At 66.7% G+C, this 57215-nt stretch carries 50 protein-coding genes and 4 pseudogenes (1 of these 54 running past the window's edge); 24 read left to right on the top strand and 30 right to left on the bottom strand.

Going from position 1 to position 57215, the window contains the following annotated elements; genetic code table 11:
* From ACRDU5_RS17995 to ACRDU5_RS17955, 9 genes are all read left to right on the top strand, one after another.
* Window positions 1–131: the 3' end of a DoxX family protein gene (locus ACRDU5_RS17995; RefSeq protein ID WP_526616049.1), read on the top strand. It extends 220 nt beyond the left edge of the window; only the last 131 of its 351 coding nucleotides appear in the window; the start codon falls outside the window, past its left edge; the stop codon is at window positions 129–131.
* A 100-nt stretch (window positions 132–231) separates the two neighbouring features.
* Window positions 232–1929 carry an acyclic terpene utilization AtuA family protein gene (locus tag ACRDU5_RS17990; protein WP_526616048.1) on the top strand — a complete coding sequence of 566 codons (1698 nt, stop codon included), beginning with the start codon at window positions 232–234 and terminating at the stop codon, window positions 1927–1929.
* Window positions 1926–3077 (top strand): acyl-CoA dehydrogenase family protein, encoded by a 1152-nt coding sequence (locus ACRDU5_RS17985; protein WP_526616047.1) that lies wholly within the window; start codon window positions 1926–1928, stop codon window positions 3075–3077. The genes ACRDU5_RS17990 and ACRDU5_RS17985 overlap by 4 nt, the downstream gene beginning before the upstream one ends.
* Window positions 3074–4669, top strand: coding sequence for an acyl-CoA carboxylase subunit beta (locus tag ACRDU5_RS17980; protein WP_526616046.1), 1596 nt, complete (start codon window positions 3074–3076; stop codon window positions 4667–4669). Before ACRDU5_RS17985 ends, ACRDU5_RS17980 begins: the two co-directional genes overlap by 4 nt.
* Window positions 4670–4676: 7 nt before the next feature.
* A complete protein-coding gene (locus ACRDU5_RS17975) occupies window positions 4677–6611 on the top strand; it encodes an acetyl/propionyl/methylcrotonyl-CoA carboxylase subunit alpha (RefSeq protein ID WP_526616044.1) in 1935 nt (644 codons plus the stop codon).
* Window positions 6608–7774 carry an acyl-CoA dehydrogenase family protein gene (locus ACRDU5_RS17970; protein WP_526616042.1) on the top strand — a complete coding sequence of 389 codons (1167 nt, stop codon included), beginning with the start codon at window positions 6608–6610 and terminating at the stop codon, window positions 7772–7774. The genes ACRDU5_RS17975 and ACRDU5_RS17970 overlap by 4 nt, the downstream gene beginning before the upstream one ends.
* Entirely contained in the window at window positions 7774–8541 is a 768-nt protein-coding gene (locus ACRDU5_RS17965) for an enoyl-CoA hydratase family protein (protein ID WP_526616041.1), read from the top strand. Before ACRDU5_RS17970 ends, ACRDU5_RS17965 begins: the two co-directional genes overlap by 1 nt.
* A 50-nt stretch (window positions 8542–8591) precedes the next feature.
* Window positions 8592–9353: an SDR family oxidoreductase gene (locus tag ACRDU5_RS17960; protein WP_526616040.1), complete on the top strand. Its 762-nt coding sequence runs from the start codon at window positions 8592–8594 to the stop codon at window positions 9351–9353.
* A 43-nt stretch (window positions 9354–9396) separates the two neighbouring features.
* The gene (locus tag ACRDU5_RS17955) at window positions 9397–9978 is read left to right on the top strand and encodes a DUF1707 domain-containing protein (RefSeq protein ID WP_526616039.1); all 582 of its coding nucleotides are present in this window, start codon (window positions 9397–9399) and stop codon (window positions 9976–9978) included.
* Here the strand turns inward: ACRDU5_RS17955 and ACRDU5_RS17950 are convergent.
* From ACRDU5_RS17950 to ACRDU5_RS17920, 7 genes are all read right to left on the bottom strand, one after another.
* Window positions 9975–11996 (bottom strand): vWA domain-containing protein, encoded by a 2022-nt coding sequence (locus tag ACRDU5_RS17950; protein WP_526616038.1) that lies wholly within the window; start codon window positions 11994–11996, stop codon window positions 9975–9977. The genes ACRDU5_RS17955 and ACRDU5_RS17950 overlap by 4 nt on opposite strands.
* Window positions 11989–13368: a sigma 54-interacting transcriptional regulator gene (locus ACRDU5_RS17945; RefSeq protein WP_526616037.1), complete on the bottom strand. Its 1380-nt coding sequence runs from the start codon at window positions 13366–13368 to the stop codon at window positions 11989–11991. The genes ACRDU5_RS17950 and ACRDU5_RS17945 overlap by 8 nt, the downstream gene beginning before the upstream one ends.
* Before the next feature lie 143 nt (window positions 13369–13511).
* The gene (purH, locus tag ACRDU5_RS17940) at window positions 13512–15086 is read right to left on the bottom strand and encodes a bifunctional phosphoribosylaminoimidazolecarboxamide formyltransferase/IMP cyclohydrolase (protein WP_526616035.1); all 1575 of its coding nucleotides are present in this window, start codon (window positions 15084–15086) and stop codon (window positions 13512–13514) included.
* Window positions 15083–15712, bottom strand: coding sequence for a phosphoribosylglycinamide formyltransferase (gene purN, locus ACRDU5_RS17935; protein WP_526616034.1), 630 nt, complete (start codon window positions 15710–15712; stop codon window positions 15083–15085). Before purN ends, purH begins: the two co-directional genes overlap by 4 nt.
* 9 nt (window positions 15713–15721) lie before the next feature.
* Window positions 15722–17092 (bottom strand): cell division protein PerM, encoded by a 1371-nt coding sequence (locus ACRDU5_RS17930; protein ID WP_526616033.1) that lies wholly within the window; start codon window positions 17090–17092, stop codon window positions 15722–15724.
* A 54-nt stretch (window positions 17093–17146) separates the two neighbouring features.
* The gene (locus tag ACRDU5_RS17925; RefSeq protein WP_526616032.1) at window positions 17147–17977 is read right to left on the bottom strand and encodes a DUF5336 domain-containing protein; all 831 of its coding nucleotides are present in this window, start codon (window positions 17975–17977) and stop codon (window positions 17147–17149) included.
* A 337-nt stretch (window positions 17978–18314) separates the two neighbouring features.
* Window positions 18315–19946: a potassium channel family protein gene (locus ACRDU5_RS17920; RefSeq protein WP_526616031.1), complete on the bottom strand. Its 1632-nt coding sequence runs from the start codon at window positions 19944–19946 to the stop codon at window positions 18315–18317.
* 116 nt (window positions 19947–20062) lie between these two features.
* On the opposite strand from ACRDU5_RS17920, the gene ACRDU5_RS17915 reads away from it, so the two are divergent.
* The gene (locus tag ACRDU5_RS17915) at window positions 20063–20911 is read left to right on the top strand and encodes an LLM class F420-dependent oxidoreductase (protein ID WP_526616030.1); all 849 of its coding nucleotides are present in this window, start codon (window positions 20063–20065) and stop codon (window positions 20909–20911) included.
* On the opposite strand, the gene ACRDU5_RS17910 is transcribed toward ACRDU5_RS17915, so the two are convergent.
* The 5 genes from ACRDU5_RS17910 to sucC form a co-directional block, all read right to left on the bottom strand.
* Window positions 20908–21453, bottom strand: a complete 546-nt coding sequence (locus ACRDU5_RS17910) for a TetR family transcriptional regulator (RefSeq protein ID WP_526616029.1) — start codon at window positions 21451–21453, stop codon at window positions 20908–20910. The genes ACRDU5_RS17915 and ACRDU5_RS17910 overlap by 4 nt on opposite strands.
* Window positions 21437–21883 (bottom strand): SRPBCC family protein, encoded by a 447-nt coding sequence (locus ACRDU5_RS17905; protein WP_526616028.1) that lies wholly within the window; start codon window positions 21881–21883, stop codon window positions 21437–21439. The genes ACRDU5_RS17910 and ACRDU5_RS17905 overlap by 17 nt, the downstream gene beginning before the upstream one ends.
* Before the next feature lie 21 nt (window positions 21884–21904).
* Window positions 21905–23434, bottom strand: coding sequence for an acetyl-CoA acetyltransferase (locus ACRDU5_RS17900; RefSeq protein WP_526616027.1), 1530 nt, complete (start codon window positions 23432–23434; stop codon window positions 21905–21907).
* A gap of 196 nt (window positions 23435–23630) precedes the next feature.
* A complete protein-coding gene (sucD, locus tag ACRDU5_RS17895) occupies window positions 23631–24530 on the bottom strand; it encodes a succinate--CoA ligase subunit alpha (protein WP_526616026.1) in 900 nt (299 codons plus the stop codon).
* A gap of 20 nt (window positions 24531–24550) precedes the next feature.
* Entirely contained in the window at window positions 24551–25717 is a 1167-nt protein-coding gene (sucC, locus tag ACRDU5_RS17890) for an ADP-forming succinate--CoA ligase subunit beta (RefSeq protein WP_526616025.1), read from the bottom strand.
* A 239-nt stretch (window positions 25718–25956) separates the two neighbouring features.
* Here sucC and ACRDU5_RS17885 point away from each other — a divergent pair.
* Together ACRDU5_RS17885 and ACRDU5_RS17880 are read left to right on the top strand one after the other, a co-directional pair.
* A pseudogene (locus ACRDU5_RS17885) lies at window positions 25957–27025 on the top strand (M23 family metallopeptidase); the annotation flags it as partial.
* 3 nt (window positions 27026–27028) lie between these two features.
* The gene (locus ACRDU5_RS17880; protein ID WP_526616064.1) at window positions 27029–27655 is read left to right on the top strand and encodes a hypothetical protein; all 627 of its coding nucleotides are present in this window, start codon (window positions 27029–27031) and stop codon (window positions 27653–27655) included.
* On the opposite strand, the gene pcrA is transcribed toward ACRDU5_RS17880, so the two are convergent.
* Window positions 27652–29991: a DNA helicase PcrA gene (gene pcrA / locus ACRDU5_RS17875; protein ID WP_526616024.1), complete on the bottom strand. Its 2340-nt coding sequence runs from the start codon at window positions 29989–29991 to the stop codon at window positions 27652–27654. The two genes, ACRDU5_RS17880 and pcrA, sit on opposite strands and share 4 nt — an antisense overlap.
* Window positions 29992–30215: 224 nt before the next feature.
* On the opposite strand from pcrA, the gene ACRDU5_RS17870 reads away from it, so the two are divergent.
* A complete protein-coding gene (locus ACRDU5_RS17870; RefSeq protein WP_526616023.1) occupies window positions 30216–30527 on the top strand; it encodes a chorismate mutase in 312 nt (103 codons plus the stop codon).
* 79 nt (window positions 30528–30606) lie between these two features.
* On the opposite strand, the gene ACRDU5_RS17865 is transcribed toward ACRDU5_RS17870, so the two are convergent.
* Together ACRDU5_RS17865 and ACRDU5_RS17860 are read right to left on the bottom strand one after the other, a co-directional pair.
* Entirely contained in the window at window positions 30607–32598 is a 1992-nt protein-coding gene (locus ACRDU5_RS17865) for an SGNH/GDSL hydrolase family protein (RefSeq protein ID WP_526616022.1), read from the bottom strand.
* Window positions 32599–32678: 80 nt separating this feature from the next.
* The gene (locus tag ACRDU5_RS17860) at window positions 32679–34127 is read right to left on the bottom strand and encodes an NAD-dependent succinate-semialdehyde dehydrogenase (RefSeq protein ID WP_526616021.1); all 1449 of its coding nucleotides are present in this window, start codon (window positions 34125–34127) and stop codon (window positions 32679–32681) included.
* Window positions 34128–34174: 47 nt separating this feature from the next.
* Here ACRDU5_RS17860 and pgi point away from each other — a divergent pair, with 47 nt between their 5' ends.
* Entirely contained in the window at window positions 34175–35851 is a 1677-nt protein-coding gene (gene pgi, locus ACRDU5_RS17855; RefSeq protein ID WP_526616020.1) for a glucose-6-phosphate isomerase, read from the top strand.
* A gap of 33 nt (window positions 35852–35884) precedes the next feature.
* Here pgi and ACRDU5_RS17850 read toward each other — a convergent pair whose 3' ends face one another.
* The 5 genes and pseudogenes from ACRDU5_RS17850 to ACRDU5_RS17830 form a co-directional block, all read right to left on the bottom strand.
* On the bottom strand, window positions 35885–36202 hold the full coding sequence (locus ACRDU5_RS17850) for a hypothetical protein (protein ID WP_526616019.1): 318 nt from the start codon (window positions 36200–36202) through the stop codon (window positions 35885–35887).
* Between the two features lie 46 nt (window positions 36203–36248).
* Window positions 36249–36998, bottom strand: a complete 750-nt coding sequence (locus ACRDU5_RS17845; protein WP_526616018.1) for an SDR family oxidoreductase — start codon at window positions 36996–36998, stop codon at window positions 36249–36251.
* Window positions 36999–37011: 13 nt separating this feature from the next.
* Window positions 37012–37470, bottom strand: a complete 459-nt coding sequence (locus ACRDU5_RS17840) for a zinc finger domain-containing protein (protein ID WP_526616063.1) — start codon at window positions 37468–37470, stop codon at window positions 37012–37014.
* A gap of 162 nt (window positions 37471–37632) precedes the next feature.
* A pseudogene (locus ACRDU5_RS17835) lies at window positions 37633–37875 on the bottom strand (DNA-formamidopyrimidine glycosylase family protein); the annotation flags it as partial.
* 16 nt (window positions 37876–37891) lie between these two features.
* A complete protein-coding gene (locus ACRDU5_RS17830) occupies window positions 37892–38293 on the bottom strand; it encodes a phage holin family protein (RefSeq protein ID WP_526616016.1) in 402 nt (133 codons plus the stop codon).
* Window positions 38294–38326: 33 nt separating this feature from the next.
* On the opposite strand from ACRDU5_RS17830, the pseudogene ACRDU5_RS17825 reads away from it, so the two are divergent.
* Window positions 38327–38840: pseudogene (locus ACRDU5_RS17825) on the top strand (nucleoside deaminase).
* On the opposite strand, the pseudogene cobF reads toward ACRDU5_RS17825, so the two are convergent.
* Window positions 38812–39546: pseudogene (cobF, locus tag ACRDU5_RS17820) on the bottom strand (precorrin-6A synthase (deacetylating)); the annotation flags it as partial. The pseudogenes ACRDU5_RS17825 and cobF sit on opposite strands and share 29 nt — an antisense overlap.
* A gap of 136 nt (window positions 39547–39682) precedes the next feature.
* On the opposite strand from cobF, the gene ACRDU5_RS17815 reads away from it, so the two are divergent.
* From ACRDU5_RS17815 to ACRDU5_RS17795, 5 genes are all read left to right on the top strand, one after another.
* A complete protein-coding gene (locus ACRDU5_RS17815; RefSeq protein ID WP_526616014.1) occupies window positions 39683–40591 on the top strand; it encodes a diiron oxygenase in 909 nt (302 codons plus the stop codon).
* 26 nt (window positions 40592–40617) lie between these two features.
* A complete protein-coding gene (locus ACRDU5_RS17810; protein ID WP_526616012.1) occupies window positions 40618–41385 on the top strand; it encodes a DUF4873 domain-containing protein in 768 nt (255 codons plus the stop codon).
* A gap of 78 nt (window positions 41386–41463) precedes the next feature.
* Window positions 41464–42246, top strand: a complete 783-nt coding sequence (locus ACRDU5_RS17805; RefSeq protein ID WP_526616062.1) for an STAS domain-containing protein — start codon at window positions 41464–41466, stop codon at window positions 42244–42246.
* A gap of 45 nt (window positions 42247–42291) precedes the next feature.
* Window positions 42292–43671: a cytochrome ubiquinol oxidase subunit I gene (locus ACRDU5_RS17800; protein WP_526616011.1), complete on the top strand. Its 1380-nt coding sequence runs from the start codon at window positions 42292–42294 to the stop codon at window positions 43669–43671.
* Window positions 43668–44672, top strand: a complete 1005-nt coding sequence (locus ACRDU5_RS17795) for a cytochrome d ubiquinol oxidase subunit II (protein WP_526616009.1) — start codon at window positions 43668–43670, stop codon at window positions 44670–44672. The genes ACRDU5_RS17800 and ACRDU5_RS17795 overlap by 4 nt, the downstream gene beginning before the upstream one ends.
* Here ACRDU5_RS17795 and ACRDU5_RS17790 read toward each other — a convergent pair.
* Window positions 44664–45581 carry a cation diffusion facilitator family transporter gene (locus ACRDU5_RS17790; protein ID WP_526616007.1) on the bottom strand — a complete coding sequence of 306 codons (918 nt, stop codon included), beginning with the start codon at window positions 45579–45581 and terminating at the stop codon, window positions 44664–44666. The two genes, ACRDU5_RS17795 and ACRDU5_RS17790, sit on opposite strands and share 9 nt — an antisense overlap.
* A complete protein-coding gene (locus ACRDU5_RS17785; RefSeq protein WP_526616006.1) occupies window positions 45578–45961 on the bottom strand; it encodes an ArsR/SmtB family transcription factor in 384 nt (127 codons plus the stop codon). Before ACRDU5_RS17785 ends, ACRDU5_RS17790 begins: the two co-directional genes overlap by 4 nt.
* A gap of 62 nt (window positions 45962–46023) precedes the next feature.
* On the opposite strand from ACRDU5_RS17785, the gene ACRDU5_RS17780 reads away from it, so the two are divergent.
* Window positions 46024–46446: a DUF2834 domain-containing protein gene (locus tag ACRDU5_RS17780; RefSeq protein WP_526616005.1), complete on the top strand. Its 423-nt coding sequence runs from the start codon at window positions 46024–46026 to the stop codon at window positions 46444–46446.
* A 4-nt stretch (window positions 46447–46450) separates the two neighbouring features.
* On the opposite strand, the gene ACRDU5_RS17775 is transcribed toward ACRDU5_RS17780, so the two are convergent.
* Together ACRDU5_RS17775 and ACRDU5_RS17770 are read right to left on the bottom strand one after the other, a co-directional pair.
* On the bottom strand, window positions 46451–47293 hold the full coding sequence (locus ACRDU5_RS17775; protein WP_526616061.1) for an SDR family NAD(P)-dependent oxidoreductase: 843 nt from the start codon (window positions 47291–47293) through the stop codon (window positions 46451–46453).
* 45 nt (window positions 47294–47338) lie between these two features.
* Window positions 47339–49612, bottom strand: a complete 2274-nt coding sequence (locus ACRDU5_RS17770; protein WP_526616004.1) for an ATP-dependent DNA ligase — start codon at window positions 49610–49612, stop codon at window positions 47339–47341.
* Between the two features lie 32 nt (window positions 49613–49644).
* On the opposite strand from ACRDU5_RS17770, the gene ACRDU5_RS17765 reads away from it, so the two are divergent.
* Both ACRDU5_RS17765 and ACRDU5_RS17760 read left to right on the top strand, forming a co-directional pair.
* Window positions 49645–49881 (top strand): hypothetical protein, encoded by a 237-nt coding sequence (locus ACRDU5_RS17765; protein WP_526616003.1) that lies wholly within the window; start codon window positions 49645–49647, stop codon window positions 49879–49881.
* 121 nt (window positions 49882–50002) lie between these two features.
* Window positions 50003–50866, top strand: coding sequence for a type IV toxin-antitoxin system AbiEi family antitoxin (locus tag ACRDU5_RS17760; RefSeq protein ID WP_526616002.1), 864 nt, complete (start codon window positions 50003–50005; stop codon window positions 50864–50866).
* A gap of 52 nt (window positions 50867–50918) precedes the next feature.
* Here the strand turns inward: ACRDU5_RS17760 and ACRDU5_RS17755 are convergent, their stop codons facing one another.
* The 5 genes from ACRDU5_RS17755 to ACRDU5_RS17735 are packed head-to-tail and all read right to left on the bottom strand — an operon-like array spanning window position 50919 to window position 56213.
* Window positions 50919–52001 carry an ABC transporter ATP-binding protein gene (locus ACRDU5_RS17755; RefSeq protein WP_526616001.1) on the bottom strand — a complete coding sequence of 361 codons (1083 nt, stop codon included), beginning with the start codon at window positions 51999–52001 and terminating at the stop codon, window positions 50919–50921.
* Between the two features lie 15 nt (window positions 52002–52016).
* Window positions 52017–52898 carry a carbohydrate ABC transporter permease gene (locus ACRDU5_RS17750; RefSeq protein WP_526616000.1) on the bottom strand — a complete coding sequence of 294 codons (882 nt, stop codon included), beginning with the start codon at window positions 52896–52898 and terminating at the stop codon, window positions 52017–52019.
* Window positions 52898–53848 carry a carbohydrate ABC transporter permease gene (locus ACRDU5_RS17745; RefSeq protein WP_526615999.1) on the bottom strand — a complete coding sequence of 317 codons (951 nt, stop codon included), beginning with the start codon at window positions 53846–53848 and terminating at the stop codon, window positions 52898–52900. Before ACRDU5_RS17745 ends, ACRDU5_RS17750 begins: the two co-directional genes overlap by 1 nt.
* Window positions 53845–55194 carry an ABC transporter substrate-binding protein gene (locus ACRDU5_RS17740; protein WP_526615997.1) on the bottom strand — a complete coding sequence of 450 codons (1350 nt, stop codon included), beginning with the start codon at window positions 55192–55194 and terminating at the stop codon, window positions 53845–53847. The genes ACRDU5_RS17745 and ACRDU5_RS17740 overlap by 4 nt, the downstream gene beginning before the upstream one ends.
* An 11-nt stretch (window positions 55195–55205) precedes the next feature.
* Window positions 55206–56213 (bottom strand): sugar-binding transcriptional regulator, encoded by a 1008-nt coding sequence (locus ACRDU5_RS17735; RefSeq protein WP_526615996.1) that lies wholly within the window; start codon window positions 56211–56213, stop codon window positions 55206–55208.
* A gap of 62 nt (window positions 56214–56275) precedes the next feature.
* Between ACRDU5_RS17735 and ACRDU5_RS17730 the strand changes: the two genes are divergently transcribed.
* Window positions 56276–57215, top strand: a 940-nt coding sequence (locus ACRDU5_RS17730; protein ID WP_526615995.1) for a mannitol dehydrogenase family protein, incomplete at its 3' end; no start/stop codon positions are given.

The raw sequence follows: 57215 nt of genomic DNA, 5'->3' as shown, positions 1-57215 counted from the left end.
GATTGATCCTCTATTTCGCGCTTGCGGTCGGGTTCCATCTCCGTGCGAAAGACACCGCCAACCTTGCAACGCCTGTCGTGCTCATGCTCCTATCTGTCGCAGCACTGGCACTACGCGTGGCGTCGCTGTAGATGGCAGGCTCGAAGGCTAAGCCGATGGCTCCATGGCGCGAGACCGGAGGTACCGGTTAACCTACCGGTTGGTTGGCACATCGAGGCGATGGGAGGACGCGTGACGTCTGCGGTCCGCATCGGCAACTGCTCGGGCTTCTACGGCGACCGGCTGTCGGCGATGCGGGAAATGCTGACCGGCGGCGACCTGGACTATCTCACCGGCGACTATCTCGCCGAGCTGACCATGCTGATCCTGGCCCGCGACCGCGCCAAGTCGCCCGACCGCGGCTACGCGAAGACCTTTCTGACCCAGCTCGAGGAGTGCCTGGGCACCGCGCTCGACCAGGGTGTGCGGATCGTGGCCAACGCCGGCGGGCTGAATCCGGCGGGATTGGCCGGCGCGGTGCGGGCCCTGGCCGATCGGCTCGGTCTGTCCGTCAACGTCGCCCACGTCGAGGGCGATGACCTGGTGGATCGCGCCGAGGAATTCGGGTTCGGCAACCCGCTTGCGGCCAACGCCTACCTCGGCGCGTGGGGCATCGTCGACTGCCTCAACAACGGCGCCGACGTCGTGGTCACCGGTCGCGTCACCGACGCCTCCGTGATTGTCGGACCCGCAGCCGCCCATTTCGGTTGGGGCCGAACCGATTACGACCAGCTGGCGGGCGCGGTGGCCGCCGGCCACGTCATCGAGTGCGGTGCGCAGGCCACCGGCGGCAACTATTCGTTTTTCACCGAGATCGCCGACCTGACGCATCCCGGATTCCCGCTGGCCGAGATCAACGCGGACGGATCGTCGGTGATCACCAAGCACGCCGGAACCGGCGGGCTGGTCAGCGTCGACACCGTCACCGCCCAGCTGCTCTACGAGATCGGCGGTGCGCGTTATGCGAATCCTGATGTCACGCTGCGGGTCGACACCATCGAGCTGTCCGACGACGGGCCGGACCGGGTGCGGATCGGCGGCGCCAAGGGCGAGCCGCGACCGCCGACGCTGAAGGTGTCGCTGAACACGATCGGCGGGTTCCGCAACCAGATGACGTTTGTGCTGACCGGTCTGGACATCGACGCCAAGGCCGATCTGGTGCGGCGCCAGCTGGAAACTGGCCTGACCGTCAAGCCCGCCGAACTGGAATGGACGCTGGCGCGTACCGACCACTCTGACGCCGACACCGAGGAGGCCGCCAGCGCGCTGCTGCACTGCGTGGTCCGCGATCCCGACCCCGCCAATGTCGGCCGGCAATTCTCTTCGGCCGCTGTGGAACTGGCGCTGGCCAGCTATCCGGGCTTCACCAGCACCGCACCGCCGGGTGACGGTCAGGTGTACGGCGTGTTCACCGCGGGCTTCGTACCCGCCGACCAGGTGCCCCATGTGGCGGTGCACGCGGACGGCAGCCGGACCGAGATAGCACCGGCCGCCCAGACCCTCGAGCTGGCGGCGGTTCCGCCATTCGCGTTGCCGGAGCCGCTGCCGTTCGGCGAGACGCGGCGCGCGCCACTGGGTGTGATCGCGGGTGCACGCAGCGGCGACAAAGGCGGTAGCGCCAACGTCGGTCTGTGGGTGCGCACCGCCGAGCACTGGCGCTGGCTGGCACACGCGATGACGGTCGAGAAGCTGCGCGAATTGCTGCCCGAGACAGCCGATCTGCCGGTCACCCGCCATGTGCTGCCGAACCTGTGGGCGGTGAATTTCGTCATCGACGACATCCTCGGCCAGGGCGTGGCCTATCAGGCCCGGTTCGACCCGCAGGCCAAGGGCCTGGGCGAGTGGCTGCGCAGCCGGCACGTCGACATACCTGAAAGCTTCCTGACATGAGCATCTGGCACACACCCGAACGCGAAGAGCTGCGAAAGACGGTGCGCGCGTTCGCCGAACGCGAAGTGCTGCCGCACGTCGGCGAATGGGAGCACACCGGCTTGCTGCCGCGCGAGCTGCACCGCAAGGCCGGTGACGCCGGACTGCTGGGCGCCGGGCTGCCCGAGGCGGTGGGTGGTGGCGGCGGCGACGGCGCCGATTCGGTGATCATCTGCGAGGAGATGCATTACGCCGGGTCGCCCGGCGGGGTGTTTGCGTCGTTGTTCACCAGCGGTATCGCGGTGCCACACATGATCGCCTCCGGCGATGAGCGGCTCATCGACAAGTATGTGCGGCCCACGCTGCGCGGCGAGAAGATCGGATCGCTGGCGATCACCGAGCCGGGTGGCGGCTCCGACGTCGGGCACCTCACCACGCGCGCCACCCGCGACGGCGACGACTACATCGTCAACGGCGCCAAGACCTACATCACCTCCGGCGTACGCGCCGACTACGTCGTGACCGCCGCCCGCACCGGCGGCCCTGGCGCGGCCGGGGTTTCACTGGTCGTCGTCGAGAAGGACACACCGGGCTTCGAGGTCACCCGCAAGCTGGACAAGATGGGCTGGCGGTCGTCTGACACCGCCGAGCTGTCGTACACCGACGTCCGCGTTCCGGCGGCCAACCTCATCGGCGGCGAGAACAGCGGCTTCGCCCAGATCGCCGCGGCCTTTGTCTCCGAACGCGTCGGCCTTGCCACCCAGGCGTATTCCAGCGCACAACGCTGTCTGGACCTGACGGTGCAGTGGTGCCGCGACCGGGAAACCTTTGGCCGACCGTTGATCTCGCGGCAGTCGGTGCAGAGCACGCTCGCCGAAATGGCCCGCCGCGTCGACGTGGCCCGGGTGTACACCCGTCACATCGTGGAGCGTCAGCTCGCCGGGGACACGACGAACCTGATCCCGCACGTGTGCTTTGCCAAGAACACCGCCGTCGAGGCCGGCGAGTGGGTCGCCAACCAGGCGGTGCAGCTGTTCGGCGGCCTGGGATACATGGCCGAGTCCGAGATCGAACGCCAGTACCGGGACATGCGCATCCTCGGCATCGGTGGCGGAACGACCGAAATCCTCACCGCGCTGGCGGCGAAAACGCTGGGATACCAGTCATGACGGCGCTGCGATCCACTCTCGACCCGGCTTCGGCGGCCTACGCCGAGGCGGCCTCGGTGATGACCGAGAAGCTCGCCCAACTCGACGCCGAGCACGCCAAGGCGCTCGCGGGCGGTGGTGCCAAGTACGTCGAGCGTCACCACGCTCGCGGCAAGATGACGCCGCGGGAACGCATTGAGGCGCTGCTCGATCCGGACTCGCCCTTCCTGGAGCTGAGCCCGTTGGCGGCGTGGGGCACCGACTTCACCGTGGGTGCCAGCGTGGTGACGGGCATCGGCGCGGTCGAGGGCGTCGAGTGCCTGATCGTCGCCAACGACCCGACCGTCAAGGGCGGCACCAGTAACCCGTGGACGTTGAAGAAGACCTTGCGCGCCAACCAGATCGCGCTGGAGAACCGGCTGCCCGTGCTCACACTGGTGGAATCCGGCGGAGCGGACCTCCCCACCCAGAAGGAGATCTTCATCCCCGGCGGGCAGATGTTTCGCGACCTGACCCGGCTGTCCGCGGCGGGCATTCCCACCATCGCGCTGGTATTCGGCAACTCCACCGCGGGCGGGGCATACATCCCCGGCATGTCCGATCACGTGGTGATGATCAAGGAGCGCTCCAAGGTGTTCCTGGCAGGTCCGCCGCTAGTCAAGATGGCCACCGGCGAGGAGTCCGACGACGAGTCGCTCGGCGGTGCCGAAATGCATGCCCGCACTTCGGGTCTGGCGGATTACTTCGCGATCGACGAGCTTGACGCGATCCGGATCGGGCGCCGCATCGTGGCGCGGCTGAACTGGCACAAGCAGGGGCCCGGGCCCGGCCCGGTGACCGAGCCGCTGTTCGATGCCGAGGAACTCGTCGGCATCGTGCCCGCCGATCTCCGCATCCCGTTCGACCCGCACGACATCATCGCCCGCATCGTCGACGGCTCGGAGTTCGACGAGTTCAAGCCGCTCTACGGCGGCTCGCTGGTGACCGGCTGGGCGACGCTGTACGGCTTCCCAATCGGCATCCTCGCCAACGCCCGCGGCGTGCTGTTCAGCGAGGAGTCGCAGAAGGCGACCCAGTTCATCCAGCTCGCGAACCGCGCGGACACGCCATTGCTGTTCCTGCACAACACCACCGGGTACATGGTCGGCAAGCAGTACGAGGAAGGCGGGATGATCAAGCACGGCTCGATGATGATCAACGCCGTGTCCAATTCCACCGTGCCGCACATCTCGCTGTTGATCGGTGCGTCCTACGGCGCGGGCCACTACGGCATGTGCGGACGGGCATACGACCCCCGGTTCCTGTTCGCCTGGCCCAGCACCAAGTCCGCCGTGATGGGCGGCGCGCAGTTGGCCGGCGTGCTATCCATCGTCAGCCGCGCGGCCGCCGAGGCGCGCGGCCAGCAGTTCGACGAGGAGGCCGACGCCGCCCTGCGCAGTGCGGTCGAGGCGCAGATCGAGGCGGAGTCGCTGCCGATGTTCCTGTCCGGCCGGCTCTACGACGACGGGGTGATCGACCCGCGTGACACCCGCACCGTGCTGGGAATGTGCTTGTCCGCCATCACGAATGCGCCAGTGCGAGGCACGTCCAACTTCGGCGTCTTCCGGATGTGAGTTGAAGATGATCAGTCGAGTTCTGGTGGCCAACCGCGGTGAGATCGCGCGGCGGGTGTTCGCCACCTGCCGTCGACTCGGGATCGGCACGGTCGCGGTATACACCGACCCGGATGCCGGCTCGCCACACGTCGCCGAGGCCGACGCCCGCGTCCGGCTCGAGGGGCGAGACGGCTATCTGGACGCCGAACAGCTGATCGCGGCGGCGCGCGCAGCCGGTGCCGACGCCATCCACCCGGGTTACGGATTCCTCTCGGAGAACCCGGAATTCGCGTCGGCCGTGCAGGATGCCGGGTTGACGTGGATCGGGCCGCCGGTGGAAGCGGTCGCCGCAATGGGCTCCAAGATCGAAGCCAAGAAGATGATGGCCGCAGCGGGCGTGCCGGTGCTCGACGAGCTCGATCCCGATTCCATCACCGCCGAGGCGCTGCCGGTGCTGATCAAGGCGTCCGCGGGTGGCGGCGGCCGCGGCATGCGGGTGGTGCGCGAATTGGCCGCGCTGCCGGGCGAAGTGGCGGCGGCCCGCCGCGAGGCGCAGTCGGCGTTCGGCGATCCCACGGTGTTCTGCGAGTGCTACCTGGCGACCGGCCACCACGTTGAGGTCCAGGTGCTCGCCGACCAGCACGGCACGGTGTGGGCCGTCGGCGAACGCGAATGCTCCATCCAGCGCCGCCACCAGAAGATCATCGAAGAAGCCCCGTCCCCGCTCGTCGAGCGCACACCGGGCATGCGCGCCAAGCTGTTCGACGCGGCCCGGCTGGCCGCGGGCGCGATCGGCTACACCGGCGCCGGCACCGTCGAGTTCATGGCCGACCATAATGGCGACTTCTTCTTCCTGGAGATGAACACCCGGCTGCAGGTCGAGCATCCCGTCACCGAGGCGACCACCGGTCTCGACCTGGTGGAGCTGCAACTGCAGGTGGCCGCGGGTGGTGAACTCGACGCCGAACCGCCGCCGTCGCGGGGCCATTCGATCGAGGCACGGCTCTACGCCGAGGACCCGGCCAAGGGCTGGCAGCCGCAAGCGGGCACCGTGCACCGTTTCGACGTGCCCGGTGATATCCGCGTCGACTCCGGAATCGTCAACGGCTCATCGGTATCGGTGTTCTACGACCCGATGCTGGCCAAGGTGATCTCGTACGCTCCTACGCGCCGTCAGGCCGCCGGCGTACTGGCCGATGCGCTGGCCCGCGCCCGCATACACGGGATGCGCACCAACCGCGACCTGCTCGTCAACGTGCTGCGCCATCCGGCCTTCCTCGACGGCGCCACCGACACCGCATTCTTCGACACCCACGGCCTGACCGAACTCGCCGCTCCGCTGAGCGATCCGGCCGCGGTCCGGCTGTCGGCGCTGGCCGCCGCGCTCGCCGACGCCGCGCAGAATCGCCGCGCCGCAACGGTGTTTGCCGCCGCTCCGAGCGGATGGCGCAATCTTGCATCGGTCTTCCAGGCGAAGCGGTACGGCGACGGTGCCGGCGAGCACCACGACATCCGGTACCGGTTCGGCCGCAACGGAATAGAGCTGCCCGACCACGACGGTGTGACGCTGGTCTCCGCAACGCCCGAGGATGTCGTGCTGGCCGTCGACGGGGTGGACCGCCCGTTCGAGGTGGCCCGCTACGGCGATGAGGTCTTCGTCGATTCTCCGCTGGGTCCGGTGGCGCTCACGGCGCTGCCGCGGTTCCCCGATCCCGACGCGACCGTCGCGCTGGGTTCGCTGCTGGCGCCGATGCCCGGATCCGTTGTGCGGGTTGGCGCCGCGGTCGGCGACGCGGTGTCCGCTGGGCAGCCGCTGATCTGGCTGGAGGCCATGAAGATGGAACACACCCTGACCGCGCCCAGCGACGGCGTGCTTGCCGAACTCAATGTCGAGCCCGGCCAGCAGGTCGACGTCGGTGCCGTGCTTGCCCGTGTGGACGACCCCGGAGGAGAACAATGAGCTATATCGAGACCGAAGAACAGCAGGCGCTGCGCAAGGCGGTCGCCGCGATGGCCGCCAACTACGGCCAGGACTACTACCTGGAGAAGGCCCGCGCCGGCGAGCACACCGACGAATTGTGGGAAGAGGCAGGCAAACTCGGCTTCGTCGGGGTCAACCTGCCCGAGGAGTACGGCGGCGGCGGAGCCGGCATGTATGAGCTGTCGCTGGTGATGGAGGAGATGGCGGCTAGCGGGTGCGCGCTACTACTGATGGTGGTCTCTCCCGCCATCAACGGAACCATCATCGCCAAGTTCGGCACCGAGGATCAGAAGAAGCGCTGGCTGCCCGGCATTGCCGACGGCTCCATCACCATGGCGTTCGCCATCACCGAACCCGACGCCGGGTCGAACTCTCACCGCATCACCACCACCGCCCGCCGAGAGGGCGGCGACTGGATCCTCAATGGCCAGAAGGTGTTCATCTCGGGCATCGACCAGGCCCAGGCGGTGCTCATCGTCGGCCGCACCCAATCCGGCACAGGGGCGAAGTCCGAATCCCTTCGGCCCGCGCTATTTGTGGTGCCGACCGATACGCCGGGCTTGAGCTGGACCAAGATCGAGATGGAACTGGTCAGCCCGGAAAGCCAGTTCCAGGTGTTCATCGACGACGTGCGCTTGCCCTACGACGCCTTGGTGGGCTCGGAGGACGCCGCCATCGCCCAGCTGTTCGCCGGGCTGAACCCGGAGCGCATCATGGGCGCGGCCAGCGCGGTGGGGATGGGCCGCTTCGCGATCGGCAAGGCGGTCGACTACGTCAAGACCCGCAAGGTGTGGAAGACGCCGATCGGCGCACACCAGGGTTTGTCACATCCGTTGGCGCAGAACCACATCGAGATCGAACTCGCCAAGCTGATGATGCAGAAGGCGGCGACGCTCTACGACGGCGGCGACGACGTGGGTGCGGCCGAAGCGGCGAACATGGCCAAGTACGCCGCGGCCGAGGCTTCGGTGCGGGCGGTCGACCAGGCCGTGCAGTCGCTGGGCGGCAACGGGCTGACCAAGGAGTACGGCATCGCCGCGGCGGTGACCGCGTCGAAGTTGGCCCGAATCGCGCCGGTCAGCCGCGAGATGGTGCTCAACTTCGTCGCGCAGACCTCACTGGGTCTGCCACGCTCGTACTGATGAGCACTCTCGTCCACTACACCGTCGAGGGCAGCGTCGCCCGGCTGACACTTGATTCGCCGGAAAACCGCAACGCGCTGTCCAGCAAGCTGGTCGACCAGCTGCATCAGGGCCTCACCGACGCCACCGAAGAGTCCGGGGTACGAACCGTTGTCCTCACTCACACCGGCGGAACGTTCTGCGCGGGAGCAGATCTCGCGGAGGCCGCCGGACGCGATCTGGGTGACGTGGCCGTCGACCGCGCAGGCGAACTGACCCGCCTGCTGCGCCGCATCCTTGAGTTGCCGATGCCGGTCGTCGGCGCAATCGACGGCCATGTCCGCGCCGGGGGCCTCGGCCTGGTCGGCGCGTGCGACATCGTCGTCGCCGGGCGCAGCAGCACGTTCGCGCTGACCGAGGCGCGGATCGGGGTGGCGCCGTCGATCATCTCCCTGACGCTGCTGCCGAAGATGTCGGCGCGCGCCGCCGGCCGCTATTTCGTGACCGGGGAGAAGTTCGGCGCAGACGAGGCGGCGGCAATCGGTCTGGTGACGTTCGCGACCGACGACGTCGCCGCGTCGGTCGCCGAGATCACCGCGGAGCTGAGCAAGGGCTCGCCGCAGGGGCTCGCGGCATCGAAGGCCGCGACCACGGCGGCCATCCTGGAGGGATTCGACCGTCGCGCGGAGGAACTGACCGAAGAGTCGGCCCGGTTGTTCCTCTCCGAGGAAGCCCGCGAAGGGATGCTGGCCTTTCTGCAGAAGCGTCCGCCGAACTGGGTGAACTGAGCGGCAGGTACCCGTTTTTCTTTGCGCCCGTCGAAACCTAGTGTGGGCTCATGGCAACGAGCGTGCTGATCACCGGGGCGACTGGCACACTCGGGCACCGGGTGGTGCCCGAGGCCACCGAAGCCGGCCATCGGGTGCGGGCGCTGAGCAGGCGGCATCACGTCGGCTACACCGGCATCCATTGGCAGCAGGGTGACCTGCTCACCGGCGACGGCATCGACGCGGCCGTCGACGGTGTGGACGTGATCGTGCACTGCGCGACGCAGGGCACCCGCGGCAAGGACGTGGTGTCCGCCCACAACCTCATCGACGCGGCGCGCCGCGCGGGTGTCGCGAACATCATCTACGTGTCGATCGTCGGCATCGATCGCATCCCGCTGCCCTACTACAAGGCCAAGTTGCGCGTCGAGCAAGCGTTGGCCGCGTCCGGCCTCGGCCACACGGTGGTGCGGGTTGCGCAGTTCCACGATCTGGTCGAGACCATGTTCTCCATCCAGCGATTCTTTCCGCTGTTGATGGCGATTCGCGGCGTGCGCTTCCAGCCGATCGACACCCGGGATGTGGCGACCCACCTGGTTTCTCTTGTCGACGCCGGCCCGGCGGGTCGGGTGGCCGACATCGGCGGTCCCGTTGAACACGAGCACACCGAGCTCGGGCGAATGTATCTGGCCGCACGCGACAGCCGCCGCAGAGTGGTCTCCCTTCCGGTTCCCGGCGGCATCGTCGCAGGCCTGAGGTCGGGAGCCAACCTGGTCCCAGAGAACCCGGTCGGAACGACCACCTTCGAGCAGTACCTCGCGCAAACTCGGTGACTCGCCTGTGCTTCTTCGCAGCTTCGTCGTAGGCTCGATGGTGATGAGCACTCCGGCGTCGCGGAACAGGTCAGAGCCGGCTGCGGACACCGATCGCATGCAGATCGCGCAGCTGCTGTCCGACGCTGCCGCCCAGGGTCGCCTCCAGATGGGCGAGTATGAGGACCGCCTGACCAGGGCATACGCGGCCAAGACCTATAACGAACTGGCACGTCTGAGTGCCGATCTGCCCGGTGCGCTGACCACCGAGCGAAGAAGTGGCCCGTGCCGCCCGGCGCCGTCGACGCTGCTCTTGGCGATTTTGAGCGGATTCGAGCGTCGCGGCCGGTGGAACGTGCCGAAGCGGCTGACCACCTTCGCCCTGTGGGGCGGCGGCGTGGTGGACCTGCGCTACGCCGACTTCACCACGCCGCAGGTGGAGATCCACACCTACTCGATCATGGGCGGGCAGACGATCCTGGTGCCACCCGAGGTGAACGTGGATCTTCGTGGTCACGGAGTGATGGGCACGTTCGACCAGAGCGTGACCGGCGAGGGTTCGCCGGGTGCTCCGTACGTCAAGATTTGCGGCTTCTCGCTGTGGGGCAAAGTCGCCGTCAAGCGCAAGAAGCGCAAATCCGCCTAACGGCGTCGCCGCGAGCGCAGATAGTCGCCGACCACCGCGGCACCGAGTCCGTCCAGATCGGGCACCACGACCCGGCCCTCGACCCGCCGCGCGACCTGGTCGATGAACCGGGCGAGGCCGGGGTCGCTGCCGAGCCGGAAGATGGTGACCTGCGCACCCAATCGGGCGACATCGTCGAAGCCGCGCACGGTGTGGGCGATCGTCCGCGGGTGTGGCGGGTAGTCGAAGAACACACCCGGCGGCCGAGCCGCCGAATCGGGCCCAGCGCCGTCTCCATATCCCTCCAGGTGCGCGGTGGGTTCGCCGTCGGTGACGACGAGCACGACGGGCTGCGCATCGGGATGGCGGCTCAGATGCCGCCCGGCCAGGGCGAGCGCATGGTGCAGGTTGGTGCCCTGCTCGTAGACGCCCTCAAGTCCGGTCAGCTCGGCGGCGGTCACCGTCCGGGCGTAGCGGCCAAATGCGATGATCTGCAACGCATCCGAACGGAAGCGCGTGCTGACAAGATGGTTGAGTGCCAGCGCGGTGCGTTTCATCGGCAGCCAGCGGTTCTCCATCACCATCGAGAACGAGGTGTCCACCAGCAGTGCCACCGCGGCCTGCGAGCGGGTCTCGGTCTCGGAAACCTCGACGTCGTCGACGGTGATCGCGATGCGCGCGCCGGCGCCGTCGGCCACGCCGGCCCCGGAGCCGGCTTGCCGCAGCACGGCGTTGGTCAACGTACGGGTGACGTTCCAGGGCTCGGTGTCGCCGAACTGCCACGGCCGTGTCGCGCCGGTCAGTTCACCGGCGGCCCCGGCCCGCCGGGTGTCGCGTTCACCGTGCCGGCTCGACAGCTGCTCCGCCACATCGCGCAACGCGGCCTGCCCGAGCTGGCGCATGGCCTTCGGCGACAGCCGCCACCGCCCGTCGGAGCCGCGGTCCATAAAGCCCTGGTTGACCAGCGCCCGCTCCAGCTCGGCCAGCGTGCGCGCATCGACCGCCGCCTCCTCTCCGAGCTGGCGAGCCAACGCATCGAGGTCGACGTCGTCCATCGTCGCGCCCGCGTAGCTCTGCGACAACGCCTCGGCAAGCTGTTCGAGTTCGGCGATGTCGGAAAGCGCCTGGGTGCCTTGGCCCATGCCCATCGGGTTGTCGCCGGAGAACTGTGACGAGCCGGTCCAGTCCTCGCCCGGCCGGGCCGACTGCAGGTGCGCATCGAGCCGGTTGAGCGCGTTCATCAACGTCGGCGAGCCGAATGCCTGCTGCGCCAACGCATCCAGCTCGGCGCGTTGGTCGGGCGACAGGCTGTTGCGGAATCGCTGCGCGGCGGCCGCGCGCTGCGCCAGCGAGTCCAGCAGTTCCTCCACGTTGCGCGGGTTCTCCGGAAAGAACTCGCCGTGCTTTTGCATGAACTCATCAAAGTCCTGCTGCGTGTCCTCGCCGCGAGAATGCTTGTCCAGCAAGTCATTCAGGTCGTCCAGCATTTCGTTGACCCGCTGGCGGTCCTCGTCGGTGGCGTTCTCCAATGCCTGCTTCATCCCGGCGAACCGTTGATCGAGCATCTCTCGGCCGAGCAGATCCTTGATCTGCTCGTACTTTTCGCGCGCCTCGGCGCTGCGCCACTCGTAGTCGGACAGTTCCTGCACGGCCTTCGCCGGCGACGGCGGCAGCGACTCGATCCGCATCTCCTGGAACCGGGCGTCGTCGTCGAGCGCGCGGGCCAGTTCCTTGCGTTCGGCCAGCACCGCCTCGTCGAGCAGCCTCTTGACCTCCTGCAGGGTGCCGTCGAGGTTGTTGCGCTGCAACAATTCCCGGCGACGCCGGTTCGCCTCGGCGGCCAGCTTGTCGGCACCGCGCATGTTCTGGGTGCCGCGCCGCAGCAGCTCGGACAGAGCGCGGCGCGGTGAGCTGCCCTCCATCACGTCCTGCCCGATCGCCTCCAGCGCCTCGCGCAGATCAACCGGCGGCGCCAGCGGATCGGGCCCGCCGGTGTAGGCGGAGTACCGCGACGCCCGCGCATGCCGGTGTTTAGCCATAAACCGTCTCGCCTTCGCCGGACACCTTGTCGATCCGCTTGGCCAGATAAAGCGCCTCGAGCGCCAGTTCGACTGCGGCGGCGCGCTGGCCGTCGGACGCAGCGTCGAGACGCTCTTGGACCTTGGCGATCGCGGGCACTTCGGGTACCGCCGCCAGCACGTCCCTCGCCGACACCCGATCACCGGTGGTGACGGCCGAACCGCCCTCGATCGCGATCACCAGCGGTCCGACGTCGATGCCCCCGAGCAACCGCTGCGCGGTGTCGGCGGTTGCCCGCCGCAGCAGGTGCTCGAGCACCGCCTGCTCGCGGCCCTCCTCGCCGGACTCGAATTCCAGCTTGCCGCGCAAGACGTCGATCACCGTGCCGAGGTCGACCACCCGGGCCACCGGATCCTGTTCGCCGAGCACGGCGGAGCGGTGCCGCGCGGCGGCGGCCACCGTCTCGGCCCCCGCGATCGCAAACCGTGCCGACACCCCCGATCGCTGGTCGACGGAATTCGACTCGCGCAGATTCCGGGCGAACCGGGCGAGGATCTGCAACAGGTACTCGGGCATTTCCGCAGCCAGGTGCGCCTCCTGGTGGATGACGCCGACCTCGGCGTCGAGTTCCAGCGGGTAGTGCGTGCGGATCTCGGCCCCGAACCGGTCCTTGAGCGGGGTGATGATGCGGCCGCGATTGGTGTAGTCCTCGGGGTTGGCGCTGGCGACAACGACCACGTCCAGCGGCAGCCGCAGCGTGTAGCCGCGCACCTGGATGTCGCGCTCCTCCATCACGTTGAGCATCGACACCTGGATGCGTTCGGCAAGGTCGGGCAGCTCGTTGACCGCGACGATGCCGCGATGGGCCCGTGGGATCAGGCCGTAGGCAATGGTTTCCGGGTCGCCGAGGCTGCGCCCCTCGGCCACCTTGATCGGGTCGATGTCGCCGACCAGGTCGGCCACGCTGGTGTCCGGGGTGGCCAGCTTCTCGGTGTACCGCTCGCTGCGGTGCCGCCACGCCACCGGCAGGGCGTCACCCATCTCGGCGGCGCGCCGGATCGAGCCCGGCGTGATCGGGGTGTACGGGTGCTCGCCCAGCTCAGAACCCGCGATCACCGGTGTCCAGCGGTCGAGCAAGCCGGACAGTGCGCGCAGCAGCCGGGTCTTGCCCTGACCGCGTTCACCGAGCAGAACCACATCGTGGCCCGCGATCAGCGCCCGCTCGAGCCGGGGCAACACGGTGTCCTCGAAGCCCAGGATGCCCGGCCACATGTCGCGGCCCTCGGCCAGCGCGGCCAGCAAGTTCTCCCGTATTTCCTGCTTGACTCCCCGCTCGCGATGGCCGGAGGCTCGTAGCTCGCCGACGGTCCGGGGCAGATCCTTAGATGGCATCACTACTCCACGCTACGACGGCTGTCCAAACGTGCCACTCGGCCCCTCCCGCGAGCTCGGCCCCACGCGCAGGCTGGGGAACGCAAAGTCGGATGAATTGCGGCGTGTCGCGTGCGTGTCCACGTCTTCTCGCGGGAGGAAAGTCAGTGCGCGAAATGGCGGGCCCCGGTGACGTAGAGCGTGACGCCCGCCTCGGCTGCGGCTTCGGTGACGACGTCGTCGCGCATCGACCCGCCGGGATGCACGATCGCCTTCACCCCCGCGTTGGTCAGCGTCTCCAACCCGTCCGGGAACGGGAAGAACGCGTCGGACGCGGCCACCGCGCCGCGCACCCGCTCCCCGGCGCGTTCCACCGCCAGCCGCGCCGCGTCGACGCGGTTCACCTGGCCCATCCCGACACCGACGGTGGCGCCGTCCGCGGCGATGACGATCGCGTTCGACTTCACCGCGCGGCAGGCCCGCCACGCAAAGGTGAGATCGGCCAGAGTTGCGGGGTCGGCGGGCGAGCCGGTGGCCGGCGTCCAGTTGACCGGATCGTCACCGGGTGTGTCGAGGGCGTCGCGCTGTTGCAACAGTAGGCCGCCGCTGATCTGGCGGGCCTCAATCCCACCCGACATGGGTTCTGACGCCAGCAACACGCGGATATTCTTTTTGCGCGCAAGAACTTCCACCGCGCCGTTCTCGTAGGCCGGCGCGATGATGACCTCGGTGAAGATGTCGGCGACGGTCTCGGCCATCTCGACGCTCACCTCGATGTTGGCTGCGATGACGCCGCCGAACGCGCTCAGCGGGTCACACTCATGCGCCTTGCGGTGCGCATCGGCGACCGACACCGACGAGATCGCGATGCCACACGGATTGGCGTGCTTGATGATGGCCACGCAGGTCTGCTCGTGGTCGAAGGCGGCCCGCCACGCGGTGTCGGCGTCGGTGAAGTTGTTGTAGGACATCTCTTTTCCGTGCAGCTGCTCGGCCTGCGCCAGGCCGGGCCACGCCGAGTCGCCGCTGTAGAGGGCCGCCTGCTGATGCGGGTTCTCGCCGTAACGCAGCACACCGGTACGCCGCCACGTCCCGCCGAGCCAGGGAGGTAAGGACGCCGCCGCAGAGTCTTCTCCGGGAGCCAGCGTCTCCCCCATCCAGCTCGCCACCGCCACGTCGTATTCAGCGGTATGACGAAAAGCCAACGACGCCAGGATCTTCCGCTCCGCAAGCGTGAACCCGCCGGTTCGAACCGCCGCCAGCACGCCGTCGTAGCCGAGCGGATCGACCACCACCGCCACGCTGGGGTGGTTCTTGGCCGCGGCGCGAACCATCGACGGGCCGCCGATATCGATCTGTTCCACGCACTCGTCGACATCGGCGCCGGAGTCGACCGTCTCGGTGAAGGGATAGAGGTTCACCACCACGAGATCGAATGCCGCGATGCCGAGTTTCTCCAGTGCCGCCGCGTGCTCGGGCTTGCGCAGATCGGCCAGCAGCCCGGCGTGCACATGCGGGTGCAGGGTCTTGACCCGGCCGTCGAGAACCTCGGGGAACCCAGTGACGTCCTCCACCGGCGTAACCGGAACATCCGCGCCCGCAATGGTTTTGGCCGTAGAGCCGGTTGAGACGATGTCCACCCCGGCCTCATGCAGGCCCCGGGCCAGCTCGGGCAGACCCGTCTTGTCGTACACGCTGATCAATGCGCGCCGGATCGGCCGCCGCCCGTCGCCAGTCATCCTATGGTCGCCTTTCGTCCGATCCAGGTCACCCCGCCGGTCGCCAGCGCGGAAAGGACATCCACCAGCAGGCGCCGTTCGACGACTTTGATTCGCTCGTGCAGGGTGGCTTCGTCATCGCCGTCGAGCACCGGGACGGGCTGCTGGGCCAGAATCGGACCGGTGTCGGTCCCGGAGTCCACCAGGTGCACGGTGCATCCGGTGACCTTCACACCGTGCTCCAGCGTCTCGGCCACCGCGTGCGCACCGGGGAAGGATGGCAGCAGTGCCGGATGAGTGTTCACCACGCGTCCGGGAAACCGTGAAAGAAACTGCGGGCCGAGAATTTTCATAAAGCCCGCGGATACCACCAGGTCGGGTTCGTGTGCCGCAGTGGCGTCGGTCATGGCGGCATCCCAGGCGTCACGGTCGGGATAGTCCGCCAGCCGCACCTGGTAGCACGGCACCGATGCGGCGGCCGCGATGCCGACCGCCGCGCAGTCGCGGTCCACGCCGACCGCCACCACCCGCGCGGGGTAGTCGCCGACCGCCGACTCGAGCAGGGACTGCAACAGTGAACCCGTGCCGGACGCCAGCACCACCACCCGCGCCGGTGCGCTCGGGGGCACAGGGAGCGGTTGCTGCACGCGCTGAGCCTAATCGTCGGTTCGGCGTGTCTCGTCGCCGGTCGGGCCCGGCGTGCCGTCGTGGTCGTCGAGGTCGATCAGGTCTTCCGGGTCGGGCAGGTCGTCCGTGCCGGGCGGGATGTCCTGGTCGGGCGGCGCCTCGACATCGACCGCCGGCGCGGGTTCGGGTTCCGGTTCGGTATCGAGCGCGGGTTCGGGCTCCAGGACCGGTTTGGGCGCCCTGGGCGGCCGGGCGATGCCGCCCGCCATAGCGACGGTAAGCCCGCCGATCCCGACGAACCAGAGGAAGACCGCGGGTCCGAAGGTGGCCTGGTCCACGCCGACGTGGCCGAAGTTGCCCAGCTGGCCACCGCCGGCGTAGCCGAGCAGCGCCATGGTCACGGCGGCGAGCGCCGATGCGATGACCAGCTTGCCCAGCGCGGGCCACAGCGCCAGCGCCCGGCGGGCGCACTGTTGGCCGACCGCCACAGCCGAGGCCGCCGCGACGATCAGCAGCGCCACCCACACCGGGCCAAGTGGTGGCGTCGGCACGGCCGCCAGCACCGGCAATGCAGGGATATCACCGCCGAACACGGTGAACGAACTGAATGTCGCCAGCCCGACGTGCGCGCTGGACCCGACCGCAACCGCCGACGTCCCGACGACGACGTTGGGCAGATAGAGCACCGACAACACCGTCAGGCTGAACTGGCCGAACACCGAGTCGGTGATCGTGTACAGCTCGTGCATGGTCGACCAGTGCACCACCAGCGACAGGGCCGTCAGCACGCCGGACAACCCCACCAGCGCCAGCACCCCGACCACCGCGGCCCGTCCGGCATCGGCGGTCCACTCGGGCAGCCCGGTTGCGGCCAACGCGCGCCTGCCCACCCGCGACCCGACCCCGATCGCGGCCCCGATGGCGTGCACGCCCAGCACGCCGGCGAACGCGCGCAGCGCATTGGGCGTCTGCAATTCGGTGAGCACCGAGGCGGCGTCGTGGACGACGGCCAGCGAGATGGCGGCGATCAGCAGGGGGCCGCCCAGCGCCGAGGCGACGATCCAGCGGATGACGAACCAGGACGCCCCCGGCGACGTGGCGGCGGCCGTCGTCCGCGCCGTCCCCCACACCATCGCCAGCACCGGCAGCAGCGGCATCACGCCGAGCTCGCGGCCGCCGATCGACACCGGCACCTGGTGCACACCCAGCCACATGCTGGCGATCGCGCCGAGCGCGCCCGTCATGTCGCTGTTGGCGATGAGCAGCTGCAGCAGCGTCACCGCGGCAATGATGACCAGCGCCACCAGGGACGGCCCGAATGCAACCCGCAGCAGCTCACGAGCCTGGTGACTGCCGGCCGGCCTGGGGGCACCACCCGTGTGCGGGGGCTTCTCCACCACTAGCGGTATCGCTCGTCACTCACGCGCGCGGCCTTCACGCACGCGAGGCCCTGATTACGACGGCGCGGGGCCGGACTGAGGCGACGAAGAAGACGCATTCGGTTGCGCCGGAACCTGGCTGGTGGGGGCCGACGAGCTGGACGGCTGCGGCTGACCGTAGGTCGGGAATCCGGTGGGCGGCGTCGGCGGGCCACCCTGGGGTCCGGCCGCGGTGAACCCGCCGGAGGCCGGTCCGCCCGGATAACCGCCGTACTGCGACGGGTACCCCGGGCGCTGTTGCGGAGCGCCGCCCTGAGGCAGCCCGTGCTGCTGGCCGTAGTACCCGCCGTACTGGCCGTACTGCTGCTGCTCGTACTTCGGCCGCGGCGCGGGCGGCGTGATGATCCCGGCGTCGAGGAGCAGCGCACCGACCGCGGTCAGCGCCTGCAGCAGGGTGAACACGATGACGAGGTAGAGCGCCCAGTCGATGGTGACACCCTCCGGCTTGTTGATCACCTCCGCGACCACCAGCAGAAAGGCGAGGACGGAGACCGCCGCGACAACCCCGGTGAAGGACGGCTGCTTGGGGAGCAGGCTGGCCCCGGCGAGCAGCGCGGCCAGCAGCGACGCCACCACGGCGAGACCCAGACCCAGCGACGTGCCGCTGGCGCTGCCCAGCTGCGGGAAGTCGGTGCTGCTGATGGTGAACATCGGCCCGAAGCTGGACAGGTAGACGGCCAGCCCGAGCGCCGCGACGGCGGCGAGCAGGTACACCGGCAGCTTGCTTGGACCCGCAGCGGCCTGGGGCGATTGTTCGACCTTGCCGAACTGCTGGGTGGGCTGGCTGAACTGGGTGGTCGGCTGCTGGCCGGGCGGGTATCCGGAGCTACCAGGCGGGTAGGTCATGACCTCTCCTGCATTTGTTGGGGCGCCGCTCCCCGCGACGCTGCGTCGGATCGCCGTTCACCGATTCGTGAAGTCGGACCGCGTGAGCGATTCGACCACCACGCTAGCGCACCCCGAGTCAGGCCGAAGCAGCACGGGAGCGTCGATCCCGCTCTCGCGACGAGGATGATGTCGACGTCCCGTTTGCCCTACACCGCAACGCGTTGCCAGCCCGATGCACGGCGTCACGGAAAGTCAGGTCGGCCGGATGCGATTCACCTGCAGCCCCACCGACGCGAGGATCGCCGGGATGGCCCTGACCGCATCGCGGTCGAGCTCTTTGTTCTCCTCGGTCAGTTCACTGAACAACTCGGCATAGCGCGCCGAGTTCTCCTCGGGAGATGCGTCTCTGCGCTCCTCCATGAAGCGCGCGTGCTCGTGCGCCGCGAGCTTGTCGATCTCCCCATCTCTGAACGCGAAAGCGGGTGGGTCCGGGCTCCAACTGCGCAACGGCCCGATCTCGCATCCGATCATGGCGAGCTTTACCGGGATATCGCGCCGCCAGGCGGTTCGACTCCTTCTTGGTCTCGGACAACTCGTCCCAGGACTTCGCTTGGTTACCCTTGCGCCGTTGTAGCTCGCAGTAGTGGCGATGGAAGGCCTGCGCCATCGTCTCGAATGATCCGCCGCGAACCAGTTCAACCGTGCAGCCGCGCTCAAGGGTCTGGAACACCGTCAGTCTCGACATCAACGCCGCGTTCTTGATGTCGTTCACCAACCGCGCCACCCCGTGCGCACGGGATAGTGCCACCACGATGCGCACATCGTCCGGTAGTTCATGCCGAAGCTTCAGCGCGGTTTCGAGCGCCTGCTCGTCGCGGTAAGCCGTGACATAAGCACAGGTCAACGGCGGCTTGTCGGCCAGACAGCCGGTCAGACCGTGGATGCCACCGGTCGAGGACACGCAGGTGAATTCGCAGACCCGCTCGAGATCCGGACACCGCGCTTTGAGATCTTCCAGGCGCGTGTCGCCGTCGTCGACCACGGTGACCTGCAGCCGAGCGGTCACCCCTGCCGGCCGCTTGTCGTGCCAATCGCGGGCCGCGTGCCAAACGAGCGCGAGTCCCAGCGGATCGAGATGAGCGATGAGGATGTGTGGGCGCCCGCAGTCGATGTCGAGGGGAGCGTTGTCCAGTATCAACCGTGCGCTGACATCGTCGATGTTGAAGAAATCGATCTTTACCGACCCCTGGGTGGATCTGGACTCCGCGATGCGGATCACTTGGCACAGTTCGGGATCGGAGATCAGGGCCAGGCAGTGCAAGGGCTTCATTATTTTGCGGTGCTGCGCAATCAACCGCGCGTTCGTGACGATCTCGGTGTTCACCGCGTCGTGCGGCGTCACTGCGAGGAGGCGAGCAGCCCGGCGCACCCCCGCGGCTTCCAGCGTCCGCTGCAGCTGCGCATCGCCGGTTATGACGGGGACTCGGAGTTCCCGACACAGCTGGATGTTCGGGTGCGCCGGGTCTGCCTCAACGACGACCACCCGCTCCGCCGCATCACGGAGGTTGCGCAGAAAAACGCTGCCCACGTAACCGAGACCGCAGATCACCACATGCCCACGCATGGCCGGAATACGCATCTGCTGCAACCGATCGCGAAACACCATTCCCAGCGCGCTGATGCCGGCCCAGCCGAATACGGCGGGGGCGAGGAATCGGGCGATGTCGAGCGTGATTGGCATGTCCGTGTCGTCCGGGGAGTTCAGCAGGAAGAGTTTCAGGCTTTGGTAGGCCAGATCCGACGGCCCGGGAGACTCCCGGTTCTCGGCATAGTGATTCCAGTAGTCATGCAGGCCGATCCAGCCGAGGACGAACGCGGCGAGTCCGGCCGCGCCGAGGATATGCCAGCGATAGCCGGACAGGACCCGGAGCAGCGCACGCCAGAGACGGCGCCTGTCGGCGCGCTTCGAAATCGGTCCATTTGTCAACGCCGATCGATCGTAATTTCATCGCGTCATCCGCGAGGGCCAAATAACCAACCCCAGCAGCCCCCAGCCGGCGGCCCGCTTGCGGTGGCGGACTGAAACACGTTCTAATTCTGGGCATGGACTACGGGCTCGTGCTTTTCACCAGTGACCGCGGCATCACCCCGGCGGCCGCTGCCAAGCTCGCCGACGAGCACGGTTTCCACACGTTCTACGTGCCCGAGCACACGCACATCCCGGTCAAGCGGGAGGCCGCGCACCCGACCACCGGCGACGAGTCGCTGCCCGACGACCGCTACATGCGCACGCTGGATCCGTGGGTCAGCCTCGGCACCGCCGCGGCGGTGACGTCGCGGGTGCGGCTGTCGACGGCGGTGGCGCTGCCGGTCGAGCACGACCCGATCACGCTGGCGAAGTCGATCGCCACGCTGGATCATCTGTCCGGCGGCCGGGTCAGCCTGGGCGTCGGATTCGGTTGGAACACTGACGAACTCGCCGATCACAACGTGCCGCCCGGGCGGCGGCGCACCATGCTGCGGGAGTACCTGGAGGCCATGCGGGCGTTGTGGACCGAGGAGGAAGCGTCCTTTGAGGGCGAGTTCGTCAACTTCGGGCCCAGCTGGGCGTGGCCCAAGCCGGTGCAGGCCCACATCCCGGTGCTGGTCGGGGCGGCGGGCACCGAGAAGAACTTCAAGTGGATCGCCCGGTCGGCCGACGGCTGGATCACCACCCCGCGCGACTTCGACATCGACGAACCGGTGAAGCTGCTGCAGGACACCTGGGCGGCCGCGGGCCGCGACGGCGCACCGCAGATCGTGGCGCTGGACTTCAAGCCCGACCCCGAGAAATTGGCCCGCTGGGCCGAACTCGGTGTCACCGAGGTGCTGTTCGGGTTGCCCGATCGCGACGAAGACCAGATCGCCGGCTACGTGGAACGGCTCGCGGGCAAGCTGACCGCCCTGGTCTAGGCGGCCCGTCGGAGCAGATCGACGAACGTCTGAGCGGCCGCATCGACGCCTGCTTCGTCGTCGGTGGCCACCAGATCGAGCAACAGACCGCGGGCTACCGCCAGCCCGAGGCGCACCAGCGCCGGTTCGCTCGAACCGTCGGTGACTGCGTCCACTTCGGTAAGCCAGGAATCGACGGCACCCGGCACCATGCGGTTGAACGGCTGCTCGCCCTGCGCCCCGCGGGCATAGCACTCGAAGAAGAGCCGCTCGAACGGGCGCAATTCGGGCCGACGAAGGTCCGCCCACATGGCAGCCATCCCGTCCGCCGGCTCGGTGAAACCGTCTGGAAGTAAGGCCATTTGGCGGTGCTCCACCTCCTCGACGATCGCCAGCAGCATTTCGTTGCGGGACCCGAAGTGGTGCAGCAGCATGCGGTGGCTGGTGCCGACCGCATCGGCGACTTCGCGCAGCGAGCGGTCACCGATGCCGCCGTCGGCGAATTCCTTGATGAGGGCGTCGAGCAGCTGCTGGCGCCGCTCGACGTCAGGTGGCCGAGCCATCAATGCGTCGCGACTGCTCGCTGCGCGCCTTCAGCCCCTGCGCCTCGAGCTCAAGATAGCGCTTGGTCATCCCGCGCATGAGCAGGCCGACCAGCCCACCGACCGGACCCTGCTGGTCGATCTGCTGGCGGACGAGCGTGCGGTCACCTGACTCGGGGACGATCTCGTGACGCGCGAAGGTCCGGCCACCGATGGAGCGCTGCTCCCATGTCCAGGAGGCGCCCGGAACGACGTCGGTGACCTCCCACACCAGCCGGGGCATGCGGGGCTGTTTGATCTCGAACCGCTTTCCGACGGCGATGCCGGGCCCGTCCAGGCCGCAGAGGCGGGTAACCGATGCAGTCCACTCCGGCCACCGCTCGACGTCGCTGAAGACATCCCACACCAGGGACGCCGGTGCATCGATCTCGATGGAGCTGTCAGTAATCATGTACCAAATGGTACACGAACTCTAGGCCAGCGCGGCGCGGTTTCCGTTCTCCGTTGACCGGACCACGATCGGTGCGCCGAGCGGATCGCCGTCGGACATCAGCCCGACGAGGCCCTCGTCCTCGGTGGTGGCCAGGAACCGGGAGCCGTCCGCGTCGAGCCGGCCGGCGATGACACCGGTACGCACCGGCCAGTCGTAGTGCACGGAGTAGGTTTCGACGGTCGCGGGACCGTCGGCCTTCTTCGTCACGGCCGCCTTCGGCAGATTGGCGATTTCGGCGTTGAGTTCAACGCTGCGATCGGTCCGCCAGTCCGCGGGCAGGGTGGAGTAAACGCCCGCCGAGTACTTGCTCATGATGCCGCCGTTGGCGCCGACGAAACCGAATCGCCCTGGCTTGTCGCGCATCTCGTTGACGGTCTCGGCGATGCCGTGCAGCGAGTAGCTGTTGCCCGGTCCGCCGAAATAGGGCAGCCCGCCGGTGAGGGTCAAGCCGCGGGGGTCGTCGCCGTCGATGCCGAGCGCCTCGCAGATGACGAAGACCGGGAACGGGAAGCAGCTGTACAGATCGAAGGTGGCGATGTCGTCGACACCAATTCCGGCCACCCGCAACGCTTCCTGAGCGGCCAGCACCGAGGCGGGACTGGCACCGAGGTCTTCGCGTTCCAGCAGCGGCTGTTCGACCATGTCGGCGTGGCCGTGCACATAAACCCACTTGTCCTCGGGCACACCGAGACGGCGAGCGGCGTCGACGGACATCAGCACGGCGGCCGCGCCCTGGTTCACCTGGTCGCGGGCCACCAACAGCCGTGGATAGGGGTCGCAGATCATCCGGTTGTCGTCGGTGACGGTCAAGATCTCCGACACCGAACGCTCAACGGGGGACGACGAAAGCGGGTTCTTGGCAGCGACTTTCGAGAGCGGGGCGAACAGCTCGGCCATCTTCTGGCGGTAGTCGGCCACGCTGCGGCCGAGCCGGGCGCGACGGGCGTTCTCCAGCAACCCGTACTGAACCGGCGCATTGGTCAGGCCGTGCGCGATGGTGTACTCGTCGATGTAGGTGAAAAGCTGATGACCGCGATCCTCGAGCTGCCCGTCGACCTGCTCGGTGAAGTCCGGCTTGTCGTCCCGGTCGGCGAAATGCCGGGCCGTCGACCCGGGCTCGGATCCGATGATCATCGCGACATCGACCTCGCCCGCCGCGATCGCACCGCCGAACTCCGTGACGAGCTTCTGCGGCCCCTGCCCGCCGACGGGTTCGACTACTGCGCGGGACGGGTCCGCGCCCAGCCTTCGCAGCACCGACCGGGGATAGTTGTTCGACCTGCCCAACTTCGCCGGTATCGGCCCGGAGATCTCGAACTGCCGCAGGCCGACGACCACATCGACGGCGTTGGCGACGGCATCGGTGTCGGAACCGGTGTCGGTCAATGCGGCCCCGGCCGCCGCGGTGGCCAGCTCCACCGCCGACATGCCCCGGTAGCCGGGGTCGTCGATGTTTTCGGTGAACTGGCCCACGCCGACGATCACGGGAATGCGCGGATCAACCGCCATCTCTGTCCTTCCGCGAGCGTGCGTAGTCTGCAGGCCGACACGCCGCAATTCGTGTGCAAACTCGCACGCTCGTGGGCGGCGACCGTGCGCCATTTACTTCGCCAGGCTAATCGATCGCCATTTGGGGCATGCCGCCGGGGTATTCGCAACGCGAACACGGCAGAACCGCACGCTCGCGGGGAGAGGTGACCCAGAGCTACTGGTTCTGCAGGATCTCCCGGGCCAGCGCGGCGGTCTCCGACGGTGTCTTGCCGACCTTGACGCCGGCGGCCTCGAGGGCGTCCTTCTTGGCGGCCGCGGTGCCCGACGAACCCGACACGATGGCGCCGGCGTGGCCCATCGTCTTTCCCTCCGGCGCAGTGAAACCGGCGACGTAGCCGACGACCGGTTTGGACACGTTGGCCTTGATGTAGTCGGCCGCGCGCTCCTCGGCGTCGCCGCCGATCTCGCCGATCATCACGATGACCTTGGTGTCGGGGTCCTTCTCGAACGCCTCGATCGCGTCGATGTGGGTGGTTCCCACTACCGGGTCACCACCGATACCGATCGACGTGGAGAAGCCAAAGTCGTTGAGCTCGAACATCATCTGATAGGTCAGTGTGCCGGATTTCGACACCAGACCGATCGGACCCGGGCCTGTGATGTTCGCCGGTGTGATGCCGGCCAGCGCCTCTCCCGGAGTGATGATGCCCGGACAGTTCGGGCCGATGATCCGGGTCTTACCCTTCGTGACGTTGTAAGCCCACGCATATGCTGTGTCCTGCACCGGAATTCCCTCGGTGATCACCACGAGCAACGGGATCTCGGCGTCGATCGCCTCGATCATCGCGTCCTTGGCGAACTTCGGCGGCACGAACCCCACCGACACATTCGCGCCGGTCTCCTTCATCGCCTCGGCGACCGTGCCGAAAACGGGCAACTCGATGTCGTTGCCATCTTCATCTTTATGACTGACGGTGGTGCCGGCCTTGCGCGCGTTGACACCGCCGACCAACTGGGTGCCGGCCTTGAGCATCCGCGCGGTGTGCCTTGTCGCCTCCGCGCCGGTGATGCCCTGAACGATGACTTTCGAATCCTTGTTCAGAAAAATCGACATGTCTTGTGGTCCTTTGAATCTCAGGCGTTCGCGGCTAGTTCGGCGGCCTTGTCGGCGGCTGCGTCCATCGTGCCAACCTCGGTCACCAGCGGATGGTTGGCCTCGGCCAGGATGCGGCGGCCCTCCTCGACATTGTTGCCGTCAAGCCTGACGACCAGCTGCTTGGTTGCAGCGTCACCGAGAATCTTCAGCGCGTTGACGATTCCGTTCGCCACCTCGTCGCAGGCGGTGATGCCGCCGAAGACGTTGACGAACACGCTCTTGACCTGCTCGTCGCCCAGAACCACGTCGAGACCGGCCGCCATGATCTCGGCGTTCGCGCCGCCGCCGATGTCGAGGAAGTTGGCCGGCTTTACGCCGCCGTGCTTCTCACCGGCATAGGCGACCACGTCCAGCGTCGACATCACCAGGCCGGCACCGTTGCCGATGATGCCGACCTCGCCGTCGAGCTTCACGTAGTTGAGGTCGTGCTCCTTGGCCTTGAGCTCGAGCGGATCGGTGGCATCGCGGTCCTCGAACTGCGCGTGGTCGGGATGGCGGAAGTCGGCGTTGCCGTCCAGCGTGACCTTGCCGTCCAGCGCCAATATCTGCTCGTCGGGAGTGCGCACCAGCGGGTTGACCTCGACCAGCGTGGCGTCCTCGGCGACGAACATCTCCCACAACTTCAGGATCGTCACCGCCGCGGCGTCGAGCACCTCGGCGGGCAGGTGGCCCTGCTCGGCGATCGAGCGGGCAAACGCCAGGTCTACGCCCTTGACGGCGTCGACGGGCACCTTGGCCAGCCGCTCCGGCTTCGTCGCCGCGACCTCTTCGATCTCCATACCGCCCTCGACCGAGCACATCGCCAAGTAGGTCCGGTTGGCGCGATCGAGCAGGAAGGACATGTAGTACTCCTCGGCGATGTCGCTGGCCTCGGACACCAGGAGCTTCTTCACGATGTGGCCCTTGATGTCAAGACCGAGGATGTTCTGAGCGTGGGTGAACGCGTCATCGGGCGTGGCCGCGTACTTCACGCCACCGGCCTTACCGCGTCCACCCGTCTTGACCTGGGCCTTCACCATCACCGGCTTGCCGATTTCCTCGGCAATCGCCTTTGCGTCCTCGGCGGCGGTGGTCACCCGACCCGGCGTGGTGGGCACGTTGTGCTTGGCGAACAGCTCCTTCGCCTGATACTCGAAAAGATCCATGGACTCACTGTCTCGTTGACTTTGATGTTTGCACCCGACGCTCGGGGGAACTTTATCCACACCAGCCGAAGCGGTCGGCACCGCCTACCACTCAAGTGGCGGATCTCACCGCCGGATGACAGTGATACACGTCACAATCACCGACGGAATACTCCCACGGGTTGCCAGCAACATTGGGATTTGGTTAACGTCTCCTGGTCTAGATAACGTTCTGGTCACGACTAGAAGGATATTTCAGGTTGGCGGGGCATCGTTCGTGGAGTTCTCCTGGCGGAGACAAACGGAACGCTCGCAACCGGTGGCTCGATCCTGAAGCCGCCGAAATCACCGACATCATCCCGTTCAACGAGTTCGGGAACCTCGATGACCTGGAGTTTCACGACCACACCGCGTTCGACCGGGAGTGCCAGGTCATCCACGCGCCCGAGCTCGATGACATGGCCGACACCGACGACCTGATCCCGCTGCGGTTGGTGGTGCCGTCCAAGTTCCGGCCCGATGCGCGCGATGAGCGCCGGTCGTCGTACGCCTACCGCGACAGCAATACCGACGTCAGCGATGGCATGGCGGCCACCGACGTCATCGACTTGACTGCGCGGCGTGGCCTGCATCGCAAGCTGGACGCCGCGGGCGCCGTCAAGGGGCGGTTGATGATCGCGGCGATGGCCGCCGGCGCGACGGCGGCCGCCGCGCACTCGGTGATGAACACCGCCGACACCCCGACCTCGGACACCATCCTTGCCGCCGGTCAGTCGACCAGCGCCGGCGGCGCGATTACCGGTTCGGTGGACGGAATGCAGGTCGTCGCCGTGGCATCGACCACCAACACGGCCGTGCACGCCGAGGAGATCACCAAGGCCGCCGCCTTCGCCCAGGAGCGGGCCGAGCGCGAGGCCCGGCTGCAGCGGCCGTTGTTCGTGATGCCGACCAGGGGCGCGTACACCTCCGGCTTCGGGTACCGCTGGGGTGTGCTGCACGGCGGCATCGACATCGCCAATTCCATCGGCACCCCGATCGTCGCCGCCGCCGACGGTGTCGTGATCGACGCCGGGCCCACCGCGGGCTACGGCATGTGGGTCAAGCTGCGGCACTCCGACGGCTCCGTGACGCTGTACGGCCACGTCAACACCACTACGGTCAACATCGGCGAGCGCGTTTGGGCCGGCGACCAAATCGCCACGATGGGCAACCGCGGCAACTCCACCGGGCCGCACCTGCACTTCGAGGTCCTGATGAACGGCACCGACCGGGTCGACCCGGTCGGGTGGCTGGGCAAGCGCGGCATCAGCGCCAGGTAACTACGCTGGCTGTGTGAGTGATCCAGCTCCGCCTGACCCGTCCGATGATCCGTCTTCCGATCGTCAGCGGATAATCCGGCGGAACCCCAGCGGCCCGATCCCCGCTGCCGAGGGCGAGCCGCAGACCAGCATCATCCGGCGTCATCCCACCGGCCCGATTCCCGAGGCCGACGAAAGCCGCACCGGCCTCATCCGTTCCGAAGCGGAGTCCCAAACCAGCTATATTCCGCGGGCCAGGCCGGTGGCGATCGCCCCGTCTGGCGACCGAGCGGCCAGCCCGAAGACGGCGGTCGCGACCGCGGTGGTGACCACCCTCAGCGGCTGGACCACCGCGCTGATCGCCACCGATCTGATCACCGGGTGGTGGGCTTCCGACCGGCTGTTCTGCGTGGCGGTCGGATTTCTCACCGGCGTGTTCGCCGCCGCCACGGTCGGCGGGCTGATCGCGCTGCTGCTCCGCCGCCGGATCGGGCGATGGCTGATCGTGGTGGGCTCGGTGATCGGGCTGATGATCTTCGCGAGCCTGTTCGTCGCCGGCGCCACGCTGCAACCGGTGGTGTACGCGATCCCGGCGCTGCCGGTGGCGAGCATCCTGCTCGCGATGCTGCCGGCCACCAAGCGGTGGGGCAATCAGGGTTAGAGCTTTTGCACCGGCGCGTGGTTGTGCATCAGCTTGACCCGCCCGGAGCTGCCGAAGTCGATGAGTGACATCGCCGACTCACCGACGCCCGAGACCTCCTCGACCCGTCCAACGCCGTACTTGTCGTGGTTGACCCGGTCGCCGGGCTCGAGCACCAGCAGCGGGCGCTTCCCGGCCGAGGATCGGGCCGGCGACGGCCGCGGCGTCCCGAACCGGCCGGCCCCGCTCACCGGGGCGGATAGCGACGGTGTCGGGTCGGTGCGGCGCCAATCGATGAGCTCCTGCGGAATCTCGCGCAGGAACCGGGATTCGGGGTTGAGCATCGGCTGACCCCACGACGAGCGGACCTTGGCCCGGCTCACGTAGAGCCGCTGTCGCGCGCGGGTGATGCCGACGTAGGCCAGCCGTCGCTCCTCAGACAATTCGGTCGGATCGCCGAGCGCGCGCATGTGCGGGAACATGCCGTCCTCCCAGCCGGTCACAAACACCACCGGAAACTCCAGACCCTTGGCGGTGTGCAGCGTCATCAACGTCACCACACCGGCGCCCTGCTCGGGTAACTCGTCGGCGTCGGCGACCAAAGAAACCCGCTCCAGAAAGGCCGCCAGCACACCGGTATCCGGGACATCTTCGTCGTCGGGCGCGTCCAGATCCTCAGCCAGCGCCTCCGCGTTGGCCAGGTCAGTGCTGAATTCGTGTGCGACGCTGACCAATTCGTTCAAGTTGTCCAGACGCGCGAGATCCTGCGGGTCGCGGGAGGCCTCCAGCTCCGCACGGTATCCCGAGCGGTCCAGCACCGCCTCGACCAGCTCACCCAGCTCGTCGTCGAGGCGGCCCCGCAGATCGTCGAGCAGCTCGACGAAACTCGCGATCGCCTTCTCCGAGCGGGTGTTGAGCATCGGCACCTTGCCGTCGGCGGCGGCCTGCAGCGCGTCGTTGAAGCTGGCGCCGGTGTTCTCGGCGTAGACGGCAACGCACGCCTCCGCCCGGTCGCCGATGCCGCGACGCGGGGTGTTCAGGATGCGCCGCATGCTCACCGCGTCTCCGGGGTTGTCCAGCACCCGCAAGTAGGCGACGATGTCACGAATCTCCTTGCGTTCGTAAAACCGAACGCCGCCAACGACTTTGTATGGTATGCCGGCCCGGATAAACACCTCTTCGAGGGCCCGCGACGAGTTGTTGGTGCGGTAGAACACCGCGACGTCGCTGTAGGTGATCTCGCCGCGGTCGGCGAGCGCGTCGATCTCCTCCGCGACGAACCGGGCCTCGTCATGTTCGTTGTCGGCGACGTAGCCGACGATGAGCTCGCCTTCGCCGGCGTCGGTCCACAGCCGCTTCTCGCGCCGCCCGCTGTTGCGGGCGATTACCGAGTTGGCCGCCGACAGGATGTTCTGCGTCGACCGGTAGTTCTGTTCCAGCAGAATGGTTTTCGCGTTCGGGAAGTCGCGTTCGAAGTCTTCGATGTTGCGGATGGTCGCCCCGCGGAAGGCGTAGATCGACTGGTCGGCATCGCCCACCACACACAGTTCGGCAGGTGCGACACCGGCTTCATCGTCTTGTAAGGCAGCCGTACCGACCAGCTCGCGTACCAGCACGTACTGGGCGTGGTTGGTGTCCTGGTATTCATCGACCAGAATGTGCCGGAACCGCCGCCGGTAGTACTGCGCGATCTGCGGTAAGGCTTGCAGCACAGCGACTGTCTCGCCGATCAGGTCGTCGAAGTCCAGCGCGTTGGCCACACGCAGCCGGCGCTGATACTCCGCGTACACCTCGGCGATGATGTGGACCAGGTCCTCGGTCGCGTTTTCCGCGTCGGCGCCCGCCTGCTCGGGCCCGATCAGCTCGTTCTTGAGGTTGGAGATGCCGTTGGCCAGCAGACGCGGCGAGTACCGCCTGGTGTCCAGGCCCATGTCCTTGCCGATCATCAGCAGCAGCCGCCGCGAGTCGTCGGCGTCGTAGATGGAGAAGTTGGAATTCAGCCCGGGCAGCAGCGAGGCCTGGTTGCGCAGGATGCGCACGCAGCTGGAGTGAAACGTCGACACCCACATGGAGAACCCAGCCCGGGCTCCGATTAGTTTCCCCACCCGCTCGCGCATCTCGGAGGCCGCCTTGTTGGTGAACGTGATGGCCAGCACCTGCCCGACGCCGACGTCGCGGGCGGCCAGCAGATAGGCGACCCGCCGGGTCAGCACGGCCGTTTTGCCCGAGCCAGCGCCCGCAACGATCAGCAACGGCGAGCCCTCATGCAGCACCGCTTGTCGCTGTTGGGGGTTGAGCCCGTCGAGAAGCTGGTCCGCCGGGGAGTCGGCGGGGGGATGGGTTACGTGCACGCTCATGTCTGTCCCAACTTACCGTTGGGAAAGGACACCGCGGCCGAGCCGCGCAGATAGGCCCTTTGCGCTGGCGGCATCCCAGATGGCACACTTATTTGGTGCTCAACAGGCAGCATCGATTTTTCTACGGGTACCGGCCAGCGGTGCCCGTGGTCTAGCTGCTTCCCAGAGCCCCGCGGTCCGCTTCCGGATCCGGGGCTCGTCTCTTGTGTGAGGCCCGATACCGGATGAGACCAGATCCCCCACACAACGAGAATTCGGAGAATCCCATGACCATCGAAGCCGAAACCGAGCAGGTCGGCGACATCGACGATCTGCGCCAGGAGATCGACCGGCTCGACGCCGAGATCCTGGCCGCGGTCAAGCGCCGCACCGAGGTATCCCGGCTCATCGGAAAGGCGCGGATGGCGTCCGGCGGCACCCGGCTAGTGCACAGCCGGGAGATGAAGGTCATCGAGCGCTACAGCGAGCTCGGTCCCGAGGGCAAAGACCTCGCGATGTTGCTGCTGCGCCTCGGCCGCGGCCGCCTCGGCCACTAACCCACCCGTCGCGGTTGGCGATTTCGGCGTGAATTCCCGCGCTGAGCGCAGGTAATCACGCCGAAATCGCTACTTATCGCTACTTGCGGAGGGCGTCGGTGAGCCAGGGCGTCAACCACTTCACGGCTTCCGGGGTGGGGTGAAGACCGTCGCTGCGCATTCTTATGCTGTCGACCTTGGTGGTGTAGCCGCCGTCGGGACCCAACTTCTTATTGAGGTCGAGCACGCTGGCGTTCGGATGTCGTTCAACGACGCGGCGCAGCAAGGCGTTCCAGTCGTCGACGCGATCCGGTTCATCCTCTGGATAGAGCGACCCGTCCGGCTGCTCGCCCCGTCGGTTGTAGGGCGCGGTCGTCATCACCACATGCGCACCGGTCGAGCCGAGAATGTCCAGCGCCCGTTGGAGTTCACCCCTGAGGTAGCCGTCGAAGGCCGGATCGCCGACACGCGTCCAGTGCCCTTCGTTTACCCGATCGACAGTCTCCCAGCGGCCGATGATCAGCAGCACGGTATCGGGCCGGTCGTGGTTGATCCGCTGGGTCCACCTGCTCGGCCAGGTATCGCATTCGGGTTTCTGGGTGATGGTCTGCCCGGTGGACCGATAGGGACCGCCGCGCGCGATGCCACACCCGATGGTGGTGTAGTTGATGAAGCTGAACCCGGGTGTCGGCGGCAGGTACCGCATCATGGTCCACGCCATCGAGTCACCGAAAACCGCAACCGTGCGCGTCCCCGGCGCCCGCTGCGCGAGACCCGACGAGGATCCCACCACCACCGGTACCTCCGGGCCGGTCGCCGCCGCGGGGATCACATCGGCCGGTTTGGTTCCGACCGGGATGACGAGCATCGTCACCGCGGCCGCCGTCCCCACCGTGGCGCCGGCCAGCGGCAGCAACGGGACATGCACCGGCCGCCACCGTCGGATGGGCTGTTCGAGCAGCCACCACGACGCCGCGGCGATCGCGACCGTCGCCGCCACCCGGACCGCGAAGAGCGGCAGGCCGGTCCAACCGGTGCGTTGTCCGTTCAGCACATGGAAGATCGGCCAGTGCCAGAGGTAGACACCGTAGGAGATCGCGCCGAGCCACACGAGCGGCCGCCAGGCCAGCACGCGAGCCACCGGCCCGCGCTGGGCCAACGCCACCGGCGCCACCACCAGCACGGCCGCGACTGCAACCACGATCAGCAGTCCAGCGCGAAATTCCCGCGCGCTGCCCGTCGCGTAGTGGGCCGCGGCAGCCAAAACCGCCAGACCGACCAGCGGCAGCAGGTTGGCGACCCATCGGACCCAGCGCGCCCGAATAGCCGTCCCGTAGCGGGTCAACGACGACCAGTCCGGCACCAGCAGGGCTGACGCCGCCGCACCCACCAGCAGCGCCTGCACCCGGGTGTCGGTGCCGAAGTAGACGCGGTTCAGCGTCGCGTCGGAGGCGAGCACCATCGCCGCGGTCGCCGAGGCCAGCACACCGGCGACGGCCAACACGAAAACGGCCAACCGGACGGTGCGCAGCGTCGGCCACGCCCGCCGGCGCCGGGCAACGGCGGACAGCAGCACGGCGAGCGCGGCCAGCAGCAGCGGCCAGACCAGGTAGTACTGCTCCTCCACCGCGAGTGACCAGGTGTGCTGCAACGGCGAAGGAGTGCCGCCCCGGGTGAAGTAGTCGGTCTGGTGGAACACGAAGGCCCAGTTGGCAACCCAGAAGAAGGCGGCGACGGCGTCGTCCCGCAACGCGCTGATGGCATCGGGCGGAAACAGCTCGCGGAACAGCACCACCGCCAACACCATCACGATCAATGCGGGCAGCAGCCGGCGGGCGCGCCGGATCCAGAACCCGGGCAGATCGATCCGGCCGCTACGCCCGAGCTCGTCGAGCAGCAGCGAGGTGATCAGGAATCCGCTCAGCACGAAGAACACGTCGACGCCGATGAATCCCCCGGCCACACCGGGGATGCCGCCGTGGTCGGCGAGCACGAGGCCGACGGCCAGAGCCCGAATGCCGTCCAGCGCGGCAATGGCTCTCGGCGCGCTTCGGCGCGTTGCGGGCGGAGCGACCCATCGGTCCGCAGTCACCGCCGAAATCTTGCCTGCGCGAGCTGACGCTAAATCGCATTAGCGACGGCGTGTCGCGTGCGTGTCCGCGTCTGCTCGGCCTACTTGGTGAGCGCTATGTACTTGGTTTCGAGGTACTCCTCGATGCCTTCGGTGCCGCCTTCGCGCCCGAAGCCGGAGTGTTTGACCCCGCCGAACGGCGCTGCCGGATCCGAGATCACGCCCCGGTTGACGCCGACCATGCCGGACTCGATCGACTCGGCGACCCGCAGCGCGCGGTCCAGCGAGCGGGTGTAGATGTAGGCGGCCAGGCCGTACTCGGTGTCGTTGGCGGCCGCCACCCCCTCCTCCTCGGTGTCGAAGCCGGTGATCGGCGCGACGGGGCCGAATACCTCCTCCTTCAGGATGCGGGCATCGGCGGGCACATCGGCCAGCACCGTCGCGGGATAGAAGTTCCCGGGTCCGCCCGGTGCGACGCCGCCGACGGCCACCGTGGCGCCGCGCGACACCGCGTCGGACACCAGGTCCTCCACGGTGGCCACCTGCTTGGAGTTGATCAGCGGGCCCAATGTCGCCGACGAGTCCAGGCCCTTGCCCAGGGTGAACTCGCTCATCCGCTTCACCAGCTTCTCGGTGAACTCCTCGCGCACCGAATTGCCGACGTGGAACCGGTTGGCGGCGGTGCAGGCCTCCCCGCCGTTGCGCATTTTTGCCAGCACCGCGCCGTCGACGGCGGCGTCCACGTCGGCGTCGTCGAACACCACGAACGGCGCGTTGCCGCCCAGTTCCATCGACAGCCGCAGCAGCTTGTCGGACCCCTGCTTGGCCAGCGCCTTGCCGACGCCGGTGGAGCCGGTGAAGGTCAGCTTGCGCAGCCGCCCGTCGTCGATCAGCGCGGTGGTCACGTCGCCGGGGTTGTTGGTCGGCAACACCGAGAGCACGCCCTTGGGCAGGCCCGCCTCGTCCATCAGCTTGGCCAGCAGCAGCATCGTCAACGGTGTCTCCTGGGCCGGCTTGACGATCATCGTGCAGCCCGCCGCCACCGCCGGGCCGATCTTGCGGGTGCCCATCGCCAGCGGGAAGTTCCACGGGGTGATCGCGTAGCACGGCCCGACGGGCTGCTTGGTCACCACGATGCGGCCGTTGCCGGCGGGGCTCGGGGTGTAGCGGCCGCCGATGCGCACCGCCTCCTCGGCGAACCAGCGGAAAAACTCTGCGCCGTAACGCACTTCGCCCGTGCTCTCGGGTAGCACCTTGCCCATCTCCAGCGTCATCAACGTTGCGATGTCTTCGGCGCGATCGGTGATCTTCTCGAACACCGATCGCAACACCTCACCGCGTTCCCGTGGCGGGGTGGCGGCCCAGTCGGGTTGCGCGCCGGCGGCCACATCCAGCGCGGTGATCGCATCGTCGGGGGTGGCATTGGCGACGGTGGTCAGAACCTGGTCGTCGGACGGGTCGAGCACGTTGAACGTCGACGATCCGGCGCGCTCCTCACCGCCGATCCAGAGTCCGGTGGGCACTGACGCGAGCAGCTTGGCGGTATCCATAGTTCCCTCTTACACCCTTGGCCAATTCGCCGCATTAGGGTCGAGGAATGACCGCCGACACGCAGCAGATCCGCGATATCCCCGATATCACTGCCACTCCGGCGTGGCAGGCCCTACAGCGGCATCATAAGCAGATCCGCGACAAACACCTGCGGGAATTCTTCACCGAAGACCCCGATCGCGGCGCCGAACTAGCCTTGACGGTCGGCGACCTGTACATCGACTACAGCAAGCACAGGGTCACCCGGGAGACGTTGCAACTGTTGGTCGATCTGGCCCGCACCGCGCGCCTCGAGCAGCAGCGCGATGCGATGTTCTCCGGGGTGCACATCAACACCTCGGAGGGCCGCGCGGTGCTGCACACGGCGCTGCGCCAGCCTCGGGGCGTCGAACTGGCCGTCGACGGCCGCGGCGTGGTGGCCGACGTGCACGAGGTGCTGGACCGGATGGGCGAATTCACCGACCGGCTGCGCAGCGGCGAGTGGACCGGCGCGACCGGCGAGCGGATCACCACCGTGGTCAACATCGGCATCGGTGGCTCCGACCTGGGGCCGGTGATGGTGTACAAGGCCCTGCGGCATTACGCCGACGCGGGCATCTCGTGCCGGTTCGTGTCCAATGTCGATCCCGCCGACCTGGTGGCGAACCTGGACGGACTTGACCCCGCCACCACGCTTTTCATCGTCGCCTCCAAGACGTTCTCCACGCTGGAGACCCTGACCAATGCGACCGGAGCCCGGCGCTGGCTCACCGATGCGCTCGGTGACGCCGCGGTGTCCAAGCATTTCGTCGCGGTGTCCACCAATAAGAAGCTGGTCGACGACTTCGGCATCAACACCGACAACATGTTCGGCTTCTGGGACTGGGTGGGCGGCCGCTACTCGGTGGATTCGGCGATCGGCCTGTCCGTGATGGCGGCCATCGGCAAAGAACGGTTCGCCGAACTCCTGGCCGGCTTCCACATTGTCGACGAGCACTTCAAGACCGCGCCGCTGGAGGCCAATGCGCCGGTGATGCTTGGGCTGCTTGGCATCTGGTACAACAACTTCTTCGGCGCCGAGACCAAGGCGGTGCTGCCGTACTCCAACGACATGGCCCGCTTCCCGGCATATCTGCAGCAGCTGACGATGGAGTCCAATGGCAAGTCGGTGAAGGCCGACGGCACACCGGTGACCGTCGATACCGGCGAAATCTATTGGGGTGAACCGGGAACCAACGGCCAGCACGCGTTCTACCAACTGCTGCACCAGGGCACCCGGCTGGTGCCTGCGGATTTCATCGGCTTCAGCGAGCCCATCGACGACCTGCCGACGGCCGACGGCAAGGGCAGCATGCACGACCTGTTGATGAGCAATTTCTTCGCCCAGACGCAGGTGCTTGCGTTCGGCAAGACGTCGGAGGAGATCGCCGCCGAGGGCACGCCACCCGAGGTGGTGCCGCACAAGGTGATGCCCGGCAACCGGCCGACCACCAGCATGCTGGCCACCAAGCTGACCCCGTCGTCACTCGGCCAGCTGATCGCACTCTACGAGCACCAGGTGTTTTCCGAGGGCGTCATCTGGGGCATCGACTCGTTCGATCAGTGGGGCGTCGAACTGGGCAAGACGCAGGCCAAGGCGCTGCTACCGGTCATCACCGGCGACGGTTCACCGCCGGAGCAGTCGGACACCTCGACCGACGCACTGGTGCGGCGTTACCGCACCCAGCGCGGTCGCGTCGTCTGATTTCGGGCTACGGCCGCGGCTCGTGGCTTCGGGCTAGGGGGCCGGGATGGTGGCGCAGCCCACGTTGGGGAGGCAGCCGCTGGCACCGCCACGGTCGGCCGAGCCGACCGGGCCAAACGGGATGCCGCCGGTGGCACCGTCTCGCCAAGCTGTACCGCCCGGACCCCCAGGAATGGCGCCGCTAGCGCCACCAGGTCCGGCGTGTCCGAGGCTTGCGCACGGAGTGCCGTCAGCATTGAAGCAGGGCGGCGGAGGCGGTGGGTTACCGGAGGCAATCGGGGCTACGGCGATCGCAGCTGCCGCAGCGCCGGCGAATAGCAATGGCGTGATTTTCGTCAGTTTTGCGATCATGAAATAGTCCTACCACGATCGCGGGCTGCTTAAACCTCAAGAGCGTCTAAGCAAACGGCTTGGTCAGCCGCGGCGGCAGCACCTTGAGCAGCTGAACCAGCGGTGCCCACGGCCACCACGGGACGGCGGCACGGCCGGTTTCCCGCTCGATCGCGTTGACCATGGCCTTGGTGCCGGTCTCATTGTCGGCGAGCAGCATCGTCGAGGCCGACCTGGCGGTCATCTCCGACTCGATGTAGCCGGGCTCGAGCACCGTCACCTTGATGGGTCCGTTGGGGTACTCGGCGCGCAGCGATTCGCCCAGCGACGACACCCCGGCCTTGCTGGCGGCATAGGCGGCCTTGGTGCCGGGCACGCCCCTGTTGCCGAGCACCGACGAGATCAGCACCAGGTGCCCGCCGCCGGTGTTGTTGAACATCTCGATCGCGGTTTCGATCTGCACCAGCGCGGCGACCAGGTTGGTTTCGATGGTCTGCTTGTTGGCGTACAGCTTGCCGGAGCCCAGCGGGGCGCCCTTGCCGATTCCGGCGTTGACGATGACGCGGTCGATGCCGCCCAGCTGGTCCTCCAGTTCGGCGAACACCTTCGGCACCTGTTCGTGATCGTTGACGTCGAGAACGGCCACGGCGACGGTGATGCCGGGATGCCGCTCGGTCAGTTCGGCCTTGAGCTCGTCGAGCCGCTCAATGCGGCGGGCGCACAACGCCAGGTCACGGCCCTTGGCGGCGAATGCGCGGGCCATGCCGGCGCCCAGGCCTGAGCTGGCACCGGTGATCAAGATCTTCTGCCGAGTCATCGGCACAGCGTATCTATTTGAGCAGACGGGACAGCCGCCGGTCCGCCAGCACCTTGCCGCCGGTCTGGCAGGTCGGGCAGTACTGGAACGACTTGTCGGCAAACGACACCTCACGCACGGAGTCTCCGCATACCGGGCACGGCAGGCCGGTGCGGGCATGCACCCGCAGCCCGGAACGCTTCTCGCCCTTGAGCGTGGCAGCCTGCTGGCCGACCGAGCGGGACACCGCGTCGGTGAGCACCGAAATCATCGCGTCGTGCAGCGCCGTCAGCTGTGCGTCGGTCAGCTTGCCCGCGGTGGCGAACGGCGACAGCTGGGCCACATGCAGGATTTCGTCGCTGTAGGCGTTACCGATCCCGGCGATCACCTTCTGGTCGGTTATGACGGTCTTGATCCGGCCGCTCTGCCCGGCCAGCACGCCGGCCAGGCCGTCGGGCGTCAGCTCCAGCGCGTCCGGCCCGAGCGCGGCGATACCCGGGACCGTCGCAGGGTCGTCGACCAACCAGACCGCCAGCCGCTTCTGGGTGCCGGCCTCGGTGAGGTCGAATCCCGGTGCGGCACCGGGAGTTCCGAGATGCACACGCAGCGCGACGGGGCCCTTGCCGGGCTTGAGCGGTGCGGCCGCCAGCTGATCGGACCAGCGCAGCCAGCCGGCGCGGGACAGGTGCGTGATCAGGTGCAGGTCCCCCGCCCGCAGGCCGAGGTACTTGCCCCACCGGTTGGCCCCGGTCACGGTCTGGCCGTGCAGCGCGTTGATCGGCGGGTCGAACGTCTTCAGTACGGACAGTGCGGACACGTCGATACGTCCGACGGTGAGGCCGACGGCTTGACGATGCAGGTGGTCGGCGAGCGCCTCGACCTCGGGCAGTTCGGGCATGGCTCCAGTGTGCCCGTCAACTGCGGGTGACGCGGGTGGTGTCGCGGAGCACCAGCGACAGCAACCAGCTCACGATCGACAGCACGATCGCCGCCCAGATCGCGGTCCACCAGAAGTCGTCGATATACAGACCCCAGTGGGTGGTGTGCTCGGTGATCCAGGAGGTGATCCAGAGCATCAGCGCATTGATCACGATGTGGATCAGACCGAGGGTCAGGATGTAAAGCGGGATCGAGATGATCTGCACGATCGGCTTGATGATCGCGTTGACGAGCCCGAAGATCACCGCGACGACGAAGATGATCCCGATCTCCTGCAATCTCGAGTTGTAGCCGACGAAGCTGATGCCGTCCACCACTAGGGTGACCACCCACAGGGCGAACCCGGTCAACGCTGCGCGCAACAGAAACGACACCATGGGGCTGATCCTGCCATGGCTAGACTTCGAGTTGTGGACTTCGCGCAGCGGACAATTGACCTCGCTCGCAAGAACGTGGCAGCGGGTGGTCGGCCATTCGCGACGGTGATTGTCAAGGACGGCGAGATCCTCGCCGAAAGTGCCAACCAAGTTTCGCAGACCCATGATCCGACCGCCCACGCGGAAATCCTCGCGATTCGGCAGGCGTGCACGACGCTGGGCACGGAGCACCTCGTCGGCACGACGATCTATGTTCTCGCCCACCCCTGCCCGATGTGCCTCGGCTCGCTCTACTACTGCTCACCCGACGAGGTCGTCTTCTTGACCACCCGTGACGACTACCAGCCCTACTACGTCGACGACCGAAAGTACTTCGAAATCAACACTTTCTATGACGAATTCGCCAAGGACTGGGATCAGCGTCGGCTGCCTATGCGCTACCAACCGCTAGACGCCGCAGTTGAGGTGTACCGATTCTGGAACGAGCGCAACGGCGGCCAACGGCACGTCACCTAACGCGCCGACCGCAGCAGGTAGGTGTCCATGATCCAGCCGTGCCGGGCCCTGGCCGCCGCCCGCATCTTCGCGATCTGCTCGCCGACCTCGCCGACCGTGCCGGCCACCAGCAGCTCATCCGACGTGCCCAGGTAGGCGCCCCACCAGATGCGGGTCGCCGGTGGACAGGACAAGAATGCGCAGTCAGCGTCGAGCATCACCACGGCGCTGCCGGTGAATCCGTCCGCGGCCAGCCGCCGTCCCGTGGTGATCAGCACGGGCTCGCCAATGTCGTTCAGCGGTATGCGATGACGAGCCGTCAGCGCCTGGATTGCGGTGATCCCCGGTATCACGTCGTAGTCGATGTTTACGTGCTCGGCGACCGCATCGAGGATTCTCAGCGTGCTGTCGTAGAGCGCCGGGTCTCCCCACGCCAGGAATGCGCCGACGCCGTCGGGCCCGAGCTCGCGGCTGATCGCGTCGGCCCAGACCCGCGCCCGCGCGGCGTGCCAGTCGGTGACGGCCTGCCGGTATTCGGCGTCCTTGGCGCGGGGCGGGTCGGGGAGCTCGACGAACCGGTAGCCGGGTGTGCGGATGAACCGTTCGCAGATATCCCGGCGCAGCGCCACCAGCTCGCTCTTCGCCTCGCCCTTGTCCATTGCGAAGAACACCTGGGTGTCGTTGAGCGCCGCGACCGCCTCGGCCGTCACATGGCCGGGATCGCCCGCCCCGATACCGATGACGTGGATCAACCGCACCTCCGCAGGGTAGCCGGAGACTCGGCCATCGCCGCAGGCAGAGCGGCGATCCGCAAAGTATGCGGTACCGCGGGTATTGACAACTTTCGCCCGGCCTCCTTACCTTTGATGCACAGCGTCTACAGAGGAGACGACTATGACCGCCTCGATGAGGCAGCCAGGAATCAGCCGCGAGGAATTCTCGGAGCGGTTGCTTAAGGGCTCCGTCAAGAAGTCCTACCTGCCTGTCGTCGACATCGACTGGGATGCTCCCCTGGACCCGGACAAGTTCTTCCTGCCGCCGAGGACCGTTTCGCTGTACGGCACGGCGATTTGGGACGAGATGACCCGTGAGCAACGGATCGAGCTGTCCCGACAGGAGTTCGTCAACACGCTGTCGGCGGGCATCTGGTTCGAGAACATCCTCAACCAGGCACTGCTGCGCAAGATGATGCATCAGGATCCGACCGCGCGCGCCACGCACTACGAGCTGACCGAGCTCGGCGACGAAACCCGGCACATGATCATGTTCGGCAAGGCGATCGAACATGTCGGGGCGAAGCCGGTGCAGCCGCGGCTGTACCAGCGGATGTTCATCAATGGCTTGCCCTGGGTTTTCAGGGGATCGGTGCTCTGGGTCGCCGCCCTCATCGGTGAGGAGATCTTCGACTCCCTACAGCGGCAAATGATGGACGATCCCGAACTGCAGCCAATGGTGCAGCGGCTCATGCGCATTCACGTCACCGAGGAGGCGCGTCACATCCAGTTCGCCCGCGATGGGCTGCGCAAACGGGCGCCGAATCTGCGACGGCTCAACAGATTGTGGGTGTCCAACCTCAACGGCGCTGGCGGGTTGTTCTTCCGGTACCTGTTCACCAACAAGGTGCCGTACTACCGGATCGGACTCGACGCCCGTGAGGCACGCCGCGTCGCCCGCCGCAGCCCGCACCGCCGCGAGGTCCAGGTAGCGGGCTTCGCCCCGCTGGCGGCCTTCCTCGAGGAGGTGGGCCTGATGGGCCCGATCGCGCGCAGGATGTGGCGACGGACCGGCTTCTTGCCGCGATGACCGAAGACTGCTGCGACGTTATCGTCGTGGGTGTCCCGCGCGCCGAAAAAGCGTTTACCGCAGCCGGTATCACCAATTTCGCGATCCTGCACGGCGGTGACAAGCTCGGGGCATCGTTCGACGAATCGACCCACACCTGGACGCTGCGCACCGAAAGTGGCCAGAGCTACCGCGGGCGGGTCGTGGTGTCCGACCAAACCCGCGGCGGCGACGACCTAGTCCCCTACCTCGGGGTGGCCGTCCACGGCGCCCCTAACTACTTCACTGTCACCGGAGCCCAACCCGTCGCCCAGGCACGGCTGCGCTATATCGCCGAGTTACTGAAACTCATGAAGAACAGAGGCAGCACGCGCATCGAGGTAAGGCGCAGCACTCAGCGACTGTTCCACGACCGCAGCCGCGCCAAACCGGATAACCCGAACGCCTCCTACTGGCGCCGAATGCGAAACCTGGCGCCGTCGGCCTACGACCTGAGCTCCCACATTGGTGTCGAGGACGAGGTATACGACGGCCGCGCCACCCTCCGCATCGGCGACGACGAACATCTGGCGCGGGTGCGGCTGTCGGGCCACCTCGATCCCATTGACGGCCAATACCACTGGCAGGGGATGGTTTTCGAGGTGCTCCTCGACGAGGCGCTGAAGCGATCGCAGCCGGTTACGCTGCGGGTCGGCGATCGCTCCGCCGAGGCCAGGATCACCGAGCGCACACCGCAGGGAAGTTATTCGGTGGTCGGCGTGGGCGCGCCGCCATTCGCCCTTGACGACTCCGATGCCGCCATACCCAGTCGGTAGTGCATGACGTCACGGGACATTCCGAACCGATAGAAGGGTTGCCTAAGCGTGACCTGGGTAACCAGTTCACGATGGCGAATACCAGCGGAGTCGACGATGGCGTCGGCTGAGCATGCCTGCGCGCTGACAATCACCGCGGATGCGGTACGCGGTGCGACGGTACTCACCGCCAATGGCGTGCTGGATACCACCACCTACCGGTCGTTGCGGGACGGCATCATCAAGGCGGCGCTTGACGAGCCGCGGGCAGTGATCGTCGACGTTGCGCAGCTCACCGTTCCGGCGGAATCGGCCTGGGCGGCGTTCACCAGTGCGCGCTGGCATGTCCGCAGGTGGCCGGAAGTACCGATCGCACTCGTCTGCGAACACCGAGCCGGCCGATCTGCCATCGCACGCAGCGGTGTCGCCCGCTACGTGCCGGTCTATCCGACCGTCAATGCCGCTCTATCGGCGCTGTCAGCCGTGGGCAACCGGCGACGCCGCCACCGCGCACGGGCCTACCTGCCTGCCGAGCTCGCCAGCCTGTACCAATCGCGCGAATTGGTGGAGGAGTGGTTGACAGCTTGGTCGCAGGAGAATCTGATCGCGGTTGCCAAGGTGATCGTCACCGCATTTGTCGAGAACGTCTTGCAGCACACCGACAGTCGGCCGAACGTGCGACTCGAAACCGATGGTGCGGCGGTTACGGTGGCGGTGGAAGATGCCAGCCGTGCGCCGGCCAGCATCAACGAAACAGCTACGGCCAGCGATGCGCTATCGGGCCTGCGGATCGTTGCCGCGCTATCCCGGACATGGGGCAACGCGCCCACACCGGACGGCAAGACGGTGTGGGCCGTTGTCGGTCCGGAGAATCGGTTGTAGCTGAGATATTCAGCCGTCCCAACTGCCGGCGTTAGGCTCGCAGAGATGGGGCTCAGCGATGCGGCGCTGCTACTGGGGGCGGAACCACCCGGGCTGCTGCCGGCACGCCAGCAGATGGCGGTCTCCCTGGGCTTTCACATCATCCTCGCGTGTTTCGGCGTGGCCTTTCCAGCCATCATCTACGTGGTGCACCGGCGCGGCATCGTGCGCGACGACGCGGTGGCGCTGGGCCTGGCCAAACGGTGGGCGAAGGTGTCGGCGGTGCTGTTCGCCATCGGTGCGGTTTCCGGCACGGTGCTCAGCTTCGAGATGGGCTTGCTGTGGCCGGGGTTGATGGGGCGGTTCGGCGACGTGCTGGGCCTGCCGTTCGCCTTCGAGGGATTGTCGTTCTTCGTCGAGGCGATCTTCCTGGGTATCTACCTCTACGGCTGGGGCCGCATGCCGCCGCGACGGCACCTCGCGATGCTCATCCCGATGGGCGTGTCCGGCATCGTGGGCACCTTCTGTGTGATCTCGGTCAACGCCTGGATGAACAATCCGGCCGGCTTCGAAATCCGCGATGGTGTGGTCACCGACGTCAACCCGTGGCGGGCGATGTTCAACGACGGCGTGTGGCTTCAATTTCTGCACATGTGGCTGGCCGCGTTCATGGTCGTCGGCCTGGTGGTGTCCGGTGTCTATGCGGCCGGTCTGCTGCGTGGCCGCAATGACGCGCATCACCGCCTGGGCTTCACCGTGCCGTTCGCCTTCGCGACGGTGGCCGCCATCGCGCAGCCGATAGTCGGTCACATACTCGGCATGCGGGTCCACGACACGCAGCCGGCCAAGCTCGCCGCGTTCGAACTTGCCGAGACGACCGAGGGCCCGGCGCCGTTTCGGCTGGGCGGAGTGCTGATCGATGGCGAGGTTCGCGGGGCCTTGGAGATTCCCCGGCTCGGCTCGATCATTGCCCGCAATTCGCTGGATGCGCCCGTTCCCGGTCTGGATACCGTGCCCAAGTCCGAGTGGCCGCCGGTCAACATCACGCACCTGGCTTTCCAGTCGATGGTGGTCATCGGCACGTTGCTCGCCGCGGCGGTGATCCTGTACTGGCTGTTCCGCTGGCGTGGTCCTGATCTGCTGGAAAACCGTTGGTTCCTACGGTTTTCCGTGATCGCTGGCCCGTTGGCCATTCTCGCGATGGAACTCGGCTGGGTCGCCACCGAGGTGGGCCGCCAACCGTGGACGGTGTGGCATGTGCTGCGCACCAGCGACGCCGCCAGCATGAGCACCGGGCTGTGGTGGAGTTACCTCGGCGTGCTCGTCATCTACCTCGGCATGACGGTCGGGGCTTATGTTGTGTTGCGCTCCATGGCCCGTAGGTGGCGTGCCGGCGAAGCCGACCTGCCCAGCCCGTACGGACCCCCGCGGGAACCGGCGCCATGACGCTAGCCAGTTTGGTGGCCGCCGCGATGTTTCTCGGCGTTCTCGCGTATGCGTTGTTCGGCGGTGCCGACTTTGGTTCGGGCTTTTACGATCTCACCGCCGGAACCGGCGAACGCGGTGGTGTAGTTCGAACTCTCATCGACAACAGCATCGGGCCGGTGTGGGAAGCCAACCATGTGTGGCTGATCTACATCCTGGTCATGTGGTGGACCGGTTTTCCCGGTACCTTCGCCGCCGCCACCACCACGCTGTTCATCCCGTTCAGCCTGGCACTGGCCGGAATCGTGTTGCGCGGCGCCAGCTTTGCGTTCCGCAAGTACGCCGCGACATTCGCGCAGGCAAGGCTGTTCGGCGCGACCTTCGCCGCGTCGTCGTTGATCACGCCGTTCTTCCTCGGCACGGTGGCCGGGGCGGTCGCATCCGGCCGGGTGCCCGCCAACGGGTATGGCGACCGCATCGGCTCCTGGATCAACCCGACCTCACTGGTCGGGGGCTGCCTCGCGGTCGTGACGTGCGTCTTTCTGGCCGGAGTCTTCTTGACTGCTGACGCTGCCCGCGGCGGCAGCGTCGATCTGGCCGATCAACTCCGCAGCCGCACCCTCGCGGTCGGGGCCGTCACCGGCGTTGTCGTCTTCGCCGGGCTGTATCCCGTCGCCCACGACGCCCCCACCCTCAGCCACGGATTACGGACCACCGCGTCCCCGTTCCTGGTGCTTGCCGCGGCTGCTGGCGTGGCGACCCTGGCCCTGCTGTACCGCCGAAACTTCTCGCTGGCAAGGGTTTCCGCCGTGGCTGCCGTCGGCTCTGTCATCACGGGTTGGGGGGTCGGTCAGTACCCGTGGCTGCTGGTCGACCAGGTCACCATCGATGACGCAGCCGGCGCCGACGCCACGTTGATCGGCCTGCTGATAATGGTCGGGCTGGCCGCGGTCATCGTGGTGCCGGCACTGATCTACCTGTTCCGGCTCACCCAACAGTGGAGTCGCGAAGAGTCAGCGTGACGGATAGGCGTGGATCAACGCACTGTCGAGCTTGGGCACCTCGTGGATCAACTCGTGTTCGGCGTCATGGGCGATCCGATGCGCCGCCTCCAGCGTGGTGCCGGGGTCGATGTCCAGTTCCGCATCGGCGTGTAGTCGGTGGCCGATCCAGCGCATCCGCACGCTGCGCACCGCCCTGACTCCGGGCTGCGATGCCAGGGCCGCTTCGGCGGTGTCGACGAGTTGCGGGTCGACCCCGTCCATCAAGCGCCGGAACATATCCCGCGCGGCGGTGCGCAGTACGGCCAGGATGGCCACGGTGATCAGCACGCCGACGATCGGGTCGGCCAGCGGGAACCCGAGCGCCACACCACCGGCGCTCGCCACCACCGCCAACGATGTGAACCCGTCGGTGCGGGCGTGCAGACCGTCGGCAACCAATGCGGCGGAACCGATTTGGCGCCCGACGCGGATCCGATAGAACGCCACCAGCTCGTTGCCGATGAAGCCGACCAGCCCGGCGGCGGCGACCCAGGCGACGTGCTCGATCTGCACCGGGTGGATCAGCCGCATCACGGACTCGTATCCGGCGATAATCGCGGACAGCGCGATCATCGCGACCACGAAGAGCCCGGCCAGATCCTCCGCGCGGCCGAAACCATAGGTGTAGCGCCGCGTGGCGGCGCGCGTGCCGAGCGCGAACGCGATCCACAGCGGTACCGCGGTCAGCGCGTCGGAGAAGTTGTGAATCGTGTCGGCCGCCAATGCAACCGAGCCGGAAAAGACCACGATGACGGCCTGCGCGAGCGCGGTGAGCCCGAGGGCAACCAGGCTGATCTTCACCGCGCGGATGCCGGCGGCGCTGGACTCCAGCGCGCCATCGACGCTGTCGGCGGCGTCGTGGCTGTGCGGGACGAGGCCGTGCGTCACTGCGCGCGCGCCTTCCGCGCGGTCAGCGGCGCAACGTCGCCGCGGTGGTGGGCGGGAATGCCCGGTCCTGCGTGCTCGGCGTTGAACACCGCGTCGCTCACCAACTGGCGGACATGCTCGTTCTCGATGCTGTAGTAGATCGTGGTGCCCGCCCGGCGGGTGCGAACCAACCGGGCCATCCGCAGCTTGGCCAGGTGCTGGGATACCGACGGCGCCGGCTTGCCGACGAATTCGGCCAGCTCGTTGACGGACCGCTCGCGGTCGACCAGCGCCCACAACACCTGCACCCGGGTGGGTTCGGCCAGCATCCGGAACACCTCGACCATCAGACCGACCTGATCGTCGTCGATGCGCGCCCGATCCGCACTATCTGCATTCATACGTAGATAATAGATGATGCAATAACCGGTCTTGCGTGGGCGGTCCCTCTTACCGTGAGCGGATGCCTATATCCCGGAAAGTGCTGTGTGTCGCATACGCCACGATCGCGGTCGCCGCATTGGCTGCCACCTGGAGTCAGAACATCGTCCACTTCCGCAGCGGCGGGAGTTTCATCGGATTCTGGGAGGACACCAAAGTCAACCCCGCGTCGCGGTCGATCACCGCCGACATCGTCCTGTTGACCCTCGCGCTGGCAATCCTGATGGTGATCGAAGCGAGAAAACACGGGGTCAAGTACGTGTGGGCCTACATCGTGGGCGCGTTCCTGATCGCGATCAGCGTCACTTTTCCACTGTTCCTGCTCGCCCGCGAACTGCGCCTCGAGCAATCCGACGCAACACACCTCCGCACCACCGACACAATCGTTCTGGCCATCCTCGCCGTCGCGATGGCTGCCTTCACCATCTGGGTGGACGTGGTCTGAACGGCTACGCGTCTCGGCCCATGGCCTGCCTGGCACGCTCCGTCATGGAGGCGACTACTCCGCCGTCGCTGAGAATGTCGGTGCCGGTGAGGTAACCAGCTTTGTCACCGGCGCAGAATGCCAGCAGCTCCGCCATCTCCTCTGGCTCGCCCCACCGTGGGACCGCGGCATCGGCGACCATCGCACCGGCTCCGCTCTCCGCCTCCAGCCTGCCCATCTCAGTGTCGATGGAGCCGGGGGAAACGGAAACGATGCGGACACCCTTGCTGCCGAAACGTTCGGACTGTGATGTGCAGTACCACCTGACGAAGTTCTTGCTGATGGCGTACGCCATGCCGGACCGCCCCTCATCCGGATAAACGTTGCACGCCGTCATCATTTCCTTCATGAAGGCGTCTTCGTCCTGCAGGGCCTGCTGGAATTGCCCTGTCGGAACCATGCTTTCGGGCAGCATATGCGCCGCCATCGACGCCACGTTGACGATCGCGGAGCCCTCGCCGGCGATCGGGAAGAAGCCTTCATTGACGTTGACCGTGCCGATCGCGTTGGTCCTCATGACGTAACCGGCGGTGCCCATGCTGGGGCTCACCCCGGCGGCGTGGACGACGGAAACGACGGTACCGAGTCCGGTTGCGGTCTCGATGAGCCCGTCGACCGCATGTCGGTCGGTGACGTCGCAGTTGACGGCCTTGCATGTTATTCCGAAGCCGTCCAGCGTCGTGGCCGCATCGGCAAGCCGGTCCTGCCTGACGTCGCAGAGGACGACCGTGTGTTCTCGCCCTATGATCTTCGCCGTGGCCAGACCCATGCCGCCGGCGCCACCGGTGATGACGGAGACTGGGGTTATATCTCGACCTTCCTCGTCGATTACTGTGCAACTGCCCAGCACAATCTAGCCCGATGGTTCCCATATCACGTCGGCGGGATCCTTATCGGGCCGCAGCCCACGCCAGCTCGGCTGACGCAGCCGGCCGTCGGTGGTCCGCTCGCTGTAGCGGACCTCGCCGACCAGCTCTGGTCTGACGAACGTGACACCCTTGGCGTCCTGAGTGGGCAGTCTTGTGTTGAACGGTGATTCGTCGGTGTGCAGCGGCTTGAGCATGTTCTTTAGCTTGGTCAGCTCTTTTTCGGTGAACCCGGTTCCAACACGGCCTGCGAAATGCAGGCCCCCGTCGTCGGGGATGCCGAGCATCAGCGCGCCGATGCCACTGGACCGGCCCCCCTCGCCTTGCCGCCAGCCGCCGATCACGACCTCCTGCGTGTTCCAGATCTTGTCTTTGATCCACGATGACGACCGTCGGCCAGGCTGGTAGGTGGAATTTCGCTTCTTGGCGACCACACCTTCCCATCGATGCTTGCGGGCGTGCTCCAGCGCCTCAGGCCCGTCGCCCGGCAACAGCTCGGGGACGATGAGCCCACCGCCCTCGGCCAACGCCTCGAGCAGACGCCTGCGATCGGAGTACTTGGCCCGCAACAACGAACGGCCGTCAAGATGCAGGATGTCGAATGCCCAGTACTCAACTCGGGTCGACTGCGCGCGGTTCTGCATTTCTCCGAAACTCGGCACTCCGGACTCGTCGAGGGCCACCGCTTCGCCATCGAGGATCACGTGATGATCGGCGAGATCGGCTGCCAGCGCCTCGAATTGAGGATACTCGTGTGTGACGTCGCGGCCGCGGCGGGAGCGCAAACTCAACTTGCCGCGATGTGCGTCGACCAGGACGCGATAGCCGTCCCACTTGCCCTCGAACGCCCATTGCGACGACTTCAGCTTCTCCACCGAGCCTTCGGTCGCCAGCATGGGTGCGAGATCACCTGCCTGGGGCCGCTTTTGGTCCTTCATCCGGTGCGCCAGCCAGTTCTTGCCGTCGGTCTGAATCAATGCGTACCGGCCGTCGACCTTCTTGCCGTGCAGGCTGACGATCACCTCACCACCTTTTTCAGGTCCGTCGGGAGGGATGTCGTTGAACTTCTCGGTCTCATAGGTGCCGGTGTCCCAGACGGCCATCTTGCCTGCGCCGTATTCGCCCCGCGGAATGGTGCCGTGAAACGTCAGGTACTCCAGCGGATGGTCTTCCGTATGCACGGCAAGATGATTGACGGATGGAGTATCGGGCAGGTTCTTCGGCACCGCCCAGCTGACCAGCACCCCGTCCCGCTCCAGCCGCAGGTCGTAATGCAGTCGCCGGGCATGATGCTCTTGGATGACGAACAAGTCGTTATTGCCCGCCTTTGGCGCTTTTTTTGGCACTGGCTCCGGTGTTTTCGACTCGTCACGCATGCTGCGGTACGTCGTCAGCCGGTCTTCGCTGGAAACCATCTCGTCCAGCGGTGCCAACAGGTCGCCATTCTCGGCGACGCGGGCCAGCACGTCGTCGAAACGCAGATGCCGCAGCTTCGGGTCCCCGATTTCCTCCCAGGTCCGCGGTGCCGCGACGGTGGGGTGCTCGCGCCCCCGCAGCGAATACGGAGCGATCGTCGTCTTCGACCCGTTGTTCTGGCTCCAGTCCAGGAAAACCTTGCCGGCCCGCACACTCTTGGTCATCGTCGACGTAACCAGCTTCGGCATCGCCTTTTCCAATTGCTGGGCAACGCGTTTGGCGAGCACCACCGCGCCCTGCGAGCTCACCGGCTCCTCCAGCGGGGCGTACAGGTGCAGGCCCTTACTACCGCTGGTGAGTGGGAAGGTGGTCAGCCCGATATCGCCCATCAGCTCGCGGACGGCGACCGCCACCTCACACAACTGCTTCATCTTGACGCCCTCGCCGGGGTCGAGATCGAACACCAACCGGGTGGCGGGCCCCGCCTTTCCGTCAGTGAAGCGCCACTGTGGGACGTGCACCTCCAGCGCAGCCTGCTGACCGATCCATGCCAGCGCTTCGACGGTGTCGATGATCGGATAGGTCGTGGTGCCGGACCGGTGCGAAATGCTGGCGCGATTGAGCCAGTCCGGCGCGGAGCTGGCGAGCTGCTTCTCGAAGAACGAGGCCTCCTCTACGCCGTTCGGCCAGCGCTTGCGGGTGGCGGGACGTCCGGCGATGTGCGGAAGCATCACCTCGGCGATGTTGACGTAGTAGTCGAACACCTCGGCCTTGGTGGTACCCGTGGCCGGGTACAGCACCTTGTCCGGGTTGGTCAGCTTCACCCGGTCGCAACGATCCACCACATCAAGGGTATTACCCGCTGTAACGTTGAGCCATGACGAGAATCGTCGCGGCGTGCCTGTTCGCCGCGGCCGCAGCTGTGGGCGCTGCCCCGCATGCTCTCGCAGACCCGGCTGACTGGGTCCCGTACTGCTCCGGCGACCAGACCCCGATGGATAGCAACTGCAAGCCGATGGCGCATCAGGTGTTCACCCACGACGCGCCGGGAGCCAACCCGGAACTGCCGACCGGCACGAATCCCGGCGTAGCGCCGGTCGTCGGACCCGGCTGAACTCCCCTCTCGTAGCGCCCAAATCTGCACCAGGGTCGTACTTCGCGCTTATCCACAGCCCTGGCGCAGAACTCGGTAACGAGGACGCCGTCCCGTCGGTCGTCGCGGTCAAGATCCGGGCATGTGGCAACCATTCTTGGGCGTCGAGGCGATCGGCGCCGGCAGACTCACGCGGGGGCAGCTGCGCTGGAACCACACCGCCGTGCACCCGGGCGTCTACCTGCCGAACGGCGCAGAGCGCACTCTCTACCTGAACACCGTTGCAGCGTGGCTCTGGACCGGCCGCAAGGGCGTGATCGCAGGACGGGCCGCCGCGGCACTTCACGGGGCCAGGTGGATCGACGCATCTACGCCAATCGAAGTGATCGCCGAACACACGCGGCGTCGCGCGGGCGTCATCGTCCACGAGGAACGAATCGCTGCAGACGAGATCACCTACGTCGGCGAGCTGCCCGTCACGACACCGGCCCGCACGGCACTGGACATCGGCCGCCATCTGCCCCGGGACGTCGCGGTGGCGCATCTGGACGCGCTGACCGCTGCCACCGGTGTGACTTTCTGCGATGCGATCGCCCTGGCCGACAAGTACCGGGGTGCTCGCGGTATCCGGCGTGCCCGAACCGCACTTGCACTGATGGACGGCGGGGCCCAGTCGCCCGAGGAAACTCGTCTTCGCCTCGTCCTTATAGACGCCGGATTGCCCGCTCCACGGACGCAGATCAGGGTCAGCGACGGATTCAACGAGGCGTTCATCGACATGGGCTACGACGAGCCGATGGTCGGCCTCGACTACGAAGGCGCACACCACAGCGAGAACCGCGGGCAGTACGTCTACGACATCGGCCGGGCGGATCTGATCGATCGCCAGGGCTGGATCGACATTCGCGTGGTTAAGGAACACAGTCGGCGATACATCATTCACCGGGTCCGCGAAGCGTTCACACGGCGGGGTTGGGTCCCGCCGAAATCTGCACGAGGGTCGTGATCGCGCACAAAAAACAGCCCTGGTGCAGAACTCGATGCCAAAATGTCCAGACCTAGCCGATCCGTTCCCCGGTCTCCGGGTGGAACAGGTGCACCACGCCCTCGGACGTCTTGCGCAGCTCCACGGTGTCCGCGAGCTTGACCGGAGTGCGCGCGATCGACCGCGCCACCAGTTGCACATCCGGGTGGGCGTGGGTGTACAGGTAAGTCTCGCTGCCCAGGTCCTCGACCAGGTCGATGACCACGTCAATGCCGCCGGAATCCGATACCGCGAAGTGCTCGGGGCGGATGCCGACGGTGACTTCCTCCAGGCCTGCATCGTGTAGCCGGGTCAACTGATCGCGCTCGAGTCCCAGCGTGGAATCCTCACCGATCTTGACGCCGCGGCTGGTGATCGGCACGGTCAGCAGGTTCATGGCCGGTGAGCCAATGAACCCCGCCACGAATGCGTTGGCCGGTTCGTTGTAAAGCTCACTGGGCGAAGCGAATTGCTGCAGTTTGCCGTTGTGCAGCACGGCCACCCGGTCGCCCATCGTCATCGCCTCCACCTGATCGTGGGTGACGTAGACGGTGGTGGTGCCCAGCCTGCGCTGCAGCGCGGCGATCTGTGTGCGGGTCTGCACGCGCAGCTTGGCGTCGAGGTTGCTCAACGGCTCGTCCATGCAGAACACCTGCGGCTCGCGCACGATCGCGCGGCCCATCGCCACCCGCTGCCGCTGCCCGCCGGACAATTTGGCCGGCTTGCGGTCCAAGAAATCCGTCAAGTCGAGCAGTTCGGCGGCTTCCTCGACCTTCTTGCGCCGCTCGGCGCGCGATACCCCGCGCAGCTTGAGCGCGAAGCCCATGTTCTCCGCGACGGTCTTGTTCGGATACAACGCGTAGATCTGGAACACCATCGCGATGTCGCGGTCCTTCGACGGCACCCCGACCATGTCCCTGCCGCCGATCTCGATGTTGCCCTCGTCGATGTCCTCCAGACCGGCGAGCATGCGCAGCGCGGTGCTCTTACCCGAACCCGACGGGCCGACCAGCACGACGAACTCTCCGTTGGCGATGTCTAAGTCAAGCGAGTCGACCGCCAGCTGGTCGGAGCCTTCGTAGATGCACGAGGCGTTGTTGTAAGTGATTGTGGCCATTGGTTTTTGCCTTTCTTACTTGATGGCCCCGAAGGACAGTCCACGAACCAGTTTGTTCTGAGCGATCCAGCCCGCGAGAATGACTGGCAGTGCGGCCATCGTCGCCGCCGCGCACAGCTTGGCCCAATACAGGCCCTGTCCGGCGATGAACCCGACCATGTACACAGGCATGGTCTGCGCCTGCACCGCGGTCAGACTGACCGCGAAGAAGAACTCGTTCCACGCGAAGATCACGCAGATCAACGCGGTCGCCGCGATGCCGGGCGAGACAAGGGGCAGGATGACCTCCCGCACGGAGCGCCATGTGCTGGCTCCGTCGAGGCTGGCGGCCTCCAGCAGTTCGCCAGGGACCTCGAGGAAGAACGACCGCATCATCCACACCGCGATCGGCAGATTCATCGCCGTGTACAGAATCACGAGCGCCCAAATGTTGTCGAGCAGGCCGATGTTCGAAACGATCACGTACAACGGGATGATCGCCGCGACGATCGGCAGCATTTTGGTGCTGATGAAGAAGAACAAGGCGTCCTGGGTCTTTAGCACCGGGCGCAGCGACAGCGCAAACGCCGCCGGCACACCTAGCGCCAGCACCAGAATGGTCGAAACCACGGTAGCGAAAAGCGAATTCAGAATGGCAGTCCCGACACCCTGTTCGAAGACAGCCTTGAACTGGTCCAGTGTGGGCACAAATAAGATCTTCGGTGTCGTCGTGTAGGCGTCGACCTCCTGCTTGAATGCGGTCAACACCATCCAGAACACCGGGAAGAAGAACCCGAGGCCGACGATCCAGGCCACCACCCCATACGGGTCGAACTTGCGCTGCTTGACGTTTCGTCGCGCGACCTTGCCGGCGTCGCCGGGCCCGGCCGTCGTTGTTGCCGGAGCTGTGGTGCTCATCAGGCTGCCTCCTCCTTGCCCGAGAATGTCTTGAAGATCATCCGCAGTGCGAAGGTTGCGATGATGATCGTGAAGACCACGACGACGACCCCCATCGCCGCGGCCTGGCCGATGTCGAAACCCAGGAAGGCACGCTGGTAGATGTAGAACGGCAGGTTGGCGCTCGCCGTGCCCGGCCCGCCCTGGGTCATCATGTAGATCTGGTCGAAGGTGTTGACCAGATAGATCGCACCGAGCACTACCCCGAGTTCGATGAATCGCCGCAGGTGCGGGAGCGTCAACTCGCGGAAGAGCTGAATGCCTCCTGCGCCGTCGACTCGACCGGCCTCCAGGATGTCGCGCGGCATCGACTGGAGGCCGGCGAGGATCAGCAGCATCATGAACGGCGTCCATTGCCAGACCAGGGCGATGACTACCGAGGTCAGCGGGAACCGGCTGACCCAGTCGATACCCTCGCCGGGCAGCAACCAGTTGACGATGCCAAAAACCGGGTCCAGCATCGCCGTCTTCCACATCAGCGCTCCCGCAACGGGTGTCACGAGAAACGGGGTGATCAACAGCGTTCGGACGACGCTTCGGCCCAGGAATGCCCGGTCGAGCAGCAGCGCGAGCACCAGGCCCAGCAGCACCGAGATCAGCACGGTCGCCACGATGATCACGACCGTGTTGATCGCGACCTGCCAGAAGACGCTGTCTTGCACGACGTCGACGTAGTTCTGCACTCCGATGAATTGGCGCGACCCCGGCCGGACCAGGTTCCACGACAGCGTCGAGTAGTACAGCGTGAACAGGAACGGGATCTGCGTGACGACGATCATGAAGATCAGCGCCGGCAACAGAGGCCCACGCCTGCGCCACGCCTCGGCACGGGACACCCCGCGGTCCTGCGACTTCTTGATACGCGCGACGTGTTCCGCCTCGTCCTGAGCTTGCCGCTCAATGGTTGTCATGACTTCTCCTGATAGGTGCGGCCGACGACTTCGGCGTATTCCTGCGACTGCTCGAGCGCGTCCACGACCGACTTCTGACCGGCGATCGCGGCGCTGATCTGCTGACTGACCCGGGTGCCGAGGTCCTGGAACTCCGGAATCGCGAGGAATTGAATTCCGGTGTAGGGCACCGGCTGAACGGTCGGCTTCAGCGGGTTGGCGCCCTCGATGGAGTCGAGTGTCACCTGCCCGAACGCTGCCGACACTTCCTTGTACTCGGGGATCTGGTAGGTCGACAGCCGGCTGCCGGGAGGCACCCGGGCCCAGCCGAGTTCTTCACCGACGAGCCGGATGTAGTTCTTGTCGGTCATCCATGAGATGAACTTCCATGCGGCGTCTTTCTTGTCGCTGCTCGCGGGGATGCCCAGCGACCACGTGTAGAGCCAACCGGAGTTGGGCTTCTCCACCATCGGCGCCATCGCATAGCCGACCTTGCCGACCACGTTGGACGACTCGGGATCCTCCAGCGTCGACACCGCGGAGGTAGCGTCGTACCACATGGCGGTCCGGCCCTGCGCGAACTGCGTCGCGCACTCGCCGAATCCGCTTGTGGCCGCGCCAGGTTCACCGTACTTCTGTACCGTGTCGACATAGAACTCCACGGCCTTCACGACCTCGGGACTGGTCAACTGGGCGTTCCAGTCCATGTCGTACCATCGGCCGCCGAAAGTGTTGATCACCGTGTCCAGTGGGGCCAGCACCTCACCCCAACCGGGCTTTCCACGCAGGCAGATGCCGACCATGCCCGTGTCCGGGTTGTCCAGCTTTTCGGCCGCGTCCCTGACCTGCTGCCAGGCGGGTGTGCGTGGCATCGTGATACCGGCCTGCTCGAGCAGGTCCTTGCGGTACATCAGGAATGACGACTCGCCGTAGAACGGCACCGAGTACATGCTTCCCTCGTAGGACAGCGATTCACGCAGCGACGGAATGAAGTCGTTCTCGTCGTATCCCGGTGTCTTGCGGGCGTAGTCGGACAGGTTGACCAGCCAGCCGTTCTCCGCCCACTGCGGCGTCTCGTAGTTGCTGATCATCACCACGTCGAACTCACCGCCGCCCATCGAGGTGGACGCTGTGATCTTCGCGCGGGCCTGGTTCTCCGACAGCGTGATGAACCGCAGCTTGATGTCGGGATTGGCCTCCTCGAACTTGTACGACAGCTCACGGGCGTCGGTCATCTGCGAGTTCGACACCATCGCGATCGTCACGGTGTTCGCCGTCGCGCCCAGAGTTCCGGCGCCGGCACAGCCGGCCGTTAACACGAGCCCCGCAGCTGCGACGCACGCTGCCAATCTTTTTAACGCATTCACCTTCGCCTCCCTTAATGCTGCGCCAATAGCCAACGGGCACAGTCGATGTCACAAACCAGCAGACGAGCCAGCTTCCCCCGCAGCGCCCCGAGGGTGGCGTGGTGTTTGGCCTCGCCGCTGGAGATCAGGATCGTCTTCTGGCAGGCCTTGACGTCTTCGAGCGGAACCGACACCGCGCGCTGCTGCAGCTCGGTGTCCACCGACCTGCCGTCGGCGTCGAAGAATCGACCACCGATCTCGCCGACCGCACCCAGCGACTCGAGTTCGTCCAGCATCCGGGTGTCGAGGTAGCTGCCTTCGAACAGTGTCGTGGACGTCGACACCGCGCCGATGCCGAAAATCATCACGTCGGCACTTCGGCCCGCGTCCAGCGTCCTGGAGATCAGCGAGTCGCTGCGCATCGACGCCACCGTCGACGGGTCGGCATACAGCGGCGCGGGCAGTCGGATGATGTCGGCACGCAGCACTTCGGCGCAGCGGCCGAGGATGAACTCGGTACCGGTCTGGTAGGCCGCGGTCGACATTGCGCCGTCGAGCTGAACCACCGCGCGACAACTGGCCACCCCGGGGGACAGCGCGGTCGCCACCGCGACCGTCTCCGGTCCCCAGGTGAATCCCATGACGTCGGTCGATGCCAGCCGGCGCATCAACAGCGTGGCGGCCGCCCTCCCGACGCTGGCGAATGCCGCCGGGCGTCCGGGCGCGCCGACGTCCACGCCGTGCCCGGCGATGACGGCCTCGGTCAGGCCGAACCGCAGTTCGAGCTCGCGCTCCTCGTCGGCATGCAGGTTGTCACGCATATCGGGCGGCACGACCACCTCGATGCGGACCAGGCCCTTGGCCTTGGCCCGGGCGACCAGCCGCCCCGCCGTCGGCCGCGACACCCCGAGCCGGTTCGCGATCTCGGCCTGGGTCAACCCGTCGAGGTAGTACAGCGTCGCCGCACGCAGGGCCAGTCGCAGGTCCTCGGGCGCAGCGGCCGGTGCGGCAACGCTCTCCGTCGACGTCGATACGGTCACAAATCCTGCCCGCTGTTGTGAGCATTTGCTCAGGGGTGTTGTTAGATGCTCATCACGTTAGCATGGTGGATGTGACGCACACAACACTCTCCGGCGCAACGCTGGCAGAGATCCCGATTGCGAAGCCGACGTACGACCGCGATCAGGTCGGTGTCGGCATCGTGCACTTCGGAGTCGGCGGGTTTCACCGGGCGCATCAGGCGATGTACATCGACCGACTGCTGGAGAAGGGGCAGGCCGACCAGTGGGGCATCTGCGGCGTCGGCGTCATGCCGGCCGACAAGAAGATGAAGGACGTGCTCGACGCCCAGGACGGCTTGTACACATTGCTGCTGGAGAACCCCGACGGCAGCCGCGACGCGCGGGTGATCGGGTCGATCGTCGACTATCGCTACGCCCCCGACGACCCCGAGGGCGTCATCGAGCTGCTGGCCGCGCCGGCCACCCGGATCATTTCGCTGACCATCACCGAAGGCGGCTACAACGTCGAGAACATTGACGGGGCAGGAGTCAACGTGTTCGGCCTGGTGGCCGAGGCCCTTTCGCGGCGGCGCGACCGCGGCCTGGCCTCGCCGACGATCGTGTCCTGCGACAACATCGAGGGCAACGGTGAAGTCGCGCGGCAGGCGTTTACCAACTACGCCGAGCGCGTTCACCCCGGACTGACGGAGTGGATCAGCGCCAACACCCGGTTCCCCAATTCGATGGTGGACCGGATCACCCCGGTGACCACTCCCGACGTCATCGCGGGGCTGAAGGAAGAGTTCGGCGTGCGCGACCAATGGCCGGTGGTGGCCGAGCCGTTCACATCCTGGGTGCTGGAGGACGACTTCTCCGATGGCCGGCCGCCGCTGGAGGACGTCGACGTGTTGTTGGTCGACGACGTGACGCCGTACGAGCAGATGAAGCTGCGGCTGCTCAATGCCAGCCACCAAAGCCTCTGCTATTTCGCGTATCTCAGCGGATACCGGCTGGTGCATGAAGCGGCGGGTGACCCGCTGT

The sequence above is a fragment of the Mycobacterium sp. genome (assembly GCF_050701515.1).
Taxonomy (GTDB): domain Bacteria; phylum Actinomycetota; class Actinomycetes; order Mycobacteriales; family Mycobacteriaceae; genus Mycobacterium.
Note: the sequence above shows the minus strand (reverse complement) of the source record. Positions and strands in the feature narration are given on the sequence as shown.

Excerpts from the sequence above, each read along its gene's own strand:
- ACRDU5_RS17755 (WP_526616001.1), bottom strand. The coding sequence starts at position 52,001 with ATGGCCACAATCACTTACAACAACGCCTCGTGCATCTACGAAGGCTCC.
- ACRDU5_RS17970 (WP_526616042.1), top strand. The coding sequence starts at position 6,608 with ATGAGCTATATCGAGACCGAAGAACAGCAGGCGCTGCGCAAGGCGGTC.
- ACRDU5_RS17960 (WP_526616040.1), top strand. The coding sequence starts at position 8,592 with ATGGCAACGAGCGTGCTGATCACCGGGGCGACTGGCACACTCGGGCAC.
- ACRDU5_RS17925 (WP_526616032.1), bottom strand. The coding sequence starts at position 17,977 with ATGACCTACCCGCCTGGTAGCTCCGGATACCCGCCCGGCCAGCAGCCG.
- ACRDU5_RS17975 (WP_526616044.1), top strand. The coding sequence starts at position 4,677 with ATGATCAGTCGAGTTCTGGTGGCCAACCGCGGTGAGATCGCGCGGCGG.
- ACRDU5_RS17785 (WP_526616006.1), bottom strand. The coding sequence starts at position 45,961 with ATGAATGCAGATAGTGCGGATCGGGCGCGCATCGACGACGATCAGGTC.
- sucD (WP_526616026.1), bottom strand. The coding sequence starts at position 24,530 with ATGTCGATTTTTCTGAACAAGGATTCGAAAGTCATCGTTCAGGGCATC.
- ACRDU5_RS17915 (WP_526616030.1), top strand. The coding sequence starts at position 20,063 with ATGGACTACGGGCTCGTGCTTTTCACCAGTGACCGCGGCATCACCCCG.
- pgi (WP_526616020.1), top strand. The coding sequence starts at position 34,175 with ATGACCGCCGACACGCAGCAGATCCGCGATATCCCCGATATCACTGCC.
- ACRDU5_RS17980 (WP_526616046.1), top strand. The coding sequence starts at position 3,074 with ATGACGGCGCTGCGATCCACTCTCGACCCGGCTTCGGCGGCCTACGCC.
- ACRDU5_RS17765 (WP_526616003.1), top strand. The coding sequence starts at position 49,645 with ATGACGAGAATCGTCGCGGCGTGCCTGTTCGCCGCGGCCGCAGCTGTG.
- ACRDU5_RS17900 (WP_526616027.1), bottom strand. The coding sequence starts at position 23,434 with ATGGCGGTTGATCCGCGCATTCCCGTGATCGTCGGCGTGGGCCAGTTC.
- ACRDU5_RS17870 (WP_526616023.1), top strand. The coding sequence starts at position 30,216 with ATGAGACCAGATCCCCCACACAACGAGAATTCGGAGAATCCCATGACC.
- purH (WP_526616035.1), bottom strand. The coding sequence starts at position 15,086 with ATGACTGGCGACGGGCGGCGGCCGATCCGGCGCGCATTGATCAGCGTG.
- ACRDU5_RS17780 (WP_526616005.1), top strand. The coding sequence starts at position 46,024 with ATGCCTATATCCCGGAAAGTGCTGTGTGTCGCATACGCCACGATCGCG.
- ACRDU5_RS17815 (WP_526616014.1), top strand. The coding sequence starts at position 39,683 with ATGACCGCCTCGATGAGGCAGCCAGGAATCAGCCGCGAGGAATTCTCG.
- ACRDU5_RS17745 (WP_526615999.1), bottom strand. The coding sequence starts at position 53,848 with ATGACAACCATTGAGCGGCAAGCTCAGGACGAGGCGGAACACGTCGCG.
- ACRDU5_RS17830 (WP_526616016.1), bottom strand. The coding sequence starts at position 38,293 with ATGGTGTCGTTTCTGTTGCGCGCAGCGTTGACCGGGTTCGCCCTGTGG.
- ACRDU5_RS17845 (WP_526616018.1), bottom strand. The coding sequence starts at position 36,998 with ATGACTCGGCAGAAGATCTTGATCACCGGTGCCAGCTCAGGCCTGGGC.
- ACRDU5_RS17760 (WP_526616002.1), top strand. The coding sequence starts at position 50,003 with ATGTGGCAACCATTCTTGGGCGTCGAGGCGATCGGCGCCGGCAGACTC.
- sucC (WP_526616025.1), bottom strand. The coding sequence starts at position 25,717 with ATGGATCTTTTCGAGTATCAGGCGAAGGAGCTGTTCGCCAAGCACAAC.
- ACRDU5_RS17850 (WP_526616019.1), bottom strand. The coding sequence starts at position 36,202 with ATGATCGCAAAACTGACGAAAATCACGCCATTGCTATTCGCCGGCGCT.
- ACRDU5_RS17800 (WP_526616011.1), top strand. The coding sequence starts at position 42,292 with ATGGGGCTCAGCGATGCGGCGCTGCTACTGGGGGCGGAACCACCCGGG.
- ACRDU5_RS17860 (WP_526616021.1), bottom strand. The coding sequence starts at position 34,127 with ATGGATACCGCCAAGCTGCTCGCGTCAGTGCCCACCGGACTCTGGATC.
- ACRDU5_RS17955 (WP_526616039.1), top strand. The coding sequence starts at position 9,397 with ATGAGCACTCCGGCGTCGCGGAACAGGTCAGAGCCGGCTGCGGACACC.
- ACRDU5_RS17965 (WP_526616041.1), top strand. The coding sequence starts at position 7,774 with ATGAGCACTCTCGTCCACTACACCGTCGAGGGCAGCGTCGCCCGGCTG.
- ACRDU5_RS17950 (WP_526616038.1), bottom strand. The coding sequence starts at position 11,996 with ATGGCTAAACACCGGCATGCGCGGGCGTCGCGGTACTCCGCCTACACC.
- ACRDU5_RS17750 (WP_526616000.1), bottom strand. The coding sequence starts at position 52,898 with ATGAGCACCACAGCTCCGGCAACAACGACGGCCGGGCCCGGCGACGCC.
- ACRDU5_RS17905 (WP_526616028.1), bottom strand. The coding sequence starts at position 21,883 with ATGATTACTGACAGCTCCATCGAGATCGATGCACCGGCGTCCCTGGTG.
- ACRDU5_RS17985 (WP_526616047.1), top strand. The coding sequence starts at position 1,926 with ATGAGCATCTGGCACACACCCGAACGCGAAGAGCTGCGAAAGACGGTG.
- pcrA (WP_526616024.1), bottom strand. The coding sequence starts at position 29,991 with ATGAGCGTGCACGTAACCCATCCCCCCGCCGACTCCCCGGCGGACCAG.
- ACRDU5_RS17945 (WP_526616037.1), bottom strand. The coding sequence starts at position 13,368 with ATGCCATCTAAGGATCTGCCCCGGACCGTCGGCGAGCTACGAGCCTCC.
- ACRDU5_RS17795 (WP_526616009.1), top strand. The coding sequence starts at position 43,668 with ATGACGCTAGCCAGTTTGGTGGCCGCCGCGATGTTTCTCGGCGTTCTC.
- ACRDU5_RS17910 (WP_526616029.1), bottom strand. The coding sequence starts at position 21,453 with ATGGCTCGGCCACCTGACGTCGAGCGGCGCCAGCAGCTGCTCGACGCC.